The following is a 42053-nucleotide window of genomic DNA, read 5'->3' as shown; positions in this document are numbered from 1 at the left end:
GGCCGGGGGGCTGCTGGCCCTGCGCGTCGTCGACACGGTCAAGAGCACCCGCGCCGGCCGCGTCGAGACGACGCCGCGCGACGGCCTGTGGCTGGCGCAGACGCCGCAGATGTTCCCCGCCGAGCTGCTGCTGCGCGCGCTGGAAGCGGCGCCCGACCCGGACGCCATCACCGACGACGCTTCCGCCGTCGAGATGCTGGGCCTGTCGCCACGGCTGGTCGAAGGCCATCCCCGCAATTTGAAAGTGACCCTGCCGGCCGATATCGCCATCGCCGAAATGTACCTGACCCTGGATAAAACATGACCATCAAACTACCGTTTCGCATCGGCCAGGGCTACGACAGCCACCGCCTGGTGGAAGGCCGCAAACTGATCCTGGGCGGCGTCGAGATCGCCCACGACAAGGGCCTGCTGGGCCACTCCGACGCGGACGCGCTGCTGCACGCCGTTACCGACGCAATCCTCGGCGCCGCGGCGCTGGGCGACATCGGCCGGCACTTCCCGGATACCGCCGTGGAATTTGCCGGCGCCGATTCGCGCGTGCTGCTGCGCGAGGCCGCCAAGCGGGTACGCGACACCGGCTACGAGATCGGCAATGTCGACGCCACCATCATCGCCCAGCGTCCGAAGATGGCGCCGCACATCGGCACGATGGTCACGAATATCGCCGAGGACCTGGGCGTGGCCCCAGGCCAGGTCAACGTCAAGGCCAAGACCAACGAGAAGATGGGCTACCTGGGCCGCGAGGAGGGCATCAACGCCGAGGCCGTGGCCCTGCTGGTGCTGCGCCAGGACTGAACCATGCGCGACCTGTCGGCCTACCGCGAAGTGGCGATCGAGTCGTTCGACGAGAACGGCGTGGCGCGCATGCGGCCCGTGGTGGGCCAGGCCTACCACCCGTGGCTGCGGGTGCAGGCACCGCGCGTGATGGTCACGGATTACCCGATCGGCACGCGCTTCCTGGTGCATGCCAAGCTGACCGACCGCCTCGGCGGCGAACCGTATCTGTATGTGTACCATGGCGATCCTGTCGTCGTGCTGGACGGCGCGCAGGCGAAACGATTCCTGGCCGAGTTCCGGCGCGGCCGCCTCTAGAACTGCGGGAGATTCGATGATCAGGATCCGTGAAATCGACCATATCGTGCTGCGCGTGGTGGACCTCGAACGCATGGTGCGCTTCTACACTGACGTGCTGGGCTGCACGGTCGAGCGCCGCCAGGACGCCATCGGGCTGGTGCAGCTGCGCGCCGGCAGTTCCCTGGTGGACCTGGTGCCCGTGGACGGCAAGCTGGGCGCGATGGGCGGCGCCGCGCCGGGGCCGGAGGGGCGCAATGTCGACCACTTCTGCTTCCGCGTCGACCCCTTCGACGAAGCCGCCATCCGCGCCCACCTTGCGCGCTTCGACGTGGCCGGCGGCCCGGCCGAATCGCGCTACGGCGCCGAAGGGGAGGGGCCGTCGATCTACCTCACGGACCCCGAGGGCAATACCGTGGAGCTGAAGGGCGCGCCTTACCAGGCTGTCGCGTGACGGCGCCCGGCTATCCGCCGTTCCTGCCGGCGGCGCACCGCGAATGGCTGGAGCGCGCCCTGGCCATCCTGCCGGCCGATCCGCGCCTCGTCGGCCTGGCGGCGGCGGGCTCGTTCCTGACCGGCGCGATGGATGCGTTTTCCGACCTGGACTTGCTGGTCGTGACGGACCCCGCGCAGCAGCAGGCCGTGCTGGCCGACCGGGACGCCATCGCGCGGCGCCTCGGCCACCTGCTGGCCGGCTTCACGGGCGAGCACGTGGGCGAACCGCGCCTGTTCATCACGCTGTATGACGCGCCGCTGCTGCACGTGGACCTGAAGTTCGTGTCGCTGGCCGATGTGCACCTCCGCGTCGAACAGCCGGCGGTGCTGTGGGAGCGCGACGGCCTGTTGTCCCGGGCGCTGGCGCAGGGCGAGGCCGTGTATCCGCAGCCCGATATCGCCTGGATCGAAGCGCGCTTCTGGATCTGGATGCACTACGGCGCGCAGAAGATCGGCCGGGGCGAACTGTTCGAGGCGATCGACCTGATCGGTTTCGTCCGGGCCGCCGTGCTGGGTCCCCTGGCGCTGCGCCGGGCGCACGCCAGGCCGCAGGGCATGCGCCGCATCGAAAGCCACGATCCGGACTTCGCCGCGGCCTTGCGCGGCACAGTGCCGGCGTACGACCGCGCCAGCTGCCTGCACGCGCTCGACACCTGCATCGCCCTGTACCGCCGGTTGCGCGCGGACTTCGACGTTGTCGTCGACGGAGCGGCGGAACTGGCCGTGACGGCATACCTGGCGGCGATGGCCCGCGAAGGCGCGCCGGCGCCCCGGGCCGGCGACTAGCGTTCGTAAAATATTGTTAGTCCGGAATTTAAGTTGACAGATTTCAGTTGACATTGAAATGAGAATAGTTATCATTCGCTTTCCGAATGGTGGCGCTCTCATCGGGGGCCTGCATGCCACCGATTCCCTGCCCGAACAATACTGGACGAACAATGAAGAACAAGCATCCGACCACGCCCCAGCGCACGCCGCTGGCCCGCCTGATGATGGCCGCCGGCCTGACCCTGCCGCTGGCAGCGGCCGCGCAAATGGGCGAACAGGGCGAGCATGGAGAGGCGGCGGCGATGCCGAAAGTGGAAATCCAGGCGCAGAAGCAGGACGATACCTCCTACACGAGTCGTGCCACCCGCACGGCCACGCCGCTGACGATGTCGTTGCGCGAGACGCCGCAGTCCGTCACCGTCATCACGCAGCAGCGTATCGAGGACCAGGCCCTGGCCACCGTGACGGACGTCGTCAACAACACCACTGGCGTGTCGGTCAACCAGTACGAGACGCACCGCGCCGGCTTCACGGCGCGCGGCTTCGATATCGACAACCTGCAGATCGACGGCGACCCCACCACGTGGGAGCAGCCATGGAGCTCGGGCGAGACCTTGAGCAGCCTTGCCACCTATGACCGCGTGGAAGTGGTGCGCGGCGCCACCGGCCTGATGACGGGTGCCGGCAACCCTTCCGCCGCCATCAACCTGGTGCGCAAGCGCGCCACCGCCAGGGACCTGTCCGGGTCGGCCGAAATCGGCATCGGCCGCTGGGACATGCGCCGTGCCCAGGTCGACGTCGGCACGGGCCTGAACGACAGCGGCAGCGTGCGCGGTCGCGTCGTCGCCGAATACCAGGACGGCGACAGCTGGGTCGACTACATGAAGAACAAGACCAGGACCCTGTACGCCACCGTGGAAGCGGACCTGGGCCCGCAAACGGTGGCCTCGGCCGGTATCAGCCGCCAGGAAACCGATCCGCAAGGTGCCATGTGGGGCGGCCTGCCGCTGTGGTACACGGACGGCACCTTGACCAACTGGGACCGCTCGAAGACGTCGGCTGCCGCCTGGACTTCCTGGAGCAGCAGCTACGACAGCATGTTCGTCGACCTGCAGCACCGCTTCGACAACGGCTGGCAGCTGCGCACCGGCTTCACCCACGCCGAGCGCGAAGGCGACTCCTACCTGCTGTACCTGTCGGGCGTGCCGGACCGGATCACGGGCCTGGGCATGGCGGCGTTCTCCGGCTCCTACGCCACGCGCACCCGCCAGGACAACCTGAACCTGCACCTGTCCGGACCGTTCACCCTGGCAGGACGCCAGCATGAAGCGGCCTTCGGCTACATGCACTCGGAGCAGAAATTCAATTCTGACAGCCGCGCCGCCGACTTCGGCAGCCAGGACCCGTCGGTGGGCAACTTCAATACGTGGAATCCCGCGGCCTATCCGACGCCGGCCTGGGGCGCGCCCACCTTCTACGAAGGCAGCTCGACCAAGCAGGATGCCCTGTACGGCGTGGTGCGCTTCTCGCTGGCCGATCCGCTCAAGCTGATCCTGGGCGCGCGTGTGGGCAACTACGAGAAAACGGGCGTGGGCCTGTGGACGCCCGCGTACACGATGAAGCATGACCGCGAAGTGACGCCCTATGCCGGCATCGTCTACGACATCAACGACAGCTACTCGGCCTATGCCAGCTACACCGACATCTTCCAGCCGCAGAACCGCAAGGACTTCGCCGGCAACAACCTCGAACCCATCGTCGGCAAGAGCTACGAGGCCGGCGTCAAGGGCGAATTCCTCGACAAGCGCCTGAACGCCTCCTTCGCCGTGTTCAAGATCCGCCAGGACAAGCTCGCCCAGGAAGTGGCCCCGGTCGATCGCGACGGCGACGGCCCGCTCCCACCGGAAGTCTACTACCGCGCTTCTGAAGGGGCGGAAAGCCGCGGCTTCGAATTCGAGGTGGCGGGCGAGCTGGCGCGCGGCCTGAATGCCAGCGCCGGCTACTCGCAGTTCAAGGCCGAGGATGCGGCAGGTGCCGACATCAACAGCATCTACCCGCGCAAGCTGCTGCGCGCCTTCGTTACCTACCGCCTGCCGGGCAACTGGAGCGCCCTGACCGTCGGCGGCGGCGCCAACTGGGAAAGCCGTACCTACACGCTCGACCCGCTGGCCCCGGCCGCCACCAACGGCATGCTGGAGCAGGAAGCGAACGTGCTGGTCAACCTGATGGCGCGCTATGAAATCAACGACCGCCTGTCGGCCCAGGTCAATGTCAACAACGTGTTCGACAAGACCACCTTCGGCATGTTCGACGCCTACGGTGCCATTACCTACCGCGCGCCGCGCAACGTTACGGCGTCGCTGAAGTACCGCTTCTGATCGCGTGCTGCCGTCCGATACAAAGCGGGCATCCGGTTTTTATTGTGTGTCCGCATTGAATGGAGAAGTAATGAAGTTTTTTGTACTAACGGGGCTTGCCATGGCGTCAGCAGTTTGCATGGGCCAGACAACGATACCCGGGACCGAAAAGGCATTGGACAGGCAGCCCGGTTCCAGCGAACGAGCACCTGCGCAAACGCCGACCAAAATCGGATATGGAGAAGCGTTGCCGTCGCCGCTGGACAATCAGCTGGTTTGGGATCAATTCAAGCATCGTGGGACGCTGGTGTGGGCTTGCAGGGGCGCGACGACCGGGCAATTCGTGGCCGCCTCGTATTGCGCTTCGCAACCGATGGTCGATTCCAGATGGCCGGATAAGAAGACGCCTGAAGGATACAGCGGCGTGCTCAGTTTTGATTGAAGTACAAGGTCCCTGCCGCCGGGGCACAGCCTGTTCTTTTTATTGCCCGGCGCCCCACGTGGCCAGGTACGCCTGCGGCACCTGGTACGGATACAGCACGCCCAGCATGGCCGCCAGGATCAGACCGGACACGGCCACGCCACCGGCCAGCGCGGTGCCCAGCACCAGCGCGCGGGCAGGGCCGGCACGCGGCACGCGCCATGACAGCGCGCACCCCAGGTGGGCGAACAGGGCCAGCACGGCCAGGAAGTAATACGGCGCAAAGAAATAGCGCGCCGCGCCCGCATGCAGGCCGGCGGCGGCGTAGTGGAAGTTCGTGTCCAGGTCCAGCAGCACGCGGCCGGCCAGTACGGCGGCCACGTGGATGAGCAGGAACAGGGCCAGGTAGAGGCCCGATGCCGCCTGCAGCGTGGCCGTGAAGCCGGTGCGCCGGGTCCACCCCTTGTACGCCAGCACCAGCCCGGTGGCGGCCTGCAAGGTCACGCACAGCAGCAGTACCGCCTCGACGGCGCTGTGGCGGTAGACCAGGCGCGCCGCTTCCATGAAGCGCAGGTGCGCAGCGACACCGCCCAGCGCCGCCAGGTGGTTGATGACGTGGACCGTGACGAAAGCGGCGACGACGACCGCGCCGGCGCGGTGGACTCGGCGTACCGCCTTCATTATGTGCGCGCCGTCAGGTGCAGGCGCAGCGGCGTTGCCGGGCGCTGGGTGATGGCGAAGGCGGGCCGGGGCGGCGCCATGCCGGCCGGGACGGCCGCCGTGAAGCGCTGCAGGAACATGGCGGCAATCACCGTCATCTCCGTCATCGCCAGGTGCTGGCCCAGGCACACGCGCGGGCCCGTCCCCAGCGGCATCCAGGCGCCCCGTGGAATGGCCGGGGCATCGCCGGCGAAACGCTCGGGGCGAAAGGCCAGCGGTTCGGGGAACCAGCGCGGGTCGTGATGCATCAACTGCAGCGGCACGGAAAACATGGTGCGCGCCGGCAGCTGCCAGCCGCCCAAGGTGATCGGGCGCGTCGAGCGGCGCGTCAGCAGCAGCGGCGCGGCAGGGTACAGCCGCAGCGTCTCCTGCAAGCTGCGCGTGACGTGGGGCAGGGCGGTCAGGTCCTGCGCCGTCGGCACGCGGCCCTGCAGCACGCCGTCCACTTCCGCCTGGGCCGCCGCCTGGGCCGCCGGATTGTCCGCCATGCACCAGGCCCACCAGGTTAAAGTGGCGGCCGCCGTTTCATGGCCGGCCAGGAAGGTCGTCATGCATTCGTCGCGCACGGCCTGCAGGGGCCAGGCGTGGGGATTGTCCAGGTGCAGCGCCAGCAGGCGGGCCAGCAGGTCTTCCGGCCAGTGTTCGCGCGGTGTGGCCAGCCGCGCCTGCACATGCCGGCCAATCAGCTCGCGCAGCACGCGCTTGCCTTCGCGCTTCGCCCGCTTCCACGGCATCCAGTCCGGCGGCGTGACGGGCCAGTACATCTCCCCGTTGCCGGCAACGACGACGTCGTGCACGGCCCGTTCGGCCAGGCGGGCGTCCGCATCGATCGCGCTGGAGAACAGCATGCGCAGGATGACGTCCATGCCCAGCGACGTGAAGCCGTTTTCGACGGGCCAGTCCTTCTCGCCGCCACGCCACCGGGCGAATGCGCCGGCCGCCGCGTCGGCGATATCGGGCACGAAGGCCTGCACCTCGCGCGGCGCGAAGGCCGGCTGCAGCGCCTGGCGCTTCACCCGCCATGGCGCGCCTTCGCTGGTCAGCACGCTGTGGCCGTGGATCTGCGCGAACACGTGGACGGCCCGCTCCCAGCGGATCAGCGCATCGTGATGCTGCACCAGCAGCTCGCGCACCAGTTCCGGCTCCGTCACGACGACCTGGTGTTCCGGCCAGATGCGCAGGTGGACCAGGCCGCCGTACTCGCGGCGCCAGCCGTCCAATGTGCCCAGCAGGTCGCCCGCCATGCGGCGCAACAGGCCCCAGCCCGTCACGCCGGCGGGCGGTCCCGGCGGCCATGCGCCGACCGGATGCAGGGGCAGGGGCGGCGTGCTCGCGGGCTGGTCCGCGCCGAACGGACATTGGGCAGGTGTCGTCTTCATGTTCGCCAGTGTGGCCGGCCGGGACGGCGCCGTATTGAACGGAAACGACATGATGTTTTGATATTCCGGCGCCGTGACCCTTGCTATACTTGCCCACCATGGCCTCCGACTTTCCCGGCATCCGTCTGGCTTGCCCCAGCCCCCATGCGCGCGCGCCCCGCCTCGCGGCGGCGGGCGAGCCTGCCCGCTCGTGGCTGCGGCAGGCACCTGCGGCGTTGCAGGGTGCCCTGGTGGCGCTGGCCGGCCGCGATACCAGGGGGCTGCCGCTGGACAGCGCCCAGCGGCTGACGCACTTTCCGGCATCGCCCATCGTGACGATTTCCTGGTGCCGCGACATGGACCTTGGCCTGGTGCGGCAGACGGACGAAGGACCGGCCTGGCATCCCTTCGGCGGCCAGGTCCTCATTGCGGGCAGCCAGTCGCAGCCGCCCGTGACATGGGCACCGACGACCGGCTGCGGCCATATCGCCCATTTCACGCCGGATGCCGCCCAGGCCCTGTTCGACGTCGACCTGGCGGCGATCCAGGACCGCTTCGTGCCCGTCGACCAGGTTCTGAAATGCCAATACGCACCCCTGTGGCAGGCGCTGCTGGAAAGCCGGGACGCGGACCTGCTGGCCGTGCTGGAACGGCACCTGGGACCGCGCTGGCAGGCGCTGCAGGGCCGGCAATCGGCGCGGCCTTCGCTGCGCCAGTTCGGGCGGCACTGGATCGAGCGCCTGGCCTGGCAGGCCCACCTGTGGCGGCGCGAACACAGCCCCCGCCATGTCGAGCGGCGCATCAAGGCCTTCAGCGGCCGCTCGCTGCGCGAGTGGGAATCGCTGGTGAAGACGGAGAGCCTGTTCTTTGCCGCGCGCGACCGCTACGAGTCCGGCCAGGCCTTCGACTGGGCCGACCTGGCGCAGGCGGAAGGCTTTGCCGACCAGGCCCATATGAGCCGGGTCGCCAAACGCATCACCGGCTTCGCGCCGGGCGAATTCGCCCAGCGCTTCATCGAGGACGAATCGTTCTGGATGTACCGCTTGTGGATGTGAGGCCGCTGCCGGCCTAGACCCCGGCAGCGGGGCCGGGCGCGCGCACCCCCGCAAAACGGCTGCTCATTGCCGCACCCACGGAGGAGACGATGATGGCGCCGATGGCCAGCCATTGCAGCACGGTCAGCCGCTCGTCCAGCACCGCCAGACCCACCAGGGCGCCGATGGCCGGTTCGGCGCTGAGCAGGATGCTGAAGGTGTTGGCCGGCAGCCGGCGCAGCGCCACCATCTCCAGCGAATACGGAATGGCGCTGGATACCAGCGCCACGGCCAGCCCCAGCATCAGCACGTCCGGCTGCAGCAGCGCGCTGCCCGCCTGCGCCACGCCGATCGGCAGCACGATCAGCGTGCCGATCCACATGCCGCAGGCCGATGCGGCCGGCCCGTGCTGGCCGCCGGCGCGCTTGCCGGCCAGGATGTACACGGCCCAGCAGATGCCGGCGCAGAAGGCGAGCAGCACGCCGCGCCAATCCAGCACCGCCGCCGAGCGTGTGATCGGCAACAGCAGCAGCAGGCCGCCGACGGCCAACGCGATCCACAGGAAGTCCAGGCGGCGGCGCGACGTCCACACGGCCACGGCCAGCGGCCCGGTGAACTCGATGGCAATCGCGATGCCCAGCGGGATATGGGCCAGCGACGAATAGAAGCACAGGTTCATCACGCCCAGCGACACGCCGTACAGCCCCAGCGCGCGCCACTGGCCGGCCAGCCGCAGCGTCCATGGACGGTACACGGCCGACAGGATCAGGGCGGCGAAGGTCAGGCGCAGCGCCGTCGTGCCGGCTGGGCCGATCATCGGGAACAGCTGCTTGGCCAGCGACGCGCCGGCCGTCATCGAAACCAGGGAGATGAGGAGCGCCGCGAACGGCACGAAGGAGGCCTGGCCCGGCCCGGCGTGGGAGCTTGCCGCCGGCATCGAAGTCACTGCACCCAGTAATCGAGCACCAGCGACTTTTCCAGCACGCCGCCCAGCATTCCCACGAAGCGCTGGTGTTCCGGATGGTTCAGGTAGTCGTCCCGGTCCGGTGCGGCCGCGAAGGTCAAGGTGAAGCAGTGGGTGAAACTGTCGTTCAGCCCTTCCAGGCTGACATTGGTGCCCCATTCGTAGGACACGATGGCGGGGATGGCATCCTTCAGCGCGCCGAAGGCGGTGACGACGGTGTCGATGTCCTCGGCGGTGGCCTTGTTCTTGAACGCGAAGAGGACGACGTGGCGCAGGGTGCTTGGCATGGGATGGTCAGCGTTGGTCACGATTGGTGCGGCGATGAAAGGTTGGGGGCAGGCGTTGCGCTGTCGTCCACCGGCAGCCGCGCGGTAAACACCACATGCGGCGCCTCGTAGCGGTATTCGATCTTGCCGCCGTGGCCCTGCATGACATTGTCGGCGATGTACAGGCCCAGGCCCATGCCGGTGCGGTTGGCCTGGTTCTGCAGGGCCATGCGCTTGAAGGGGTTGAACAGCTGCGCTTCCAGTTCCGGCGGGATCGGGCTGCCCTCGTTGCGCACTTCGATGTGGACGAAGCCTTCCCGCCGTTCCAGCGCGATGCGCACGCCGTCGCCCGTGCTGCCGTGGTGGCGGGCGTTGCTGAGCAGGTTGCTGACCACCTGGGCCAGCCGGTCGGCATCGACCTGGGCGCGGATGCCCGGCGCGATCGCCGCTTCGTAATGCGTGCCGGGGTGGCCCGTGCGGGTTTCATCCAGCAGGTCCTCGACCAGGCGGCTGATGTCGGTGTCGTCCTTGCGCAGGGCCAGGCCCAGGCCGCTGTCGAGGCGGCTCATGTCCAGCACCTGGCTGATCAGGCGCTGCATACGCCCGCTGGAGCGCTCGATGCGCTGGCCCAGCTGGTGCGGCTGGGCGCCGTGCTGGAGCACCGTGGCGGCCATCGTGATCGACTGCAGCGGGTCGCGCAGGTCATGGCCCAGCATGGCCAGCAGTTGCATGCGCGCCCGTTCCGTCTCGGCGTGGCGGGCCATGCTGGCGCGGTGCATTTCGGCCAGCAGCTGACCGGCCACGACGAGGCGATTGTCATCCCACGGTTCGGCGCGGTCGTGCACCGTGTCGACCCATTCGTCGAAGGAGCCGCGCGGCGTCAGGCGGTGGCCCAGCGGCCCCGTCTTCTCGATCTTGTCCGGCTTGCCGGCCCAGCGGATCGTCTGCACCTGCTCGCGCCGCAGCGCCACCAGCCAGCCGTGCGTGGCCGGGTCGAAGTGCAGGCCGAGCATGCCGACCCACTGGCCGATGCGGCTGCCGGTGTCGGCCGGCCATTCGTCGCGCGCGCTGCGTTGCAGGACTTCCTCGCCGTCGGCCGGCAGCGAAGCGATGATGGCGGCGGCAAGGTCCTTGTCGACGTCGCCGTGCACGCACATCTTGCCCTGCTGGGAAAACACCAGCGCGTCGGCGTCCAGCGTCTGCGCCAGGCCTTCGGCGTGCCGCTCCAGCGCGGCCAGCACATCGTCCTCGTGCAGCAGCGTTTCGATCAGGTGGGTGCGTACCTGCGCCGCCTCGTCGATGGCACCGGCGCGCTCGCGTGCGTCGATGCTCTGGACCGTGGCGGCCAGCACCTGCGCCATCACGTCGCAGGCCATGCGCACGGAGTAGGGCACGCGCAGCGGCGTATTGTGGTGGCAGGCGATCAGGCCCCACAGGCGGCCGTTGACGACGATGGACACGCTCATCGACGCGGCCACGCCCATGTTCTGCAGGTACTCGACGTGGATCGGCGAGACGCTGCGCAGCACGGCATGGCTCATGTCCAGCGGTTCGTCGCCCGGCGCCACGGCCACGGGCACGGGGCGGTAGCCGATGTCGGCGATCAGGCGCAGCGTGTTGATGGTGTACAGCCGGCGTGCCTGGGCGGGAATGTCGCTGGCCGGGTAGCGCATGCCGAGCAGCGGCTTCAGGCTGTCGGCGCGGGCTTCGCCGACGACGTCGCCGCTGTCGTCGTGGCGGAAGCGGTAGGCCATCACGCGGTCGAAGCCCGTGATGGCGCGCACCTGCTCGACGGCCAGTTGCAGCAAGGTGGGAATGGATTTCTGCCGGCGCAGCCGCTCGATGGCCGTGTGGGCCTTCAGCGCGAAGGCGGCCACCCGCTCGCTGCCGACGTCGCGCAGCTCGAACTCGGCCAGCACGCGGCTGGCATCGCTGTGGACGATGCAGTCGAAGGTCTGTGTGCCGACGGCCGTTTCGATGGCGGTGGGCGTGCAGCCTTCGTCGCTGCTGGCGCTGGCGCTGACGCACTCGTGCAACTGCTGCAGCACGTCGGCCGCCAGCGGCAGGGTCGCCAGCGGCATATCCAGCACGGGCAGGAAGCCGAGCAGCACGCCGGCATTGTCGCTCCACGCGCGCAGGGCACCGGCATGATCGAAGGCCAGCAGCGCGCCGTGCGGCTGGATCAGGCCGGGGATGTGGATCGGTTCATTGGCGCAGTTGTCCAGGCCCACCGGTGCTGCCGGTGCCGCGCCCGCTCCCTGGCCCACCTTCATGCGGCCGCCTTCGCGTCGGCGCCCTGCTGCAGGGCGATCAGGCTGTCAAAAGCATCGCGCGCGCCGGCGCAGGCCGTGGCGATCCCTTCCGGCGACTGCACGGCGTCGCGCAGCGCGCGCAGGAATTGCTGCCAGCGTGGGCCGGGCGGCGTGCCATCGCCGTGCAGGTAACGCAGCGGATGGGGCGCCAGTCGGTCGGCGTGGTGCCGGTACAACACCGTGCCGCCCAGCCGCGAGCCTTCGATCACGTACGATACGCCCCAGCGGTAGGCGGCGCTGTCGGCGGCGAACCAGGGCACGTCGATGGCGGCGGGGGGCAGGGCCGGCAGGTCCGCCAGCGCCGGATCGGCCAGGTCGGCATCGAGCAGCGGCAGGTGCGGCGCCGGTGGCAGCAGGGCCGCATCCTGCGGGCCGTCGCCGAAGCGGGCCTGCCATGCTTCCAGGGGCGCCAGCCAGCGGCGCAGCAGGGACAGGTGGTCCCGGTAGTGCCGCAAGGTGGGCGCGTGCTGTGCCAGCGGCATGGCGTGATCGAGCACGGCATGCCGGCTGGCGGTGGCCTCGCGCAATGCCGCGAGAATGTCCGGGGTTTCCATCTTCATCCCGATATTGTACAGCCCACGTCGGGGCCTTGGCGTTCGCCACGGCCACTGTTTGTCGCCTGCCCGGCATGCCGTTCAGTCGTCCTCGCCTTCCTCGCCGTCGTCGCCGTTTTCGACGGCGCGCTGGCGGTCGGCATCGGCAACGGCGCGCAGGCGGGCGGCGTCCTGCATGAAATCGTCGACGCTGCCGTCGCGGCTCTGGCGGATTTCCGGCGGCAGCAGCACGGACATGTAGGGTTCGTCGCCGGCGTGGCCGTTGGTCTGCAGGTTGTTCATCAGGATCAGGCCCGAGCCCAGGCCCAGCAGCAGCGAGCAGGCCAGCAGCAGCCGGCGCGTGGGGAAGTGCGGCCGGATCGTGCGCAGGTGAAAGTACACCATGCCGCAGACGATCAGGGTCGTCACGTGGTTGCCGTAGCGGGTGAAGGCTTCGGCCGACCAGGCGAAGCCCAGCACGGCCGAAATGGTCTTCCACGCGCCGATGGCGATCAGGCCTGAACCGAGGATGAACAGGTGGCGGCCCAGCCGCGCGTGGCCGGCGAACAGGCGGTTCACCAGGGCCCACACACCGCTCCATACGAGGCCCGCGCCGATGCCCGCCGCGATGGTCTGCAGGTAGCGGATGGCCTGGAACGATTCCGTGTCCGACAGGGCCTGCTCGACGCCGACGAACAGCGCGACCAGGGCCAGGCCGGCGAGGGCGGGAACGCCGCCTTCCCACGCGTGCATGGTGGTGTCGGTCAGTTCGGGTTCAACGGGGAAGCCGGCGTCGCGCACGCGCACGCGCGTGTGGCCCAGGCGCACGACCGTGGTGCCGTCCAGCGGCACGCTCTGCTGGCGCCGGCCGTGCAGCACGATGCCGTTGCGGCTGCCCACGTCGCGCAGCACGAGCAGGCCGTCGGCATCGCGTTCCAGCACGGCGTGGTACGGGGCCGTGTGGGCGTCGTCGAGGATGACGTCGTTGTCGTAGCCGCGTCCCAGGGTGGCGGGCAGCGTGTCGCAGCGCTGGCGCGACAGCACGTCGCCGTTGCGCGCCAGGACTTCGACGAAGCACGGGCCGCTCATCGGGCATCCTCGCGCGCCAGCGCATCGAGGAAGGCGCGCGTGGTGCGCAGGCCGTTGGCGTAGGAGACGCCGCGCGCGTCGAGGCGGCTTTGCAGGTTCATGCGCGCGTCGTCCGTGCTGGCCGTCAGCACGGTGAAGTCGTACAGGCCGGCGAACTTGCGGTAGGCGCGTACGCACATGACTGCGCGCATCGGCAGGCTGCGGTTCTTGATGAAGTGTTCCGTGCAGGTGGGGCCCGTCAGGCGCGTGTCCGTGTGGCTGCCCAGCGACTCGTTCTTGAACGAGGCGGACGACAGCTGGCTGAAGCGGATCCGGTCCAGCCCCGTGCTGCGCATGAACTGGTGGCGGATGCCGATGGCGCCCGTCTGCAGGGTGTTCGACACGAAGATGGCCGACTCCATTGCGCAACTGGTGTTGTCCACCGCGTAGGGCTTCTCGCCACGCGCGTTCGCCTGCGCATTCGACTGGCCCCAGCAGCGCATCTGTTCGGACTCGCGCACGGGCACCTGGTAGGGGCCCATCGCCTTCAGGGTCAGCGGGCCGGCCAGCAGCTGGTCGACCATGGCCTTCTGGTGCGTCAGCAACTGCTGCGTGACGACGGCCGTGAAGTCGGCCGGGGGCTTGCTGTCGGACTTCACGCGCGCAAGCAGCTGCTGGGCATAGCGGATCGGCACGAGGAAGCTGACCAGTTCACCATCGAGCCGCTTCGACACGTTTACGCCGGCCACTTCGCCGTCGGCCGTGACGGCCGGGCCGCCGCTCATGCCCGAGTTGATCGGGCCGGAGAACAGCAGCTGCTCGTAGAAGGTGCGCGAGATGACGCCGTTGTAGGCCCCTTCGGAAATGGCGAAGCCCAGGTCGAGCGGATTGCCCAGCGAGTACAGGTACTGGCCTTGCGCCAGCTTGACGGGCCCTTCGGGCACCTTGAAGAAACCGGTGCCGTAGCGGTTCACGCGCACCACGGCCAGGTCGTGCAGCACGTCGACGGCCAGCAGTTCGATGTTGCCGCGCTGGCCGGCCGTGTCGACCCACTCGCCCGTGTAGGTTTCCGGATCGAGCGCGAACTGCGACACCACGTGGTAATTCGTCAGCACGAGGTTCGATGTGCCGACCAAAAAGCCCGAGCCGACGGACGACTGCGTGCGGCCGCTGCGCAGCAGGGAGCGCACCTGCAGCAGGTCGGCCTTGGCGGCGGAGTACAGTTTCTGCGCAGCGGACGACGGGGGCGGCAGGGCGGCGTTCTGGGACTGCGCAGCCGGCGCGGGTGCGCCCTGGCCGGCGGCGGGCGGCGTGGGCGCGCCGAGGGCGGCACCGGTACAACCCAGCAAGGTCAACGTGGAGGCAAGCCTGGTAAGTTTCATGCAGTCCCTTTGAATCGATCCGGAACAGTGTACCGCATGAAACTTGTCGGACAACAGGGGCGGGAATGCAAAGGCACGTAAAGGCGGCCCCGTGACGGCAGCCCTTAAGCGCGCTTTAAGCCGGCGCCCGTGTTACTGCTCGCCGTCCGTTGTCGCGGTGGCAACGACCGGCGTCATCATGTGGCCCAGTTTCAGGGCCTTCGTGTTCAGGTAGTGCTGGTTGAAGACATTGCGGTTCACCAGCAGCGGCACGCGCTCGGCCACCGGTACGCCCAGCTTTTCCATTGCCGCGATCTTGCGGGGATTGTTCGTCATCAGGCGCAGGCTCTGCACGCCGAACTGGTGCAGCATGGGCGCCACCAGCTCATAGCTGCGCTGGTCCGGCTTGAAGCCCAGCTGCTCGTTCGCCTGCACCGTATCGGCGCCCGCTTCCTGCAGGCGGTAGGCGCGCATCTTGTTCAACAGGCCGATACCGCGGCCTTCCTGGCGCAGATACAGCAGCACGCCCCGGCCTTCGGCGGCGATGCGCCGCAAGGCGCCCTCGAGCTGGGCGCCGCAGTCGCAGCGCTGGGAAAACAGCACGTCGCCCGTCAGGCATTCGCTGTGCACCCGTGCCAGCACGGGCGCGCCGTCGCCGATATCGCCCAGCACCATGGCCAGGTGCTCCTTGCCTGTCGAATGCTCGACAAAGGCATGCAAGGTGAATTCGGCCCACGGAGTCGGCAGCGCGCAGGAAGTGACGTAATCGAGGTCGGCGGCTGCGGCGGGGGCGGATTGCATGGTGTGCTCTTTTCGAAGGTTCCAGAGGTCATAACGGGTGCGCCGTGACTGCGGCGCACCCGTCATCATAACAAATTTACCGGCGGGCATTGGAGGCCCGCCTCGGTACGGGAAGCCGATACCGCGATGCATGGGCAGCACGATATCGGCGATCCGGAACGTCGGCTCAGTAGGGTAAATCAAACACCAGCACCTCGGCCGCCTCGGCCTGGCCCAGGCTGACTGCCGTCTCGCCAGTCACCTTCAGCGCGTCGCCGCCGGCCAGCGCGGTGCCGTTGACGGTGACGCTGCCGCGGATCACATGCACATACGCGGTGCGGCCGGCGGCCAGGGTGTGCGTCACGGCATCGGCGCCGTTCAGGATGGTGGCGAAGATCGACGCATCCTGATGGATCAGCACGGAGCCGTCGCGGCCGTCGCTGGAGGCGATCAGGCGCAGCTGGCCAGCCTTGCTTTCCGGCGTGAAGTGCTTCTCCTCGTAGCCTGGCGTTACACCTGCCTGGTTGGGCTGGACCCAGATCTGCAGGAAGTGCACGCCTTCCGTTTTCGAGTGGTTGAACTCGCTGTGACGCACGCCGGTGCCGGCCGTCATCCTTTGCACGTCGCCGTAATGCAGTACCGAGCCGTTGCCCATGCTGTCCTGGTGCTCCAGCGCGCCTTCCAGCACATACGAGATGATTTCCATGTCGCGGTGGCCGTGGGTGCCGAAGCCCTGGCCGGGGGCCACGCGGTCTTCGTTGATGACGAGCAGGGGGCCGAAACCGGTATGCTCTTCGTCGTAATAGCTGCCGAAGGAGAAGGTGTGGCGCGATTTCAGCCAGCCGTGATTGGCCAGGCCGCGGTCGTCGGATTTGCGTACTTGGATCATGATGAGCTCCTTTATGTTTGGTTTGTGCGACAATTTCGAATGCTTCGTTTCGGGCTTTTTTTCGTATTGCCGCCCCGATGAAAGAAGTATATGCCCCTCTCTCCGAATTAAAAAACGGAAAAATTACCGCTCCATTATCGAAAAATTCGAACATGCTTAGACTGAGCCTTGAAGCCCTGCAGATCGTCGACGCCATCGACCGGCGCGGCTCGTTTTCCGCCGCCGGCAAGGAGTTGCACCGGGTGCCGTCGACGATTTCCTATACGGTCGGCAAGCTGGAGGACGACCTGGGTGTGCAGGTCTTCGAGCGCAACGGCCCCCGCGTCGAGTTGACCCGCGCCGGGCGCGAATTGCTGAAGGAAGGACGCTACCTGCTCAAGGCGGCCCAGGACCTGGAACACCGTGTGCGGCGGGTGGCGTCCGGCTGGGAGACGGAACTGGCCATCGGCCACGACTCGATGTTTTCCAGCCTGGCCTTCGATGCCGATATCCGTGCCTTCTATGGCGTGGCCCAGCAGACCCGGCTGCGTATCGTTCGCGAAGCCCTGTCCGGCACGTGGGAAGCACTGCTGGACCGGCGCGTCGACCTGGTGGTGGGCGCGCCCGGCGACGGCCCGGCCGGCGGCGGCTACGTGTCCCAGCCCATCGGCAGCCTGCGCTGGGTGTTCGCCGTGGCGCCTGGCCATCCGCTGGCGGCACTGCCGGGGCCCCTGGGCCGCAACGACCTGCAGCACTACCGCGCCATCGTCATGGCCGACTCGGCCCGGCAGATGGCGCCCCGCACGGTCGGCTTGTTGCTAGGGCAGGACACCTTGACGGTGCCGGACATGACGTCGAAGCTGCAATACCAGCTGGCCGGCCTGGGCTTCGGCTTCCTGCCCGAGCCCTGTGCCCGCGCGGCCATCGCGGCCGGGCTGCTGGTGGAAAAGGCGGTGGAGGAACCGAAGCCGGACGAAACGTTCTATCTGGCGTGGCGCACGGGCGAAGGGGGCGCGGCACTGAACTGGTGGCTGGAGCGCATGCGCCGCCCCATGTTGTTCGACCGATTGTGCCTGCATCTGCCCCAATCCTTGCCGCACCACGTGCCACTTGCGACAACGCAAGATTTGCACGATATTTAGGCAAGTGATGCCTGGAAACTATTGACTGTTGCCAACAGTTTAGGAGTACCATAGGGTTCCCGGCGCGCTGCGCCTGCCTCTTTCCTGCCGAACCCGCCCGATGAATACAAGTCCCGTTTTTCTGCAATTGCTGGCTGACCGCCTCGGCAAGCCGGCGGCGCTGGTGCTGTGCACGGGCGGGCAGGGCGCACCGGAAGCGTTGCCGCCGGCGCTGACGGCCCTCGCCGGCCAGTTGCCCTGCCACTACCGCACGGGCGTGCCGGCGGCGCTGGCCGATGCCTTGGGCAGCGCCGGCTGGGTGCGCCTGACGGGCACCACCGTGTTGCAGGCCGAGGCCGCGCTGCCCGCCGCGGTTCCGGCCGGCATCGCCTATATCGGCGGCGACTGGCCACTGGCGCCACCGCCGAAGCCGGTCGGCCAGCAGGCCGCGTCGCGGGCACTGGCCCTGCAGCTGGTGCAGCTGGTCAGCAACGACGCCGATACCCATGAAATCGAAGCGCTGCTGCGGCGCGACCCCACCTTGTCGTATCACCTGCTGCGCCTCGTCAATTCCCTGCGCAGCGGCGGCGCGGCCGTGGGGCGCAAGGTCACCAGCTTCTCGCAGGCCATCCTGATCCTGGGCCGTCAGCAGTTGCGCCGCTGGCTGAACCTGATGCTGTTCGCTTCGCGCGAGGGCGACGTGCGCTCGCCGATGCTGCTGGCCCGGGTGTCCGTACGGGCGCGGCTGATGGAACTGCTGGCGCGTGCGGCGGGCCTGGACAAGCAGCACCAGGAGCAGGCCTTCATGTCCGGCATGTTTTCGCTGCTGGGTGTGCTGTTCGGCAGCCCGCTGCCCCAGGTGCTGGCGCCGCTGGCGCTGGCCGATGCCGTGCAGCGGGCATTGCTGGAGCGCACGGGCGAACTGGGCACCTTGCTGGCCCTGGTGGAAGCGGCCGAGCGGGGCGAGTTCGACGCCGTCGCGGCCGGCCTGGAATCGGTGCAGCTGGACGGCGACGAGTTCAACGCGCTGGTGGGCGACGCCTATGCGTGGATGCTGAGCGTGACGGGCAAACGCGATGCATGAGCCGGAAATCGATCAGTGCCTGAGCCTGGTGCGGGCCGCGCGCGGCCAGCAGGGCGAGGCATTGGCGCAGACCCTGGCCCAGCTGGAGGCGGCGCTGATGGCACAAACGGCGGCGACCGCGCCGGCTGCCGCGATGGAGCTGGACCTGGCCGGCTACGTGACGGGCTGGAATCCTGGCGCCGAGCAGATGTTCGGCTACACGGCCGACGAGGCACTCGGCCAGCACGTGTTGTTCCTGTACGTGGACGACGACGAGGCCGGCAATATCGCCGAGCTGGTGCTGGAATCGGGCAGTGCCGTGACGGATGTGCGGCGGCGCCGCAAATCGGGCGAAGTGATCTGGGTACGGCTGTCGATCGCGCTGGCCTGCGACGACAGCGGCGAACCCTGCGGCATGCAGGTGCGGCTGGCGCGAGTGAACCAGGGCCTGTCGCTGCAGGAAAAAACCAGCCTGCACGCCCGCATCATCGAGGACAGCGACCAGGGCGTCCTGATCACGGACGCCAACGAGCGCATCGTGTCGATCAACGGCGCCTTCACGCGCATCACGGGCTACACGATGGCCGAGGCAATCGGCCAGACACCGGACCTGCTGCGCTCGGGCGTGCACGACGCCGACCTGCGCGCCCAGGTGCGTTCGGCCATGCAGGGCGCGGGGCCATGGCGAGGTGAGATCGTCGGCCGGCGCAAGAATGGCGAGCTGTTCCCCCAGTCCGTCACGATCAGCGCCGTGCGCGACGAACGGGGCCGCATCAGCCATACCTTCTCGCTGTTTTCCGATATCAGCCGCCACAAGGCCGTCGAAGCGCGCATGCAGAAGATGGCGAACTACGACGCACTGACTGGCCTGCCGAACCAGGGCCTGCTGACCCAGCTGCTGGGCCAGGCCATGACGGAGGCGCGCCGCACGCGTACGCACGGCGCCGTGCTCGTCGTGGAAGTGGGGCGCCTCGGTTCCATCAGCGACACCTTGGGCCATGAAGTGGGCAATGCGCTGCTGGTGGAAGTGGCGCGGCTGCTGCGCGCCACCTTGCGCGAGGGCGACCTGCTGGCGCGGCTGGACGGCGGCAAGTTCGCCATCGGCCTGTTGCACGTGGAAAAGCGCGAGCATGCCGCGCTGGTGGCGCGCAAGCTGATCGACAGCCTGGCCGCGCCCATCGTCACGGGCCCGCACTCGCTGCAGGTGGGCACGCACGTGGGCATCGCCGTCTACCCGGACGACGCGGCCGACCCGGAAACGCTGCTGCGCGGCGCCGACGTGGCGTCGAGCCGGGCCGGGCGCACCCACGAGCCGGCCCTGCTGTTCTTCAGCGAGGAAATGAACCAGCGCGCCAAGGAACACCTGCGCATCGAAAGCGAGCTGCGCGACGCACTGGCGAACGACGAGCTGATGCTGTACTACCAGCCCAAGGTCAGCCTGCGCAGCGGCCGCATCGTCGGCGCCGAGGCGCTGCTGCGCTGGCGCCATCCCGTGCGGGGCCTCGTGTCGCCGGGCGTGTTCATTCCCGTGGCCGAAGAGACGGGCCTGATCACGGAACTGGGCAACTGGGTGGTGGAAGAGGCCTGCCGCCAGATCCGCCAGTGGCGCGACGCCAATGTCATCATGCCGCCCGTGGCCGTCAACCTGTCGGCCAGGCAGTTCGACCGCGGCCTGCCGCAGCGGATGGGGCAGGTGCTGGAGCAGTACCAGGTCCACCCCGAACAGCTGATGCTGGAGATCACGGAAAGCCTGCTGGTGCGGGGCGCCGACAGCGTCATCGCCATCATGAACGAGCTGGTGGCGATGGGCCTGGCGCTGGCGCTGGACGATTTCGGCACCGGCTATTCCAGCCTGGCCTACCTGAAGAAATTCCCCATCAGCACCCTGAAGATCGACCGTGCCTTCGTCGTCGGCCTGCCGCACGAGCAGAACGACTGCGCCATCGCCCGCGCCATCGTCACGATGGGGCAGCAGCTGCGCCAGGAAATTGTCGCCGAAGGGGTGGAAACGATGGAGCAGATGCACTTCTTGCGCGAGCTGGGCTGCGACCAGCTGCAAGGCTACCTGTTCAGCCAACCCGTCCCTGCCGCCGATTTCGAACGCATGCTGCGCGAAGGCCGGCGGCTGTCCTTCACGGGGCCATAGCCGAGTCTGTGTCAACATCGGGGTCAGGCACGAATGTCGACACGAAGCCAATGGTAGAACAAAGCAAAAGCCGCTCTCGCGAGCGGCTTTGTCGTTCCCCGTCCACGCCGGGGATCAGGCTTGGGGCGCTGCCCTTTGCTCAGCGCTTGTCGTCGTTTTTGTGGCTTTGCCGACCGGCCTGGGCGTGCTGTTCCGGCGTACCGCCGCGGGTACCACCGCTGCCGCCCGTGTTGCCGCCGCTGCTGGCCGCGTTGCCGCCGCCACCGCCGGAGCCTTGCGAGCCGCTTTGACGGTTGCCGTCGTTCTTGTGGCTCATGCTGCCGGCTTTACGGGCTTCCTCGGACGTGAACTCGTGAGCATTGCCGGATGCGTGTGCGGCACGGCCGCCTTCGCTGGCGATTTCGCGCTGCCGCTGCGGATCCATCGAGGCGAACCCGCGATTGCTGGTGTCGCCGCTCTGCTTGCTCCCCTTGTTGCCGCCCTGGTTGTTGCCGCCCTGATTACCGCCTTGGTTCGATGATGCCATGGTGATCTCCTTGTATGATGAGGACATTGCAGTCCTTTACGACCTGCAGGTCTGCTGGCCTGGCACCCGCTTGTCAAGGTGCGCGTCATGTAAAGGAGTGCTCATCTTAGGCCCCCCGGTTGGGCATTTTTATAAGAGCGAAGGAGGGTGGTTTGTAGGACAAACACCCACCAGAAAGTAACACAGCAGTGGCTTTATTTCACATTTTGAAGAGCTGTTGTGGCCCGACAATTTGTCACCGTTGCAGGTGATTGAATCCATTCAAGAATCCCAGCCATGCAAGCCTTACCCTTGAGATTGGCCCCCGGCGACGACCTGCGCGCCGCTATCGAGGCGGCCGTGCGGGTGCACGGTGCCGGCGCGGCCTTTGTCCTGCAGGGCATTGGCAGCCTCTCCGTGGCACGGCTGCGCTACGCCGGCCGGCCGCTGCCGACCGAGCTCGCCGGCGACCTGGAAATCCTGACCCTGGCCGGCACCGTTTCGCCGGACGGCGCCCACCTGCACATGAGCGTTGCGGGGCCCGATGGCGCGGTGTTGGGCGGACACGTGGCACCGGGCTGCATCGTCCGCACCACCGCCGAGCTGTTGATCGCACTGCTGGCTGGGCACGCCTTTGCCCGCGAGCTCGACCTCGCCACGGGCTACCCGGAGCTGGCGATCCGGCGGCTCTAGCGCAGCCCGGACCGTCCCTGGCGCAGCGGATCGAGCAGGCCGCGCAAGTCGTTGTGGTCGAGTTCGTACATCAGCGCCAGCAGCGCGCCCAGCTCGCCTTTCGGAAAGCCGGCACCGGCCATCCAGCCCAGATAGTGACCCGGCAGGTCGGCCAGCTTGCGGCCCTTGTATTTACCGTAAGGCATTTCACGGGTCAGCAGTTGCTGAAGGGCGTCGCTGTTCATCATTGTTGAATTGAGTTCAAATATGTTCTGTCCAGCCCGGGCTTTTTCGAAGGAATAAAAGCCGGGATACTGCATGGCTTCCACTTTACCAGGAGTCGCCATGCCCCTTGCCTTGCTGGCGCTGACCATCAGCGCGTTTGCCATCGGCACGACCGAATTCGTCATCGTCGGCCTGCTGCCCACCATTGCCGCCGACCTCGGCGTCACCCTTCCTTCGGCCGGCCTGCTGGTCAGCCTGTACGCCCTGGGCGTGGCCGTCGGCGCGCCCGTCTTGACGGCGCTGACGGGCAAGCTGCCCCGCAAGATCCTGCTGCTGTCCCTGATGGTGCTGTTCACCGCCGGCAACCTGATGGCCTGGCAGGCACCCGGCTACACATCGCTGGTGGCCGCCCGCATTCTGACGGGCCTGGCGCACGGCGTGTTCTTCTCGATCGGTTCCACCATTGCCACATCGCTGGTGCCGAAGGAAAAGGCAGCCAGTGCGATTGCCATCATGTTCACGGGCCTGACGGTGGCCCTCGTCACCGGCGTGCCGCTGGGCACCTTCATCGGCCAGCATTTCGGCTGGCGCGAAACCTTCCTGGCTGTCTCCAGCCTGGGCGTGCTCGCCTTTGTCGGCAGCCTGGTGTTCGTGCCCGCGTCGATCCGTCACACGCCGCCCGCCTCGCTATTGCAGCAGTTGCAGGTGCTGCGCCAGCCGCGCCTGCTGCTGGTGTACGCCATGACGGCCGTCGGCTACGGCGGCTCCTTCATCGCCTTCACCTACCTGGCGCCGATCCTGCAACGCCTGGGCGGCTTCGGTGAAAGCGCCGTGGGCGCCGTGATGCTGGTGTACGGTATTTCCGTCGCCATCGGCAATATCTGGGGTGGCAAGCTGGCCGACCGGCGCGGGCCCGTCAGCGCCCTGAAGATCATCTTCCTGGGCCTGGCGGCCGTGCTGCTGGTGCTGTCGTTCACGGCATCGAACCCGTGGCTGGTGGTGCTGACCGTGCTGGCCTGGGGCGCCGTTGCCTTCGGCAACGTGGCGGGCCTGCAGGTGTACGTCGTGCAGCAGGCCGAGCGCTTCGCGCCCCGCGCCGTCGATGTCGCCTCAGGCCTGAATATCGCCGCCTTCAACCTGGGCATCGCCGGCGGCGCCTGGGGCGGCGGCCATATCGTCGAGGAGCTGGGCCTGGTGCACACGGGCTGGATCGGCGCCCTGGTCGTGCTGGCCGCCTTCGGCCTGACGGCACTGTCCGGCCGGCTGGACCGGCTCGATCCCCGGCCGGCGGCGCTCAAGGGCAGTGGGGTGCGGGTGGCGGCGCACTGACAATCGATCCGGCAAGATGCCCGCGGCCGGCGCCGTATTTTCACTGGCCATCGCCACCAGGGGCGGAGCTGTCTCCGATCGGCGGCAAGCATCCTCGGCTTTCATGAAAAACGCCGCTTTGCAGCGGCGTTTTCTTCACTCCGTTTCGTCACCACGGGATACGCCCACGCAAGTCATCCGCGCGCCGGGTTCCCGCCGTGACTGGCTTTCTTCAGCGGCGGCGCTTGCGCGCGACGGCCGCGCCCATCAGCGCCAGGCCACCACCGAGCATCAGCCAGGTTTGCGGTTCCGGCACCGGGGCGGTCTGGAGGGTCAGCGTGAACTTTTCGGCCCCGATGTCGCCATACTCGTAACTTCCCAGGGAGAAGCGAACGTGGCCCTTCAGATCGAAGGTTTCCGGGGCGGCGAAGACGGGAACGATCGACCCTGTTGCGATGAACGCCCCGTCGAGGTTATTGGGAGCGTGCAGGTTGCCCGCGTTGGACATATCTACTTCAACTACGTCCGCAATCACGGCGAACGAGTTGGAGCCGGTGCCGTTCAGGTACGCCGTCATCGTGAACCCCGTCGCGACGACTCCCTCCGGAATGATGACGTTAAAATAAGTCGACGCGTTGCCAGCATGCCCCATGGTGGCAGCCGCGAACGAATCAAGCGAGATCACGGTTGCGGATGGGGATTGGGAAACAAGACTGATGCTCTGGCCGGCGGTCTGGGAAGTGACAAGCCAGTCGCCGAACTGCCACGTATCAGCAGCGCTGGCAGTTGGAGATGCGAGCACTGCGGCAGTTGCGAGCATGGATAAAAAAGCGCGCATTGGGTTCCTTGGGAAATGGTGGTAGCGGAAATGATGCCTTTAGCATAACACCTACTGCCACTCAAAAATCTCGCCAAAAGTCACGAGCGGTCGATCGGGTGCGCGTCGCGAAAACACGCTCCGCCTGGGCGTTCTCAACCGCCCAGGAAGCCCATCGGTCCCGCATCGAACGCCGTCTTGTGCTCGGCCATGCAGAAATAATAGGTCCTACGCCGGTAGGTGGACGTGGCGGCCGTGGCCTTGTCCACTTCCATCTCGCAGACGGGGCACAGCGGATGCGCGCCGCTTGCCGTGCGGCGCCGGGCATAGGCCCGGTTCGACATGGGATCGAGCCAGCCCTGGCCCTGGTATTCCAGCACATTGGCCGTATTGCGCGCCACGGTGCGACCGAAGTAGCGTTCCACCACGCGCAGCGCCAGGTCGATCCCCGAGGACAAGCCGCCCGCGCTGGCGAATTTTCCGGACTCGACGAAGCGGGCACCCCGCGCCAAATGGACATCCGGGAATTCCATGGCGAACTGCCTGAAGGATCCGTGGTGAGTGGTGGCGCGCTTGCCGGACAACAGCCCGGTTTTCGCAAGCACGAATGCGCCCGTGCACACCGACATCGTCAGCGCCGCCGTACGCGCCGCTTCCCTGATCCAGGCGATGGCTGCGGGGCTGGGCCCGCCTTGCGCGGGAATGACGACGATCTGGGGCGGCGGCGCCGTGGCGAAAGTGTATTCCGGCGTGATCGTCATGCTGCCCCCGGCCTTGATGGGCGCCGTCGTTTCGGCGACCGTGAACAGGCGGAACAGGGGCCCGTCGTCCCGCCCCGGAATCATCACGTTCTGGAACACCTCCCACGGCCCCGTGAAATCGATCAGCACGGCGCCGTCCGACAGCAGGAAAGCCACGTCGATCGGCCCTTGCGCAGGGGGCGCCAGCGCCGGCGCCACGGTCGCAGGCACGGCTGCGTCGCCGATGCGGGGAAGGGCGGCCATCAAGGCCGAGGCGGTGCTTGCACGGAAGAGGTCACGTCGATTCATGGTGGTCGTAGCGGTTGGTTGACAAGGCAACCAGTGTGTCATTGCCCTGCCGGCCATGCCAGGCGGCTCGCTGCACGGGGCCGTGCATTCGCTGCAAAGTGTTCCGAGGCAAGTTCGTTTCCTCTATGATTGCGCCATGACTTGGAGCAAGAATTTTTCTATACGCGACGGGTGGCCAACTGCATCGGTCGCCTGGCTTGCCATCGGGGTGTTCGACGGCCTGCAGACCGTGGTGTCGATGCATGCGATGGGCATGGAGCACGCCTGGGTGACACTGTTTTGCGTCACCGTGGTGTCCTGGGCACCTTGGGCCATGCTGACACCGGTGGCGCTGTACTTCCTGAGGCACCATCCCATTCCCACCAGGGCGGTGCTGCCGTGGCTCGTGCACGGCGCGGCGTGCCTGGCGATCTGGGCGCTCTGGGCCGCCTGGACATCGCTGCTCGAACACGTGACGAATCCTTATGCGTACCCGCAAGCGGACCCCTTGCTGCCGCTGCTCAAATCGAAACTGCTGGGCAACCTGCCCGGGACTGTCATGGTCTACGGCGCCGTTATCGTGCTGAGCATTACCTTCGAGACGCGCTCCCGGCTGTTGTTTCAGCAAGCGGCCAGCGCGCGGCTGTCCGAGTCGCTGGCACAATCGCAGCTGGCCGCGCTCAGGCTCCAGCTCGAACCCCATTTCATCTTCAATGCGCTCAACGCCATCACGGCGCTGATCCGGGAACAGCGCAATGGCGAAGCCGTCGACATGACGGCCGCGCTGGGCGACCTGCTGCGCCGCGTGACGGACCAGACGACGGGGCAGTTCGTCACGCTGGGGGAAGAGATCGATTTCCTGGGCAAATACCTGGGCATCCAGCAGATGCGCTTCGGCGCGCGGCTGCGCTGCCGCATCGACATCCCCGACGCGCTGATGACGGCCCAGGTGCCCGAGTTCATCCTCCAGCCGCTGGTGGAAAACGCCATCCAGCACGGCATCGCACAGCGCGGCAAGGGTGGCGCGCTGCGGGTCGCCGCCGCCAGCGACGGCGCGGTCCTGACCCTTCAGGTATTCAACGAAGGCCCGCTGCTGGCAGATCCCGTGCCGGCCGGCGTCGGTTTGTCCAATACGCGCCAGCGCCTGCACGCACTGTATGGGCACGCCCAGGCCCTGACCTTGCAAAACGACGGTACGGCGGGCGTGCTCGCCACCGTCGCGCTGCCTTACCGGATTGCCAGATGAGTGCCTTGCGGGCCGTGATCGTCGACGATGAACCGCTGGCGCGCCGCAACCTGGTGGCGCTGCTGGCGCAGGACCCTGCCATCGAGGTGGTGGCCCAGTGTGGCTGTGCCGAGGAAGCCATGGCGGCCCTGCCGGCGTGCCGGCCAGACCTCGTCTTCCTCGACATTGAAATGCCGGAATGCGACGGCTTCACCTTGCTCGAGCGCCTCGGTTCGGCGCCGGAATTTGCCATCGTCTTCGTCACGGCCCATCACCAGTTCGCGCTGAAGGCGTTCGAAGTGGGCGCGCTCGACTATATCCTGAAGCCCTTCGGTGACGCGCGCTTCTTCACGGTGCTGGCGCGGGTGAAGGCGCGCGTGGCGGGATCGGGAATGGGCCGCCGCTTCCTGGTCAGGAACGCCGGCACGCTCGATGTCGTGAAGTTCGCCGAAATCGATTGGGTCGAGGCCAGCGACTACTATTCGACCCTGCATGCGGGCGGGCGTGCCCACATGCTGCGCCGCAGCCTGACCGAGCTCGATGGCCTGCTGGCCGCGCACGGCTTTCGCCGCATACACCGCTCCGCCATCGTCAATCTCGACCGGATCGCCACGCTCGAGCTTCGTGCCGATGGCGAATACGAAGCGGTGCTGCGCACCGGCGAACGCCTGCGCATCAGCCGAAGCTACCGCAAGGCGATCCTCGACAGCCTGGGTGAGACCTAGCGTGGGCCAGCGCGCATGCGGGCGGCTTGCAGACTGCCGGGACGCGGCCGGTACTGCTATGATCGCTAGCGTGCTTGAGGTCCATGCCGAGGGGGATGTGTAATGAAAGTGCTGGCCGCTGTCCTGGTTTTCTTCGTGGTCCAGTCTCTGGGCTGCCACGCCGCCGCAGCGCAGTCATCGACCACGCGCAACGCGCCCGCCCGGAGTGCGACCGAGTCGGCGTTGATGGCGCTCGAAAAGCAGCGGGCCGACGCCATCGTGCAACGGGACATTCCGGCCCTGCAGCGCCTGATGGACCGCTACTATCGTCACGTGGAAAGCCGGGGCAGGGTTCGCAGCAAGACGGAGCTGCTGACCGCGCTGGAGCGGGGCGATTTCCGTTTCCAGACCTATTACAACGACACGGCGGAAATCCAGCTGCTCGATGGCGGCAAGACGGCCATCGTCGCCGGCGAGTTTCACAGCCAGGAGGAAGGCCGCAAGGTCTTCCATGGCCGGTATGTGCGCATCTGGGTGCTGCAGCGGGACGGCTGGAAAAACACTTTTCACCAGGGGACGGAGATCCGCGCCGCGGCCGACCGCAGCAGCTGCGACTAGCCGGCGCTCGCCCTACGCGGTCGGTTGCGGAAACCATCGGGAGAAAACCGCCTGCGCTGCATGAGGGAGGCGGCCCTGGGCCGGCAACGTTATCATCCACGGATCGGGCGGGCAGTGCGCCTGCCGCACCGTCACTTTCATGGAGGGCGAAACAGCATGCCAATCGAGAAAAAAGTCGAGAACTTCGGCGTAGCGTGGGAAGACCAGTACGGTTATGTGCAGGCCGTCCAGGTCAAGGACACGATCTATATTTCCGGCCAGTTGAGCCATGACGGCGAAGGCCGGCTGGTGGCGCCGGCCGACGTCGACGCCGCGGGCAAGCCCGTCGATTTTTCACAGATGGAAGCCCAGCTGCACCAGACCTACCTGAATGCCAAGGCCTTGCTGGCCCGCTACGGCGCAGGTCTGGACGACGTCGTCGAGGAAACCCTGTACGTGCTCGACGTGGACGCGGCCTTCGCCGCGGCGGGCAAGGTCCGGAAAGCCATGTACGGCGTCGACCAGCCGCAGTGCGCCAGCAACCTGATCGGCGTCTCGCGCCTGGCGTTTCCCGCCCAACTGGTGGAAGTGACCTTCCGGGCCGTGCTCGCCGGCCGTCCGTAGGGAACCGCTGATTTATTCATGGCGGCGATCTTCGCCGTGAGAAAACGCGCCCAGCTGCGCCACAAATGCCCCGCCATACCCTGGTATGACAGGGCATTTGCGTCTTGCTGGACACGTTTTTCAAGACGAATCTCATCCACCAGCAATAAATCAGCGATTCCCTAGCGCTGGTCCGTCACTCCGGCCCCAGGCGCGGTAGAGGCCGGGCCCTTCTTCAATTGCTTCATGAACTGCTGGAAATGCGGCTTGAAGGCGGCAAACAGGGGGTGGTCCTTCTGTTCCAGCATCACTTCGCTGAACAGCTTCAGGCCGACGGCAAACGACGTGGCGGACTGCTCGTCGAAGTCGCCCCGGCTGCGCATGCGGCGCACGATGGCGATGATGTCGTCGTGATTGCCCACTTCAAACTGCAGCGGCTCGTGGCTGGAACCGGCGCCGGCGGCGTCGGTCAGGTGTTCCAGGGTTACGCGGTAACGGTGCTGTTTCATGATGGCCTCCTTGGCTGTGCAGTATAGCGTTTCAGCCCGCCGGCAGCAGCAGCGCGTGCTGCGTGGCCGTGTGAAAATCGCGCCAGACCCGGTTCAAGTCGCTGCCCCGGTGGGCCGCCTGCAAGCCGCAGTAAGGGTAGATCGTGTCCACCGCGTGCCGGCACGTTTCGACCAGTTCCAGCGCCACGGCCTGCAGGGGCGCCGGGTCGAAGGTATCCCCGTTCGCCGCGGCACCCCAGGCCGCATCGAGCAGCCGGTAGAAGCGCGTGCGCACCGCGTCGACGGCCGCGTCCTGCCCATCGAGCCGGGCTGCCACATGGGGCAACGCCAGCAGGGGCGGGGCGGCGGCGCTTTGCCGGCGCGTGGCCAGCACGAGCCGCGCCAGTGCCAGGAAGTGCCGTGCCATGCCGAGCAGGTTGGCGCCCAAGGTGACGAAGGCGAGCGGCATGAACGGGAAGCGATACAAGGGTCCGGGCGCCGTGGCGCAGGCCGGGTCGATGGTAAAGGCGTATTCCGCCGGGACCCAGGCGCCGTCGATGCGGTAGCTGTGCGAGGCCGACGCGTGCAGGCCGATGCTGCCCCAGGTCGGCTCCACCGTCACGTGTTCGGCCGGGAAGATGAAGGCGCGGATGCGCGGCGCGCTGCCCGGGGCATCGTCGTCATCGTCGCGCAGCACGGCGTTCAAGGTGAAGTGGGTGGCCATCGGCGCGCCGCTGGCATAGTCCCACCGGCCCGTGATGCGCCAGCCGTCGCCTTCACGCACGGCGTGACCCGTCGGTGCGCCGCTGCCGGCCACGCATACGCCCGGCGTGGACAGGATCGATCGGGCCAGCGCCGAAGGCAGGAAGCCGGCGAACCAGCCGGCGCCGGCGCACAGGGTGACGACCCAGCCCACGCTGCCATCCTGCGCGGCGATGGCTTCCTCCAGCCGCACCACGTCCGGCAGCGGCAGTTCCAGGCCGCCGCAGGCGCGCGGCGCCAGCATCTTCAGCCAGCCGTTGCGGTGGATAAGGGCCTGCTGCGCGGGCGTGAGCCAGCCCGCCGCGTCGGCGGCGCGGCAGTCTTCCGCGTCGAGGGCGAAGTCCTTCATCTGGCCTTCCAGTAGATGTTGTCCAGGCTGCCCTTGCCGAAGTATTTTTCGTATTCCTGGGCGGCCGACGAGTCCATCATGCCGGCGATATAGTCGATCACGAGGCGCTCGCGCGAGTCGTGCAGGCAGCGCAGCTCGGGCGGCAGCAGCACGTTGTCCTTGTTGTAGGCCTGGTCCGTCAGCACTTCGAACAGCCCGCGGATGATCTTCTCGCCCCGCTTCTCGTACAGCTGCACGTCCTTCTTGCGCAGGATGGCGCGCCACAGCAGGTTCTTCAGGCCCGTGGCCAGCGCGCCCATCGAGCGGTAGCCCAGTTCCGGCCCGTGCTCGCCATCGACGACGGCGATGTCGCGGCACAGCTCATGGACGATCTGCGACGTCATCTCCTTGCGCAGCACGATGGAGTATTCCTCCGAGCTGGCCTGGGCTTCCGATTTCAGCGCCTCCTCGTGGGCGCCGTGGGCGATGTCCGAGAACGGCTGGTAGGCATCGGCGAACTTCTTGCTGATCTTGAACTCGTGCAGGATCTCGCCCCACGTGATGATGCCGAAGCTGAGCGCATCTTCCAGGTCGTGGGCGGCGTAGGCGATTTCGTCGGACAGGTCCATGATCTGCGCGTCGATGCTCTTGCGGATGTCCAGGCCATGGCGGGCCAGTTCGCCCGTCAGGAAGGCGTGGTCGTCGTCGTACAGGAACTTGCGCGGGTTCTCGGTACGGGTATAGAAATACTTGGTAATGCCTGCCAGCGAGCGCACCGTCAGGTTCAGGCCAGCGTAGGCGTGATGTTTCTTTTCCAAGGTGCGCAGGATGCGGAAGGCTTGTGCGTTACCCTCGAACCCCCCGCAGCCGGCGCCCAGCTCGTCCAGGATGCGCTCGCCGTAGTGGCCGAAGGGCGGATTGCCGATATCGTGGGCCAGCGCGCAGGTCTCGGCCACGACGCTGCGGCCCAGGCCCAGGTCCGCCGCGATCGAGCGGGCGATCTGCGCCACTTCCAGGCTGTGCGTCAGCCGGTTGCGGTTGAAGTTGTTGGCATCCACGCCCAGCAGCTGCATCTTGCCCTGCAGGCGCCGGAACGAGGCGGAGTACAGCACGCGCGCATAATCGCGCATGCATTCCTCGCGGCCCTCGGCGCGGCCGTCCCGCTGCGCGTGGACCCGGTATTCCAGCGGCAGCACGCGTGCTTCCTGCTCCCTGGCATAGGCGATGGTCGGTTCGTCGTACATGATGCGTTTTCCTCTCTGCGAAGCGTCACGCGATTCTAGACCACGGCGCCCCGGGCCGGGCGGTGTATATTGCAGCCCGTTCCACTTATCGCCTTGAAAGCCGCTGCCCCCATGTCGCCCGTATTCCTGTTTCTCGTCATCTTCGCCTATTTCGGCCTGCTGCTGGGCGTGGCCTGGTTCACGTCGCGCGGCGCCAATAACGACAGCTTCTTCATCGGGAACAAGCGCTCGCACTGGGGCCTGGTGGCTTTCGGCATGGTGGGCACCACGCTTTCCGGCGTGACGTTCATCAGCGTGCCCGGCGCGGTGGGGCGCGACGGCTTCGGCTACCTGCAGATCACCCTGGGCTATGTGCTGGGCTACCTGCTGGTGACGGTCGTGCTGCTGCCGCTGTACTACCGGCTGCGCCTGACGTCGATCTACCACTACCTCGATGTGCGGCTGGGACGGCGCGCCTACCAGAGCGGCGCCGCCTTCTTCATCGTCTCGCGCACCCTGGGCGCGACGGCGCGGCTCTACCTGGTCGTCAACATCCTGCAGGCCACCATCCTCGACCGGCTGGGCGTGCCATTCTGGGCGACCAACCTGGTGATCCTGGCGATGATCCTGCTGTACACCTATGAAGGTGGCGTCAAGACCATCGTCTGGACCGACATGCTGCAGACGGCGGGCATGCTGACGGGCCTCGTCACGTGCACGTGGTTCCTGCTGCACCGGATGGACCTCGACGTGGCCGGCGGCCTGGCGCAAATGCAGGCGGCCGGGCTGGCGCGGGTGTTCGACTGGAACGTCGACAGCCCTACCTTCTTCTGGAAGCAGGTGGTGGCGGGCGCCTTCATCACGATCGCCATGACGGGCATGGACCAGGAGATGATGCAGAAGAATATCTCCGTGCGCACCCTGGCCGGGGCGCAGAAGAACATGCTGCTGCTGACCCTCATCCTCGTGCTGGTGCTGGCGCTTTTCCTGTTCCTGGGCGGCCTGCTGCACCTGTACGCGCCGCAGGCGGGCATCGCCGCCACCGGCGACAAGCTGTTCCCGGCCGTCGTCATGGAGCGCCTGCCGGCCTTCGTGCAGCTGGTCTTCTTCATCGGTCTGGTGAGCGCGCTGTTCCCCAGTGCCGACGGGGCCATCACGGCGCTGACGTCGTCGTTCTGCATCGACCTGCTGGGCATCCAGAGGCCGGGGGAAAGAGGCAGCTTGCCGGAAGCAAGCCGCGTGCGCTGGCGCCACCGCGTGCACCTGGGTTTCTGCGCGCTGTTCCTGCTGCTCGTGATGGTGTTCAAGTGGATCGACAGCGCCAGCATGATCGGTGTCATCCTGAAGCTGGCCGGCTACACCTATGGGCCGCTGCTCGGCCTGTTCGGCTTCGGCCTGCTGAGCAGCCGCGGCGTGCGCGAACGGTGGGTGCCGGTCGTCGTACTGGCCGGCCCCATGCTGTGCGCGGTGCTGGAATGGCAGCAGGCGGCCCTGTTCGGCAGCTACCGGCTGGGCCTCGAACTGCTGCTCATTAACGGCCTGTTCGTGATGGCGGGACTTTGGCTGATCTCAATACCGGGTCAGGCCCGCGCCAGTGTGACCGTAGCGCAATAGAATTTTTTACATTCGGCTGTTACAGTCCCTTATTCACGTTTTTCTCATTCAGGAGTTCCGATGTCCCGATCCGTAGCATCCACCCTGCGCGGCGGCCTTGGGCGCGTCTGGCGCTTCATCGATGCCAGCCGCCGCGCCGTTCTCAACCTGATTTTCCTCGTCATCCTGATCGCGCTGCTGTACGCCATCTTCGGCGGCGGCGTCAAGCCGCTGGGGAACAAGACCATGCTGGTGCTGAACCTGAACGGCCAGCTGGTCGAGCAGACCCCGGGCGGCGCCAAGCTGGCGCAGCTGGCCAATATCGGTGACGACGACGGGCGCCGCTTCGTCCAGTTGCGCGACGTGCTGAAGGTGCTCGACGCCGCCGCGCGCGACCCGCAGATCGCCGGCGCCGTGCTGGTGCTGGACGAGATGGACGGCGGCGGCCAGGCCATGCTGCGCGAAGTGGCGGCCGGCATCGACCGCTTCAAGGCCAGCGGCAAGACCGTCGTGGCGTGGGGCTCGAACTTCAACCAGCGCCAGTACCAGGTGGCCTCGCATGCCAGCGAAGTGTATGTGCACCCGATGGGCAGCGTGATCCTGGACGGCTTCGGCCAGTACCGCAACTACTACCGCGATGCCCTCGACAAGCTGGGCATCACGGTCAACCTGATCAAGGTCGGCACCTTCAAGAGCGCGGCCGAGCCGTTCATCGGCAACGGCCCGTCCGACGCCGCGCGCGAGGCGGACGCCTACCTGAACAACGACCTGTGGGCCCGCTACACGCAGGAAGTGGAGACGGCGCGCAAGATGGCCAAGGGCAGCATCATGCAGGCCATCGACACCCTGCCGCAGCTGCTGGAAGCGAACGGCGGCAACCTGGCCCGCCTTGCCCAGCAGGTCAAGCTGGTGGATGGCCTGAAGACGCGCGACCAGATAAGAGAACTGATGCTCCAGCGCGGCATGCCCGACGCCGACGGCAAATCCTTCCGCCAGGTCGGTTTCGACGAGTACCTGGCGCGCCTGCACCAGCCGCTGACGGGCGACGCCATCGGCGTCGTCATGGCCGTGGGCGAGATCGGCGACGGCATCGCCGCACCGGGCTCGATCGGCGGCCTGTCGACGTCGAACCTGATCCGCCTGGCCCGCGAGGACGACAATATCAAGGCCATCGTGCTGCGCGTCGATTCGCCCGGCGGCAGCGCCTTCGGTTCGGAACTGATCCGGCGCGAGCTGGAACTGACGCGCGCGGCCGGCAAGCCCGTCGTCGTCTCGATGGGCAATGTGGCCGCCTCGGGCGGCTACTGGATCGCGATGGCGGCCGACGAAATCATCGCCGACCCCACCACCATCACCGGTTCGATCGGCGTGTTCGCGCTGTTCCCCACGGTGGAAAAGGTGATGGACAAGGTGGGCATCCACAGCGCCGGCCACACCACCACGTGGCTGGGCGGCGCGGGCGATCCGACCCGCCCGCTGGACCCCCGCTTCGGCCAGCTGCTGCAGGCTTCCGTCAACAGCATCTACGGCGAATTCACCGGCAAGGCGGCCAAGGCCCGCAAGACGACGCCGGAGAAGATCGACGCCGTCGCCCAGGGCCGCATCTGGACGGGCGCGCAGGCGCAGGAACGGGGCCTGGTCGACACCCTGGGCAGCTTCGGCGATGCACTGAAGTCCGCCGCGCGCCGCGCCAAGCTGGGCGCCGACACGCGCGTCGTCTACATCGAGCGCGAAGGCAGCAAGTTCGACAAGCTCGTCGAGTTCTTCGGCGGTTCGGCCGCCAAGGCCATGGTCAAGGTGCTGCAGAAGGAAGCCGGCGTCGCGCTGGTCCCCACCGGCATGCCGCTGGGCGTGGCGACCGACGCCGCGCGCGACCTGAACTGGCTGAACGAGATGACGACCCAGCGCAAGCCCTTCATGGCGCTGACGCATTGCCTGTGCACGTCGCCGGATTGAGGACGGGCAGGCAATGGCATTCGATGTCAGCGAACAATTCGTGCGGGCAACGGAGCTGGCGCTGGGCGCCACGCTGCCTGCGGCCTACCGCAACGCCATGATGGCCAGTAACGGCGGCACGGTCGATGCCGCCGGCGACGACTGGGCGCTGTGTCCCATCCGCGACACGTCGGACCGCAAGCGCCTGGCCCGCAGCGCCAACGACATCGTCACCGAAACGGCACGTTGCCGCGAATGGCGCGGTTTCCCGCTCGATGCGGCCGTCATCGCGCAGAACGGGGCAGGCGACTGCCTCGTCCTGCGGCGGGCGGGCAACGTTTTCCTGCCCGCGGCGTGGATCTGGCGGCATGAGGATGCGGCCCTGGCGCCGGTAGGCGCGGATGTTTCGGCCCTGGACCGGCACGCCTGAGGCCATCGGCCCTGGTGTCAACGCCACGGCGCCCACTCTCTGAGATATGCCTCCAATCCGGGTCCACCGGCCAGTCCGTCGCAGTCCCCGCGCGGCAGCCGCGCCAGCACGGCCGCCATCGCCTCGTTGAATCCGGCCAGCTGCCCGCAGCGCCGTACGCATTGCCCCAGGCGGGGGCCGGGCAGGTGGCGCAGCGCCGTGACCAGCACGTTCTCCAGCCACGCTTGCCGGGCCGGCGGGTAGGGCGCCGTGGCGCGGAAGCGGTGCGTGACGTGTGACGCCGGTACACCCAGCAGCGGGAAGCCTGAACGCCACCAGCGCAGGGACAAATCGACGTCTTCCAGCCCGAATTCGCGGAACGGACCGAAGCCCCCTTCGGCCAGGAAGCGCTCCGTGCGTACCGCCAGGCAGCCGCCCGGCACGATGCCGACCTCGTGGACTGCAGCGACTGCAGGCCGGCACCACTGGTAGGTAAACAGCGGATCGACCAGGCGCGCGCCGCAGCCGGCCAGCGCCGGTTCGCGCCGGTCGTGCACGGCCGGGCCGGCAACGGCGTCGGGGCGGCGATCGATGGCGTCCAGCAGCGGCGGCAGCCAGCCGCCATCGACATCGCAGTGCGCGTCCAGGAACACCAGCGCGGGCTGCGTGGCCGACCGTGCGCCGGCATTGCGGGCCGGCGCGATGCCTTCGTGGGGCCGGCGCAGCACGCGCACGGGCGCGGGCCAGTCATGGTCCGTGCTGCCATCCGTGCTGCCGTCGTCGACGATCACTATTTCAGCAGGCAGCCACTGGGCGGCCAGCAGGGATGCGACGGTGGCGGCCAGCGCCTCGCCTTCCTGGTACGTCGAGATGACGACCGTGACGGGAAGGTGCGCGGACGTCGGCGTCATGGCGATTGCAAGGCCGCTGGCAACTGCGCCGCGATGCCGGCCGGCGTGTCGCGGCGGCTCCAGAAGGTGCGGCACTCGGGCAGCGGATTGTGTTCGCTCCACGTCAAGGCATCCGGGACGAACAGCAGGGCATAGCCGCGCAGCAGCGAGAATTCGCAGAAGCGGTCGGCGCCAAGGCGCGCGGCGTAGTCGTACAAGGTCATGCCGTGCCTGCGCTCGCAGTAGGCGCGCAAGCCGCCGTACACCTCACGGGGCATGGCCAGTGGCGGCGGGCCGGTCAGGTCCAGGCCGCGCAGCCTGTCGAAATCGGTGCCGAAAAAGCCGGGCGCGCAGCACAGCCAGCCGTCGCTGCCGGGCCGGCGCTGGTTCAACGCATGGTCGGCTCGCAGCCGCCTGCCGTCGAACAGGCGCGCGCGCAGGTCGCAGGGCGCCAGGAACAGCTGGTCCGAATCGAGGTGCAGGATCACGTCCGCATCCGTCCAGCAGTCCGCATGCAGCTTGGTGAGCTGCTGGCCCAGGTAGTCGTCGGCCACGTCGGCGCAGAAGTGGAAGGCGGCCTCGCCGGCCAAGCCGCCGATGCGTTCCCGGCTCGCACGCGGCATCACGACGACGACGCGGCGGTGACCGCGCAGATAAAGCCGGATCGCCCGCAGCGCCAGGGCCAGCCAGGCCCGGTCGCGGTGGTAGGAGCGGATGAAGACGTCGACCGCCGGGGCGGCCCCAGCCATGCGGTCAGCTGCCGAAGATGGGTTGCTCGTCTTCCGGCCGGGGCGGTCCCGGCGTGCCGCCGATGCCGCCCGGCGGCAGCGAGGCCCAGTCGATCAGGCCCGGGTAGATTTCCGCCTGCGCCGCGTGGCCGGCCCACCAGGCCCCGATGCCCGCGTTCAGGCCCAGGTGATAGCTGCCCACCTTGGCGATGGTGGCCGGGTCCAAGGACAGCGCCAGCAGGTCGCCCAGCCGGGCGTCGCCGATGGCCAGGTTCTTCAGTACGGCATCGAGGTCGGCCGAGAACAGGACGAACTCGCAGCCTTCGGCAACGACGCGCATGTTCCCGGCCGCGTAGCCGGCGTCGTGCAGGATGCTGGCGACAAAACGGGAGGTGCCGTTGACCCACAGGCCGGCGCTCGTCACGCCTTGTTCGGCCAGGTGGGCGAACAGCAGCCTGGTCAAAGCCGCCGCCAGGCCCAGGTTGCTCGGCTGGTCCGCTGCCAGCAGTTGCGGCGTCAGGATGGCCTGGCCCCCGTCCACCAGCAGCGCCGTGCAGAAGCCGCGCAGGCGCCGCGCGCCGACGCCCTTGGGCGGCCACGGGCGCTCCTCGACGGCGAGGGCCGTCACCGTTTTCGCGCCCGCGCACAAGGGCGCCCACAACTCCTCGACCAGGTGGGCCAGGTGCAGCGGGCGCAGGAAGGCAAACAGCTCGGGCCGGAACTGGCCGGCCAGGTCGCTCGTGACGAACAGGTCGAGCCGTTCGTTCGCATCGCTATGCAGGTTCAGCATGGTGGGACTCCTCACGGGTCAGGACATCGTACAGCCACGCCACGGCCGAATAGCGCGTGCCGAGGCGCACGGGGCGTACTTCATGCAGCAGGTCGGAAGAAAAGGCGATGATGGAGCCGGCCCGCAGCGGCGCGTTGACGGGCAGGAATTCCGGATACAGCACCAGCGCGCCGCCGTCGAAGCAAGGCGCGCCGTGGGTATCGTCTCCATCGTTGAGCAGGCAGACCAGGGAGATGCGGCGCGCGCGCACCGTCGCTGCGTCGAAGGGGTCGTGTGAGCGGTCGCGGTGGGCGCGGAAATGGCCTCCTTGGCGGTAGCGGCAGAACAGGGGGCCGTCCAAGCGGGCACGCGCGCCGCCGGCCGCCGTCAACGCCGCCGCGCCGACGGCGCGCATGGCTTGCGTGACCGCGGCTGCATCGGCAGGCGACAAGCAGTGCTCGGTACACGCGCGCATGGCGGCGTCGTGCTGCTCTTGGCCACGCCGCAGAACGCGGCCGTCGACAGCGCCGGCACCTTCGATGGCCTGAAGCGTCGCGTTGCAGGCCGCGCGGGGCACGGCGCCATGCCAGATCGCATAGCCGTTCGACAGTACCGGCGGCGGGCAAGGCTCCACGATTGAAGGTGTCACGACCATCATGCCGGGTCTCCGGAGGCGGCGTCGTATCGAACCAGTATAGGCGCGATGGCTGATTCGACGGCAAATGTGGCACATTCGCAACGGAAAACGCATGAGCGTTCGGTACTCAACCGGTGCCACAGGGCAAGGCGTGGCCTGTATCCCGAACCTTGCTCTGCCATTAGTCATAGGGCCGGAAGCCAGCTACGTCAGCCGAAAAGTTAGCGCTCCCACCGTTGCGATACGTTTTTTGATATCGAAGAGGCCAAAAATATCATTGGTTGCGCTTGGAATCGCTCACTAAGATGTCCCCCAAGCACTACACATCGACGCTAGTGCAAGACACTTACAAAAAATATAACCATTGGAGACCTCATGAGCGCACCCCGGCGTAATGCCGCATCTCAACGTTTCAACATGAAGCTGTCCGTCGCCGTCCTTGCCGGCGCCGGCGTTTTGAGCAGTGCATCGGTCTGGGCGCAAAGCGCCCAATCGGTCGCCGAGAAGGAACAGGCAGCGGCGCCGATCAACGCGGTGGTGGTCAGCGGCGTACGCCGCGCCGCCCAGAGCGCCCAGGCCATCAAGAAGAACTCGGATGAGGTCATCGACTCGATCGTCGCGGAAGAGGCGGGCAAGTTCCCGGACAAGAACGTGGCGGAAATCCTGGGCCGTGTCACGGGCGTGCAGATCCGCCGCTCCGGCGGCGAGGCCAGCGACGTTGTCATCCGCGGCCTGCCCGGTCTCACCACCTTGCTGAACGGCCGCGAAGTCTACACGTCGAACAACCGCAACCTGAACCTGACGGACATCCCCACGACGATGCTGCAGCGCGTCGACGTCTACAAGACGCAGGGCGCCGAGATGGTCGAAGGCGGCACGGCCGGCGTCATCGACGTGCGCACGGCGCGCCCGTTCGACTTCAAGGGCTTCTCCGCCAGCATGGCGGGCCGGCTGGAAAACCGCGACAAGTCCGACACCACGGACCCGAACGTGTCGGGCATGATCTCGAACCGGTGGAAGGGCAGCTACGGCGAGTTCGGCGCCTTGCTGGGCCTGTCGTACCAGAAAGGTCACTACCAGGACGAGGTGACGTGGAATTCGCCGCCGGCCATCGTGCTGCCGGACACCGCGCCCAACGTGACGGGTCCCGTCGACCTGGGCCACACCTACACGCGCGGCAAGCGCGAGCGCTACTCGGCCAACTGGGCCGCGCAGTGGCGCCCCGTACGCGAGGTGGAAGTGTATGCCGAAGGCTGGTCGACCCGTATCGACCACGACCGCCAGGCGCAGTTCTTCGTCGGCACATTGCTGCTGCCGTCGTACAACCCCCAGTACACCTTGTTCCCCGGTACCAACCAGGTCGATACGGCCACGTCGACGGGCAACCTGTTCGCGCTCAGCTCGAACCAGACGCCGCAGGACGATTCGGAAAGCCACCAGGGCGCCATCGGCGCGCGCTGGGACGTGACGCCCGACCTGCGCGTGACGACGGAGTTCTCCCGCATCGCCAGCCACTGGCAGCAGCAGATGCCGATCATGGAACTGCTGGCGCACCCGAGAACCATCGTCGGCAGCACCTATGTCAACGGCGGTGCGCGCTTCGACTATCCCGGCTACGACATGCTGGACCCGAAGAACTACACGTGGAATAACTTCATCGACAACTGGTCCGAATCGCGCGGCCAGTCGAACGACTGGCGTGCCGATGCCACGTATGACCTGGGCGAGGACAAGTTCTTCCGCGAAGTGAGCGTGGGCGTGCGCATGGCCAAGCGCAAGGCGGCCTACCAGCACGAAAGCGCCAACTTCCTGCCTGTCACGCCGGAGCTGAACCTGCCGGCGCCGTCGTCGGTTCCAGGTCTGTTGTGCCCGTCGATGAAGCCGGGTAACGACTACGGCATGGACCGCTGGCTGGTCGTTTGCGAGAACTACCAGCACGCCAACCTGGACGCCGTGCGCAAGATGTACGGCCGCGACGGCCAGACGGCGCCCGATCCGTACTCGCTGTTCAGCAACAAGGAAGACACCAACGCCTTCTACGGCAAGACCCGCTTCGGCTTCGAGGCCGGTTCGGTGCGCTTCGAAGGCACGGCCGGCGTGCGCGTCGTCAAGACCAAGCTGGACGTCAATGGCTTCAGCCTTATCGACGGCCAGCAGGTGGCGGTGAACCGCAAGACGTCGGACACGGACGTGCTGCCGAACATGACGTTGAAGGCCTACCTGACCAACAACCTGGTCGGCCGCATCAATGCCGGCAAGTCGATCCAGCGTCCTGCCTTCGCCGACTTCAACCCCGGCCAGTCGCTGGGCGCCACGCCGGACGGCCTGGGCATCTACGGCGGCAACGGCGGCAACCCGGACCTGAAGCCCATCGTCGGCAAGAACTTCGACGTGGCCCTGGAATGGTATTTCGCGCCCACCGGCAGCCTGACGGGCACCGTGTTCCGCCACAAGTTCGAGAATTACGTCATCCGCTCGCTGGCACTGGAAACCATCGACGGCAAGCAGTACCGCATGGACCGTCCTCGCAACATCAACGACGGCCAGCTGGAAGGCGTCGAGATTGGTTACCGCCAGTTCTATGACTTCCTGCCGGGCTGGCTGAACGGCTTCGGCCTGGAAGCGAACTACACGTACATGAAGGGCTACCTGATGGATGGCGGCGTCGAAGCTCCGTTCGCCGGCATGTCGAAGAACGCCTTTAATATTGTCGGCCTGTACGAGCGCGGTCCGTGGTCGGCCCGCGTGGCCTACAACTGGCGCAGCAAGTTCGTCGATACGTTCAACTACCGCACCCTGCAGGCGCCGGTGGGTCCGTTGAACCTGGTCGTCGATCCGATCGAGACGGTCGATGCGTCGCTGTCGTACAAGATCAACGACAACATGGGCATCACCCTGGACGTGGAAAACCTGACGGATCGTACCTATAACGATTACCACGGCATTCCAAGCAACCCGCGCGACATCCGCCGCTACGACCGCGTGATCGGCCTGTCGCTGCGCTGGAAGCTGTAAGCCTTTTAACTTTCTCTCTCTCCCTTGGTGGGATTGCAATGCGCGTCGCGGGGTAGCCCGCGGCGCGCATTTTTTTTGGCGCTGTCACCCGGTCGCAGTGAACTGTCCACCCAGCATTCAACTTCCTGCGGGGGAATAATGCAGCCCGTAAAAATTGCTGCGGCGTGCCCAGGTGACGACAGTCGAGCGCGTGGCAACGGCGCATTCGCGCGCCGCGCTCTTCGATGATCGCGAAACAGTCGGCCAGCGAGGCACACCCTTCGAACAGCCGTCGCAAGCCGTCGCCCTGTTCCCCCGGTCAGTCTGGCCAGCCACGCCAGGCACTGCGTCCGTACGGCCTGGTACTCGTCGATTTCCATGCCGGCCTCCGTCCTGGCTGATGCCAACTTGCGGTATGACAATGGTCGAGCCTACAAGTTCCTTGCGACCGGGGCACAGAGCCTTTTGTAACGTAGTATCGCAAGCGCCGTCGCCCGCCGCGCCCCGGCATCCCTTCAAACCCCGCAACGACGGGTGCTGATACGTACTGCCGCGCCGCCCGCCGCCCGTAACGTATTGTTTCTAAACCGTAAATCTAAGCAAACGGGATCGGTGCGCCCGATTCGCTGTGCTAGAGTCGGTTTGACAATAGTCATTACTTCCATCGAATACCGCACAACAAGGACCCGCGATGACATCGCCAGCAGCGCCCATTCCACCCGCACAACCCCGCCGCAGCCGCCGCGCCAAGATCATCGGCGGCATCATCGCCATCCTGGCTATGGCCGGCCTCGGCTGGCTGGCGTGGCACCTGACGCACCGCCCGGCGCAGCAGGGGCCGGGTGCAATGGCAGGACCGGGTGGCCCAGGTGGCCCGGGCGGTGGCGGCGGCGGCCGGCGCGGC

Annotated in this window: 42 protein-coding genes and 1 pseudogene; 22 read left to right on the top strand and 21 right to left on the bottom strand. The window is 67.3% G+C overall.

All coding sequences use genetic code 11. From position 1 onward, the window contains the following. From GM672_RS17700 to GM672_RS17670, 7 genes are all read left to right on the top strand, one after another. A partial coding sequence (locus GM672_RS17700; protein ID WP_211517386.1) for a 2-C-methyl-D-erythritol 4-phosphate cytidylyltransferase occupies positions 1–304 on the top strand: 304 nt, incomplete at its 5' end. Further along, positions 301–798, top strand: coding sequence for a 2-C-methyl-D-erythritol 2,4-cyclodiphosphate synthase (ispF, locus tag GM672_RS17695; protein WP_155471856.1), 498 nt, complete (start codon positions 301–303; stop codon positions 796–798). The genes GM672_RS17700 and ispF, both read left to right, overlap by 4 nt. A gap of 3 nt (positions 799–801) precedes the next feature. Continuing rightward, the gene (locus tag GM672_RS17690) at positions 802–1095 is read left to right on the top strand and encodes a hypothetical protein (protein ID WP_155471855.1); all 294 of its coding nucleotides are present in this window, start codon (positions 802–804) and stop codon (positions 1093–1095) included. A 16-nt stretch (positions 1096–1111) separates the two neighbouring features. Continuing rightward, positions 1112–1528 carry a VOC family protein gene (locus tag GM672_RS17685; RefSeq protein WP_155471854.1) on the top strand — a complete coding sequence of 139 codons (417 nt, stop codon included), beginning with the start codon at positions 1112–1114 and terminating at the stop codon, positions 1526–1528. Beyond that, positions 1525–2355, top strand: coding sequence for a nucleotidyltransferase domain-containing protein (locus GM672_RS17680; protein WP_155471853.1), 831 nt, complete (start codon positions 1525–1527; stop codon positions 2353–2355). The genes GM672_RS17685 and GM672_RS17680 overlap by 4 nt, the downstream gene beginning before the upstream one ends. A gap of 152 nt (positions 2356–2507) precedes the next feature. Next, complete coding sequence (locus tag GM672_RS17675) at positions 2508–4715, top strand: TonB-dependent siderophore receptor (protein WP_229417795.1); 2208 nt, start codon at positions 2508–2510, stop codon at positions 4713–4715. A gap of 70 nt (positions 4716–4785) precedes the next feature. After that, positions 4786–5136: a hypothetical protein gene (locus GM672_RS17670; protein ID WP_155471852.1), complete on the top strand. Its 351-nt coding sequence runs from the start codon at positions 4786–4788 to the stop codon at positions 5134–5136. 39 nt (positions 5137–5175) lie between these two features. Here GM672_RS17670 and GM672_RS17665 read toward each other — a convergent pair whose 3' ends face one another. Next, a complete protein-coding gene (locus GM672_RS17665) occupies positions 5176–5796 on the bottom strand; it encodes a hypothetical protein (RefSeq protein WP_155471851.1) in 621 nt (206 codons plus the stop codon). Further along, the gene (locus GM672_RS17660; RefSeq protein WP_155471850.1) at positions 5796–7214 is read right to left on the bottom strand and encodes a cytochrome P450; all 1419 of its coding nucleotides are present in this window, start codon (positions 7212–7214) and stop codon (positions 5796–5798) included. The genes GM672_RS17665 and GM672_RS17660 overlap by 1 nt, the downstream gene beginning before the upstream one ends. 98 nt (positions 7215–7312) lie before the next feature. On the opposite strand from GM672_RS17660, the gene GM672_RS17655 reads away from it, so the two are divergent. Continuing rightward, positions 7313–8248 carry a helix-turn-helix transcriptional regulator gene (locus GM672_RS17655; protein WP_155471849.1) on the top strand — a complete coding sequence of 312 codons (936 nt, stop codon included), beginning with the start codon at positions 7313–7315 and terminating at the stop codon, positions 8246–8248. A 13-nt stretch (positions 8249–8261) separates the two neighbouring features. Here GM672_RS17655 and GM672_RS17650 read toward each other — a convergent pair whose 3' ends face one another. From GM672_RS17650 to GM672_RS17615, 8 genes are all read right to left on the bottom strand, one after another. Beyond that, a complete protein-coding gene (locus GM672_RS17650; protein WP_155471848.1) occupies positions 8262–9164 on the bottom strand; it encodes an EamA family transporter in 903 nt (300 codons plus the stop codon). Between the two features lie 5 nt (positions 9165–9169). Beyond that, the gene (locus tag GM672_RS17645) at positions 9170–9478 is read right to left on the bottom strand and encodes a Dabb family protein (protein ID WP_155471847.1); all 309 of its coding nucleotides are present in this window, start codon (positions 9476–9478) and stop codon (positions 9170–9172) included. Between the two features lie 17 nt (positions 9479–9495). Beyond that, positions 9496–11730: an ATP-binding protein gene (locus GM672_RS17640; protein ID WP_155471846.1), complete on the bottom strand. Its 2235-nt coding sequence runs from the start codon at positions 11728–11730 to the stop codon at positions 9496–9498. Then, a complete protein-coding gene (locus GM672_RS17635) occupies positions 11727–12329 on the bottom strand; it encodes a biliverdin-producing heme oxygenase (RefSeq protein ID WP_155471845.1) in 603 nt (200 codons plus the stop codon). The genes GM672_RS17640 and GM672_RS17635 overlap by 4 nt, the downstream gene beginning before the upstream one ends. Positions 12330–12404: 75 nt before the next feature. Continuing rightward, the gene (locus GM672_RS17630) at positions 12405–13391 is read right to left on the bottom strand and encodes an FHA domain-containing protein (RefSeq protein WP_155471844.1); all 987 of its coding nucleotides are present in this window, start codon (positions 13389–13391) and stop codon (positions 12405–12407) included. Beyond that, positions 13388–14752: a S1 family peptidase gene (locus GM672_RS17625; RefSeq protein WP_155471843.1), complete on the bottom strand. Its 1365-nt coding sequence runs from the start codon at positions 14750–14752 to the stop codon at positions 13388–13390. The genes GM672_RS17630 and GM672_RS17625 overlap by 4 nt, the downstream gene beginning before the upstream one ends. 132 nt (positions 14753–14884) lie before the next feature. Next, positions 14885–15532 (bottom strand): GTP cyclohydrolase II, encoded by a 648-nt coding sequence (ribA, locus tag GM672_RS17620; protein WP_155471842.1) that lies wholly within the window; start codon positions 15530–15532, stop codon positions 14885–14887. Positions 15533–15698: 166 nt separating this feature from the next. Further along, positions 15699–16400 (bottom strand): pirin family protein, encoded by a 702-nt coding sequence (locus tag GM672_RS17615; protein ID WP_155471841.1) that lies wholly within the window; start codon positions 16398–16400, stop codon positions 15699–15701. 152 nt (positions 16401–16552) lie between these two features. Between GM672_RS17615 and GM672_RS17610 the strand changes: the two genes are divergently transcribed. The 3 genes from GM672_RS17610 to GM672_RS17600 all read left to right on the top strand — a co-directional run bounded on the left by GM672_RS17610 (position 16553) and on the right by GM672_RS17600 (position 20709). After that, positions 16553–17521, top strand: coding sequence for a LysR substrate-binding domain-containing protein (locus tag GM672_RS17610; protein ID WP_155471840.1), 969 nt, complete (start codon positions 16553–16555; stop codon positions 17519–17521). Positions 17522–17621: 100 nt separating this feature from the next. Next, complete coding sequence (locus tag GM672_RS17605) at positions 17622–18584, top strand: EAL and HDOD domain-containing protein (protein ID WP_155471839.1); 963 nt, start codon at positions 17622–17624, stop codon at positions 18582–18584. Then, positions 18577–20709: a putative bifunctional diguanylate cyclase/phosphodiesterase gene (locus GM672_RS17600; RefSeq protein WP_155471838.1), complete on the top strand. Its 2133-nt coding sequence runs from the start codon at positions 18577–18579 to the stop codon at positions 20707–20709. The genes GM672_RS17605 and GM672_RS17600 overlap by 8 nt, the downstream gene beginning before the upstream one ends. Before the next feature lie 139 nt (positions 20710–20848). On the opposite strand, the gene GM672_RS17595 is transcribed toward GM672_RS17600, so the two are convergent. Further along, positions 20849–21235, bottom strand: a complete 387-nt coding sequence (locus GM672_RS17595; RefSeq protein ID WP_155471837.1) for a KGG domain-containing protein — start codon at positions 21233–21235, stop codon at positions 20849–20851. A gap of 276 nt (positions 21236–21511) precedes the next feature. On the opposite strand from GM672_RS17595, the gene GM672_RS17590 reads away from it, so the two are divergent. Beyond that, the gene (locus tag GM672_RS17590) at positions 21512–21907 is read left to right on the top strand and encodes a PPC domain-containing DNA-binding protein (RefSeq protein WP_155471836.1); all 396 of its coding nucleotides are present in this window, start codon (positions 21512–21514) and stop codon (positions 21905–21907) included. On the opposite strand, the gene GM672_RS17585 is transcribed toward GM672_RS17590, so the two are convergent. Beyond that, positions 21904–22131, bottom strand: coding sequence for a DUF3820 family protein (locus GM672_RS17585; protein WP_155471858.1), 228 nt, complete (start codon positions 22129–22131; stop codon positions 21904–21906). The two genes, GM672_RS17590 and GM672_RS17585, sit on opposite strands and share 4 nt — an antisense overlap. A 100-nt stretch (positions 22132–22231) precedes the next feature. Here GM672_RS17585 and GM672_RS17580 point away from each other — a divergent pair, with 100 nt between their 5' ends. After that, on the top strand, positions 22232–23440 hold the full coding sequence (locus GM672_RS17580; protein WP_155471835.1) for an MFS transporter: 1209 nt from the start codon (positions 22232–22234) through the stop codon (positions 23438–23440). Between the two features lie 211 nt (positions 23441–23651). Here the strand turns inward: GM672_RS17580 and GM672_RS28955 are convergent, their stop codons facing one another. After that, positions 23652–24257 carry a PEP-CTERM sorting domain-containing protein gene (locus GM672_RS28955; protein ID WP_211517385.1) on the bottom strand — a complete coding sequence of 202 codons (606 nt, stop codon included), beginning with the start codon at positions 24255–24257 and terminating at the stop codon, positions 23652–23654. A gap of 134 nt (positions 24258–24391) precedes the next feature. After that, positions 24392–25285 (bottom strand): DJ-1/PfpI family protein, encoded by an 894-nt coding sequence (locus tag GM672_RS17570; RefSeq protein ID WP_170300121.1) that lies wholly within the window; start codon positions 25283–25285, stop codon positions 24392–24394. Positions 25286–25367: 82 nt separating this feature from the next. Here GM672_RS17570 and GM672_RS17565 point away from each other — a divergent pair, with 82 nt between their 5' ends. From GM672_RS17565 to GM672_RS17550, 4 genes are all read left to right on the top strand, one after another. Next, a complete protein-coding gene (locus GM672_RS17565; protein ID WP_170300120.1) occupies positions 25368–26510 on the top strand; it encodes a sensor histidine kinase in 1143 nt (380 codons plus the stop codon). Next, positions 26507–27214 carry a LytR/AlgR family response regulator transcription factor gene (locus GM672_RS17560; RefSeq protein WP_155471832.1) on the top strand — a complete coding sequence of 236 codons (708 nt, stop codon included), beginning with the start codon at positions 26507–26509 and terminating at the stop codon, positions 27212–27214. The genes GM672_RS17565 and GM672_RS17560 overlap by 4 nt, the downstream gene beginning before the upstream one ends. Before the next feature lie 102 nt (positions 27215–27316). Continuing rightward, on the top strand, positions 27317–27811 hold the full coding sequence (locus tag GM672_RS17555) for a nuclear transport factor 2 family protein (protein ID WP_155471831.1): 495 nt from the start codon (positions 27317–27319) through the stop codon (positions 27809–27811). Positions 27812–27967: 156 nt separating this feature from the next. Beyond that, a complete protein-coding gene (locus GM672_RS17550; RefSeq protein WP_155471830.1) occupies positions 27968–28414 on the top strand; it encodes a RidA family protein in 447 nt (148 codons plus the stop codon). A 161-nt stretch (positions 28415–28575) separates the two neighbouring features. On the opposite strand, the gene GM672_RS17545 is transcribed toward GM672_RS17550, so the two are convergent. Genes GM672_RS17545 through dgt form a run of 3 tightly spaced genes read right to left on the bottom strand, consistent with a single transcriptional unit; the run spans position 28576 to position 31215 of the window. Next, on the bottom strand, positions 28576–28902 hold the full coding sequence (locus tag GM672_RS17545) for a DUF3861 domain-containing protein (RefSeq protein ID WP_155471829.1): 327 nt from the start codon (positions 28900–28902) through the stop codon (positions 28576–28578). Positions 28903–28933: 31 nt separating this feature from the next. Then, positions 28934–29992, bottom strand: coding sequence for an acyl-CoA dehydrogenase family protein (locus GM672_RS17540; protein WP_155471828.1), 1059 nt, complete (start codon positions 29990–29992; stop codon positions 28934–28936). Next, entirely contained in the window at positions 29989–31215 is a 1227-nt protein-coding gene (dgt, locus tag GM672_RS17535; RefSeq protein ID WP_155471827.1) for a dGTP triphosphohydrolase, read from the bottom strand. The genes GM672_RS17540 and dgt overlap by 4 nt, the downstream gene beginning before the upstream one ends. Positions 31216–31326: 111 nt before the next feature. Here dgt and GM672_RS17530 point away from each other — a divergent pair, with 111 nt between their 5' ends. The 3 genes from GM672_RS17530 to GM672_RS17520 are packed head-to-tail and all read left to right on the top strand — an operon-like array spanning position 31327 to position 35152. Further along, positions 31327–32808, top strand: a complete 1482-nt coding sequence (locus GM672_RS17530) for a sodium:solute symporter (protein ID WP_155471826.1) — start codon at positions 31327–31329, stop codon at positions 32806–32808. A gap of 60 nt (positions 32809–32868) precedes the next feature. Then, positions 32869–34743, top strand: a complete 1875-nt coding sequence (gene sppA, locus GM672_RS17525; RefSeq protein ID WP_155471825.1) for a signal peptide peptidase SppA — start codon at positions 32869–32871, stop codon at positions 34741–34743. A gap of 13 nt (positions 34744–34756) precedes the next feature. Further along, entirely contained in the window at positions 34757–35152 is a 396-nt protein-coding gene (locus GM672_RS17520) for an SMI1/KNR4 family protein (protein ID WP_155471824.1), read from the top strand. Positions 35153–35169: 17 nt separating this feature from the next. On the opposite strand, the gene GM672_RS17515 is transcribed toward GM672_RS17520, so the two are convergent. From GM672_RS17515 to GM672_RS17500, 4 genes are read right to left on the bottom strand one after another with little or no spacing between them, the layout of a single operon-like run. Continuing rightward, on the bottom strand, positions 35170–36042 hold the full coding sequence (locus tag GM672_RS17515; protein ID WP_155471823.1) for a glycosyltransferase family 2 protein: 873 nt from the start codon (positions 36040–36042) through the stop codon (positions 35170–35172). After that, complete coding sequence (locus GM672_RS17510; protein ID WP_155471822.1) at positions 36039–36770, bottom strand: glycosyltransferase family protein; 732 nt, start codon at positions 36768–36770, stop codon at positions 36039–36041. The genes GM672_RS17515 and GM672_RS17510 overlap by 4 nt, the downstream gene beginning before the upstream one ends. Positions 36771–36774: 4 nt before the next feature. Next, positions 36775–37539, bottom strand: coding sequence for a hypothetical protein (locus tag GM672_RS17505; protein ID WP_155471821.1), 765 nt, complete (start codon positions 37537–37539; stop codon positions 36775–36777). After that, positions 37523–38176, bottom strand: coding sequence for a 2OG-Fe(II) oxygenase (locus GM672_RS17500; RefSeq protein ID WP_170300119.1), 654 nt, complete (start codon positions 38174–38176; stop codon positions 37523–37525). The genes GM672_RS17505 and GM672_RS17500 overlap by 17 nt, the downstream gene beginning before the upstream one ends. Positions 38177–38530: 354 nt before the next feature. On the opposite strand from GM672_RS17500, the gene GM672_RS17495 reads away from it, so the two are divergent. After that, positions 38531–41170, top strand: coding sequence for a TonB-dependent receptor (locus tag GM672_RS17495; protein ID WP_170300118.1), 2640 nt, complete (start codon positions 38531–38533; stop codon positions 41168–41170). Between the two features lie 670 nt (positions 41171–41840). After that, positions 41841–42053, top strand: a pseudogene (locus GM672_RS17490) (efflux transporter periplasmic adaptor subunit); the annotation flags it as partial.

The sequence above is a fragment of the Pseudoduganella buxea genome, from assembly GCF_009720835.1.
Lineage (GTDB): Bacteria > Pseudomonadota > Gammaproteobacteria > Burkholderiales > Burkholderiaceae_D > Rugamonas > Rugamonas buxea.
The sequence above is the reverse complement of the archived record's forward strand: the minus strand, read 5'-3'. Positions and strand labels throughout refer to the sequence as shown.

What these genes read in the sequence shown, in the direction of transcription:
- ispF (WP_155471856.1), top strand. Translation starts at nt 301, where the DNA reads ATGACCATCAAACTACCGTTTCGCATCGGCCAGGGCTACGACAGCCAC.
- GM672_RS17690 (WP_155471855.1), top strand. Translation starts at nt 802, where the DNA reads ATGCGCGACCTGTCGGCCTACCGCGAAGTGGCGATCGAGTCGTTCGAC.
- GM672_RS17685 (WP_155471854.1), top strand. Translation starts at nt 1,112, where the DNA reads ATGATCAGGATCCGTGAAATCGACCATATCGTGCTGCGCGTGGTGGAC.
- GM672_RS17675 (WP_229417795.1), top strand. Translation starts at nt 2,508, where the DNA reads ATGAAGAACAAGCATCCGACCACGCCCCAGCGCACGCCGCTGGCCCGC.
- GM672_RS17670 (WP_155471852.1), top strand. Translation starts at nt 4,786, where the DNA reads ATGAAGTTTTTTGTACTAACGGGGCTTGCCATGGCGTCAGCAGTTTGC.
- GM672_RS17665 (WP_155471851.1), bottom strand. Translation starts at nt 5,796, where the DNA reads ATGAAGGCGGTACGCCGAGTCCACCGCGCCGGCGCGGTCGTCGTCGCC.
- GM672_RS17660 (WP_155471850.1), bottom strand. Translation starts at nt 7,214, where the DNA reads ATGAAGACGACACCTGCCCAATGTCCGTTCGGCGCGGACCAGCCCGCG.
- GM672_RS17655 (WP_155471849.1), top strand. Translation starts at nt 7,313, where the DNA reads ATGGCCTCCGACTTTCCCGGCATCCGTCTGGCTTGCCCCAGCCCCCAT.
- GM672_RS17650 (WP_155471848.1), bottom strand. Translation starts at nt 9,164, where the DNA reads ATGCCGGCGGCAAGCTCCCACGCCGGGCCGGGCCAGGCCTCCTTCGTG.
- GM672_RS17645 (WP_155471847.1), bottom strand. Translation starts at nt 9,478, where the DNA reads ATGCCAAGCACCCTGCGCCACGTCGTCCTCTTCGCGTTCAAGAACAAG.
- GM672_RS17640 (WP_155471846.1), bottom strand. Translation starts at nt 11,730, where the DNA reads ATGAAGGTGGGCCAGGGAGCGGGCGCGGCACCGGCAGCACCGGTGGGC.
- GM672_RS17635 (WP_155471845.1), bottom strand. Translation starts at nt 12,329, where the DNA reads ATGAAGATGGAAACCCCGGACATTCTCGCGGCATTGCGCGAGGCCACC.
- GM672_RS17630 (WP_155471844.1), bottom strand. Translation starts at nt 13,391, where the DNA reads ATGAGCGGCCCGTGCTTCGTCGAAGTCCTGGCGCGCAACGGCGACGTG.
- GM672_RS17625 (WP_155471843.1), bottom strand. Translation starts at nt 14,752, where the DNA reads ATGAAACTTACCAGGCTTGCCTCCACGTTGACCTTGCTGGGTTGTACC.
- ribA (WP_155471842.1), bottom strand. Translation starts at nt 15,532, where the DNA reads ATGCAATCCGCCCCCGCCGCAGCCGCCGACCTCGATTACGTCACTTCC.
- GM672_RS17615 (WP_155471841.1), bottom strand. Translation starts at nt 16,400, where the DNA reads ATGATCCAAGTACGCAAATCCGACGACCGCGGCCTGGCCAATCACGGC.
- GM672_RS17610 (WP_155471840.1), top strand. Translation starts at nt 16,553, where the DNA reads ATGCTTAGACTGAGCCTTGAAGCCCTGCAGATCGTCGACGCCATCGAC.
- GM672_RS17605 (WP_155471839.1), top strand. Translation starts at nt 17,622, where the DNA reads ATGAATACAAGTCCCGTTTTTCTGCAATTGCTGGCTGACCGCCTCGGC.
- GM672_RS17600 (WP_155471838.1), top strand. Translation starts at nt 18,577, where the DNA reads ATGCATGAGCCGGAAATCGATCAGTGCCTGAGCCTGGTGCGGGCCGCG.
- GM672_RS17595 (WP_155471837.1), bottom strand. Translation starts at nt 21,235, where the DNA reads ATGGCATCATCGAACCAAGGCGGTAATCAGGGCGGCAACAACCAGGGC.
- GM672_RS17590 (WP_155471836.1), top strand. Translation starts at nt 21,512, where the DNA reads ATGCAAGCCTTACCCTTGAGATTGGCCCCCGGCGACGACCTGCGCGCC.
- GM672_RS17585 (WP_155471858.1), bottom strand. Translation starts at nt 22,131, where the DNA reads ATGAACAGCGACGCCCTTCAGCAACTGCTGACCCGTGAAATGCCTTAC.
- GM672_RS17580 (WP_155471835.1), top strand. Translation starts at nt 22,232, where the DNA reads ATGCCCCTTGCCTTGCTGGCGCTGACCATCAGCGCGTTTGCCATCGGC.
- GM672_RS28955 (WP_211517385.1), bottom strand. Translation starts at nt 24,257, where the DNA reads ATGCGCGCTTTTTTATCCATGCTCGCAACTGCCGCAGTGCTCGCATCT.
- GM672_RS17570 (WP_170300121.1), bottom strand. Translation starts at nt 25,285, where the DNA reads ATGAATCGACGTGACCTCTTCCGTGCAAGCACCGCCTCGGCCTTGATG.
- GM672_RS17560 (WP_155471832.1), top strand. Translation starts at nt 26,507, where the DNA reads ATGAGTGCCTTGCGGGCCGTGATCGTCGACGATGAACCGCTGGCGCGC.
- GM672_RS17555 (WP_155471831.1), top strand. Translation starts at nt 27,317, where the DNA reads ATGAAAGTGCTGGCCGCTGTCCTGGTTTTCTTCGTGGTCCAGTCTCTG.
- GM672_RS17550 (WP_155471830.1), top strand. Translation starts at nt 27,968, where the DNA reads ATGCCAATCGAGAAAAAAGTCGAGAACTTCGGCGTAGCGTGGGAAGAC.
- GM672_RS17545 (WP_155471829.1), bottom strand. Translation starts at nt 28,902, where the DNA reads ATGAAACAGCACCGTTACCGCGTAACCCTGGAACACCTGACCGACGCC.
- GM672_RS17540 (WP_155471828.1), bottom strand. Translation starts at nt 29,992, where the DNA reads ATGAAGGACTTCGCCCTCGACGCGGAAGACTGCCGCGCCGCCGACGCG.
- dgt (WP_155471827.1), bottom strand. Translation starts at nt 31,215, where the DNA reads ATGTACGACGAACCGACCATCGCCTATGCCAGGGAGCAGGAAGCACGC.
- GM672_RS17530 (WP_155471826.1), top strand. Translation starts at nt 31,327, where the DNA reads ATGTCGCCCGTATTCCTGTTTCTCGTCATCTTCGCCTATTTCGGCCTG.
- sppA (WP_155471825.1), top strand. Translation starts at nt 32,869, where the DNA reads ATGTCCCGATCCGTAGCATCCACCCTGCGCGGCGGCCTTGGGCGCGTC.
- GM672_RS17520 (WP_155471824.1), top strand. Translation starts at nt 34,757, where the DNA reads ATGGCATTCGATGTCAGCGAACAATTCGTGCGGGCAACGGAGCTGGCG.
- GM672_RS17515 (WP_155471823.1), bottom strand. Translation starts at nt 36,042, where the DNA reads ATGACGCCGACGTCCGCGCACCTTCCCGTCACGGTCGTCATCTCGACG.
- GM672_RS17510 (WP_155471822.1), bottom strand. Translation starts at nt 36,770, where the DNA reads ATGGCTGGGGCCGCCCCGGCGGTCGACGTCTTCATCCGCTCCTACCAC.
- GM672_RS17505 (WP_155471821.1), bottom strand. Translation starts at nt 37,539, where the DNA reads ATGCTGAACCTGCATAGCGATGCGAACGAACGGCTCGACCTGTTCGTC.
- GM672_RS17500 (WP_170300119.1), bottom strand. Translation starts at nt 38,176, where the DNA reads ATGATGGTCGTGACACCTTCAATCGTGGAGCCTTGCCCGCCGCCGGTA.
- GM672_RS17495 (WP_170300118.1), top strand. Translation starts at nt 38,531, where the DNA reads ATGAGCGCACCCCGGCGTAATGCCGCATCTCAACGTTTCAACATGAAG.